Origin of the sequence: Bacillus sp. EKM202B, from assembly GCF_011066025.1 — a bacterium.
Taxonomy (GTDB): Bacteria; Bacillota; Bacilli; order Bacillales; family Bacillaceae_G; genus Bacillus_A; species Bacillus_A toyonensis.
The window spans coordinates 1-50,332 of sequence record NZ_JAAMNK010000029.1; the positions used below are offsets into that span (position 1 = coordinate 1).

General features: G+C 32.9%; 43 protein-coding genes and 7 pseudogenes. 27 read left to right on the plus strand and 23 right to left on the minus strand.

The window, feature by feature from the left end; translation table 11 throughout:
* Positions 1 to 297: 297 nt before the first annotated feature.
* Positions 298 to 537: pseudogene (locus tag G9F74_RS24215) on the plus strand (DDE-type integrase/transposase/recombinase); the annotation flags it as partial.
* Positions 538 to 821: 284 nt separating this feature from the next.
* Here G9F74_RS24215 and G9F74_RS24220 read toward each other — a convergent pair.
* Both G9F74_RS24220 and G9F74_RS30205 read right to left on the minus strand, forming a co-directional pair.
* Positions 822 to 2,660, minus strand: coding sequence for a M60 family metallopeptidase (locus G9F74_RS24220; RefSeq protein WP_185157061.1), 1,839 nt, complete (start codon positions 2,658 to 2,660; stop codon positions 822 to 824).
* A gap of 412 nt (positions 2,661 to 3,072) precedes the next feature.
* A pseudogene (locus G9F74_RS30205) lies at positions 3,073 to 3,281 on the minus strand (IS6 family transposase); the annotation flags it as partial.
* Between the two features lie 469 nt (positions 3,282 to 3,750).
* Here G9F74_RS30205 and G9F74_RS24225 point away from each other — a divergent pair.
* Together G9F74_RS24225 and G9F74_RS24230 are read left to right on the plus strand one after the other, a co-directional pair.
* On the plus strand, positions 3,751 to 3,948 hold the full coding sequence (locus tag G9F74_RS24225) for a DUF3955 domain-containing protein (RefSeq protein ID WP_016107058.1): 198 nt from the start codon (positions 3,751 to 3,753) through the stop codon (positions 3,946 to 3,948).
* A gap of 296 nt (positions 3,949 to 4,244) precedes the next feature.
* Positions 4,245 to 4,817: a tyrosine-type recombinase/integrase gene (locus G9F74_RS24230; protein WP_016107057.1), complete on the plus strand. Its 573-nt coding sequence runs from the start codon at positions 4,245 to 4,247 to the stop codon at positions 4,815 to 4,817.
* A 596-nt stretch (positions 4,818 to 5,413) separates the two neighbouring features.
* Here G9F74_RS24230 and tsaA read toward each other — a convergent pair.
* The 9 genes and pseudogenes from tsaA to G9F74_RS24275 form a co-directional block, all read right to left on the minus strand.
* Positions 5,414 to 5,872 (minus strand): annotated as a pseudogene (gene tsaA, locus G9F74_RS24235) (tRNA (N6-threonylcarbamoyladenosine(37)-N6)-methyltransferase TrmO).
* Between the two features lie 73 nt (positions 5,873 to 5,945).
* Positions 5,946 to 6,248, minus strand: a complete 303-nt coding sequence (locus tag G9F74_RS24240) for an antibiotic biosynthesis monooxygenase family protein (protein ID WP_016107055.1) — start codon at positions 6,246 to 6,248, stop codon at positions 5,946 to 5,948.
* Positions 6,249 to 6,684: 436 nt separating this feature from the next.
* Positions 6,685 to 7,578, minus strand: a complete 894-nt coding sequence (locus G9F74_RS24245) for a helix-turn-helix domain-containing protein (protein WP_165406301.1) — start codon at positions 7,576 to 7,578, stop codon at positions 6,685 to 6,687.
* Positions 7,579 to 7,795: 217 nt separating this feature from the next.
* Positions 7,796 to 8,455, minus strand: coding sequence for a class D sortase (locus tag G9F74_RS24250; protein ID WP_165406302.1), 660 nt, complete (start codon positions 8,453 to 8,455; stop codon positions 7,796 to 7,798).
* Between the two features lie 56 nt (positions 8,456 to 8,511).
* A complete protein-coding gene (locus tag G9F74_RS24255; RefSeq protein WP_165406303.1) occupies positions 8,512 to 9,075 on the minus strand; it encodes an excalibur calcium-binding domain-containing protein in 564 nt (187 codons plus the stop codon).
* 755 nt (positions 9,076 to 9,830) lie between these two features.
* Positions 9,831 to 10,148, minus strand: a pseudogene (locus G9F74_RS24260) (TasA family protein); the annotation flags it as partial.
* Between the two features lie 14 nt (positions 10,149 to 10,162).
* Positions 10,163 to 10,987, minus strand: a complete 825-nt coding sequence (locus G9F74_RS24265; RefSeq protein WP_165406304.1) for a DUF2262 domain-containing protein — start codon at positions 10,985 to 10,987, stop codon at positions 10,163 to 10,165.
* Positions 10,988 to 11,377: 390 nt separating this feature from the next.
* Entirely contained in the window at positions 11,378 to 11,806 is a 429-nt protein-coding gene (locus tag G9F74_RS24270) for a hypothetical protein (protein WP_165406305.1), read from the minus strand.
* 40 nt (positions 11,807 to 11,846) lie between these two features.
* Complete coding sequence (locus G9F74_RS24275; protein ID WP_165406306.1) at positions 11,847 to 12,182, minus strand: hypothetical protein; 336 nt, start codon at positions 12,180 to 12,182, stop codon at positions 11,847 to 11,849.
* A gap of 933 nt (positions 12,183 to 13,115) precedes the next feature.
* Here G9F74_RS24275 and G9F74_RS24280 point away from each other — a divergent pair.
* The gene (locus tag G9F74_RS24280; RefSeq protein WP_000467336.1) at positions 13,116 to 13,346 is read left to right on the plus strand and encodes a helix-turn-helix domain-containing protein; all 231 of its coding nucleotides are present in this window, start codon (positions 13,116 to 13,118) and stop codon (positions 13,344 to 13,346) included.
* A 5-nt stretch (positions 13,347 to 13,351) separates the two neighbouring features.
* Here G9F74_RS24280 and G9F74_RS24285 read toward each other — a convergent pair whose 3' ends face one another.
* The 5 genes from G9F74_RS24285 to G9F74_RS24305 form a co-directional block, all read right to left on the minus strand.
* Positions 13,352 to 13,966 (minus strand): replication-relaxation family protein, encoded by a 615-nt coding sequence (locus G9F74_RS24285; protein ID WP_165406307.1) that lies wholly within the window; start codon positions 13,964 to 13,966, stop codon positions 13,352 to 13,354.
* Positions 13,905 to 15,086 carry an FtsK/SpoIIIE domain-containing protein gene (locus tag G9F74_RS24290; RefSeq protein WP_144467717.1) on the minus strand — a complete coding sequence of 394 codons (1,182 nt, stop codon included), beginning with the start codon at positions 15,084 to 15,086 and terminating at the stop codon, positions 13,905 to 13,907. Before G9F74_RS24290 ends, G9F74_RS24285 begins: the two co-directional genes overlap by 62 nt.
* A gap of 100 nt (positions 15,087 to 15,186) precedes the next feature.
* Entirely contained in the window at positions 15,187 to 15,372 is a 186-nt protein-coding gene (locus tag G9F74_RS24295; RefSeq protein WP_000152456.1) for a hypothetical protein, read from the minus strand.
* A gap of 1 nt (position 15,373) precedes the next feature.
* Entirely contained in the window at positions 15,374 to 15,670 is a 297-nt protein-coding gene (locus G9F74_RS24300; RefSeq protein WP_001077845.1) for a hypothetical protein, read from the minus strand.
* Positions 15,671 to 16,708: 1,038 nt separating this feature from the next.
* On the minus strand, positions 16,709 to 18,409 hold the full coding sequence (locus G9F74_RS24305) for a hypothetical protein (protein ID WP_165406308.1): 1,701 nt from the start codon (positions 18,407 to 18,409) through the stop codon (positions 16,709 to 16,711).
* Positions 18,410 to 19,919: 1,510 nt separating this feature from the next.
* Here G9F74_RS24305 and G9F74_RS24310 point away from each other — a divergent pair.
* A complete protein-coding gene (locus G9F74_RS24310; RefSeq protein ID WP_016107024.1) occupies positions 19,920 to 21,599 on the plus strand; it encodes a helix-turn-helix domain-containing protein in 1,680 nt (559 codons plus the stop codon).
* A 64-nt stretch (positions 21,600 to 21,663) separates the two neighbouring features.
* Here G9F74_RS24310 and G9F74_RS24315 read toward each other — a convergent pair whose 3' ends face one another.
* The 5 genes from G9F74_RS24315 to G9F74_RS24335 all read right to left on the minus strand — a co-directional run bounded on the left by G9F74_RS24315 (position 21,664) and on the right by G9F74_RS24335 (position 28,620).
* A complete protein-coding gene (locus G9F74_RS24315) occupies positions 21,664 to 22,101 on the minus strand; it encodes a hypothetical protein (protein ID WP_000763936.1) in 438 nt (145 codons plus the stop codon).
* Between the two features lies 1 nt (position 22,102).
* A complete protein-coding gene (locus G9F74_RS24320; RefSeq protein WP_000798156.1) occupies positions 22,103 to 23,290 on the minus strand; it encodes a ParM/StbA family protein in 1,188 nt (395 codons plus the stop codon).
* 663 nt (positions 23,291 to 23,953) lie between these two features.
* Positions 23,954 to 24,322 (minus strand): ASCH domain-containing protein, encoded by a 369-nt coding sequence (locus G9F74_RS24325; protein ID WP_070189826.1) that lies wholly within the window; start codon positions 24,320 to 24,322, stop codon positions 23,954 to 23,956.
* Positions 24,323 to 25,932: 1,610 nt separating this feature from the next.
* Positions 25,933 to 26,487: a MerR family transcriptional regulator gene (locus G9F74_RS24330; RefSeq protein ID WP_000455694.1), complete on the minus strand. Its 555-nt coding sequence runs from the start codon at positions 26,485 to 26,487 to the stop codon at positions 25,933 to 25,935.
* A gap of 1,164 nt (positions 26,488 to 27,651) precedes the next feature.
* A complete protein-coding gene (locus G9F74_RS24335) occupies positions 27,652 to 28,620 on the minus strand; it encodes a hypothetical protein (protein WP_016107025.1) in 969 nt (322 codons plus the stop codon).
* A gap of 488 nt (positions 28,621 to 29,108) precedes the next feature.
* On the opposite strand from G9F74_RS24335, the gene G9F74_RS24340 reads away from it, so the two are divergent.
* Positions 29,109 to 30,239 (plus strand): AimR family lysis-lysogeny pheromone receptor, encoded by a 1,131-nt coding sequence (locus G9F74_RS24340; RefSeq protein ID WP_000599599.1) that lies wholly within the window; start codon positions 29,109 to 29,111, stop codon positions 30,237 to 30,239.
* An 11-nt stretch (positions 30,240 to 30,250) separates the two neighbouring features.
* A complete protein-coding gene (locus tag G9F74_RS30210; RefSeq protein ID WP_000800654.1) occupies positions 30,251 to 30,379 on the plus strand; it encodes a hypothetical protein in 129 nt (42 codons plus the stop codon).
* A 325-nt stretch (positions 30,380 to 30,704) separates the two neighbouring features.
* Here G9F74_RS30210 and G9F74_RS24345 read toward each other — a convergent pair whose 3' ends face one another.
* Positions 30,705 to 31,049 carry a helix-turn-helix domain-containing protein gene (locus G9F74_RS24345; RefSeq protein WP_000467906.1) on the minus strand — a complete coding sequence of 115 codons (345 nt, stop codon included), beginning with the start codon at positions 31,047 to 31,049 and terminating at the stop codon, positions 30,705 to 30,707.
* Positions 31,050 to 31,160: 111 nt separating this feature from the next.
* Between G9F74_RS24345 and G9F74_RS24350 the strand changes: the two genes are divergently transcribed.
* The 6 genes and pseudogenes from G9F74_RS24350 to G9F74_RS24370 all read left to right on the plus strand — a co-directional run bounded on the left by G9F74_RS24350 (position 31,161) and on the right by G9F74_RS24370 (position 34,393).
* Positions 31,161 to 31,370: a helix-turn-helix domain-containing protein gene (locus tag G9F74_RS24350; protein ID WP_016107026.1), complete on the plus strand. Its 210-nt coding sequence runs from the start codon at positions 31,161 to 31,163 to the stop codon at positions 31,368 to 31,370.
* Positions 31,371 to 31,575: 205 nt separating this feature from the next.
* A pseudogene (locus tag G9F74_RS30215) lies at positions 31,576 to 31,797 on the plus strand (SpaA isopeptide-forming pilin-related protein); the annotation flags it as partial.
* 158 nt (positions 31,798 to 31,955) lie between these two features.
* Positions 31,956 to 32,423: pseudogene (locus G9F74_RS24355) on the plus strand (type IV secretory system conjugative DNA transfer family protein).
* Positions 32,424 to 32,460: 37 nt separating this feature from the next.
* On the plus strand, positions 32,461 to 33,036 hold the full coding sequence (locus G9F74_RS24360) for a TraM recognition domain-containing protein (protein ID WP_016107028.1): 576 nt from the start codon (positions 32,461 to 32,463) through the stop codon (positions 33,034 to 33,036).
* Between the two features lie 103 nt (positions 33,037 to 33,139).
* On the plus strand, positions 33,140 to 33,385 hold the full coding sequence (locus tag G9F74_RS24365; RefSeq protein WP_000514181.1) for a hypothetical protein: 246 nt from the start codon (positions 33,140 to 33,142) through the stop codon (positions 33,383 to 33,385).
* 564 nt (positions 33,386 to 33,949) lie between these two features.
* The gene (locus G9F74_RS24370) at positions 33,950 to 34,393 is read left to right on the plus strand and encodes a hypothetical protein (protein ID WP_000087507.1); all 444 of its coding nucleotides are present in this window, start codon (positions 33,950 to 33,952) and stop codon (positions 34,391 to 34,393) included.
* A 123-nt stretch (positions 34,394 to 34,516) separates the two neighbouring features.
* On the opposite strand, the gene G9F74_RS24375 is transcribed toward G9F74_RS24370, so the two are convergent.
* Positions 34,517 to 35,710, minus strand: coding sequence for an IS110 family RNA-guided transposase (locus tag G9F74_RS24375; RefSeq protein ID WP_070189825.1), 1,194 nt, complete (start codon positions 35,708 to 35,710; stop codon positions 34,517 to 34,519).
* A 295-nt stretch (positions 35,711 to 36,005) separates the two neighbouring features.
* Between G9F74_RS24375 and G9F74_RS24380 the strand changes: the two genes are divergently transcribed.
* The 14 genes and pseudogenes from G9F74_RS24380 to G9F74_RS24445 form a co-directional block, all read left to right on the plus strand.
* Complete coding sequence (locus G9F74_RS24380) at positions 36,006 to 36,230, plus strand: hypothetical protein (RefSeq protein WP_016107030.1); 225 nt, start codon at positions 36,006 to 36,008, stop codon at positions 36,228 to 36,230.
* Between the two features lie 25 nt (positions 36,231 to 36,255).
* A complete protein-coding gene (locus G9F74_RS24385; RefSeq protein ID WP_033666312.1) occupies positions 36,256 to 36,564 on the plus strand; it encodes a hypothetical protein in 309 nt (102 codons plus the stop codon).
* Between the two features lie 103 nt (positions 36,565 to 36,667).
* A complete protein-coding gene (locus G9F74_RS24390; RefSeq protein ID WP_165406309.1) occupies positions 36,668 to 37,753 on the plus strand; it encodes a hypothetical protein in 1,086 nt (361 codons plus the stop codon).
* A gap of 15 nt (positions 37,754 to 37,768) precedes the next feature.
* On the plus strand, positions 37,769 to 39,244 hold the full coding sequence (locus G9F74_RS24395; RefSeq protein ID WP_165406310.1) for a hypothetical protein: 1,476 nt from the start codon (positions 37,769 to 37,771) through the stop codon (positions 39,242 to 39,244).
* 76 nt (positions 39,245 to 39,320) lie between these two features.
* Positions 39,321 to 39,830 (plus strand): hypothetical protein, encoded by a 510-nt coding sequence (locus tag G9F74_RS24400; protein ID WP_070189822.1) that lies wholly within the window; start codon positions 39,321 to 39,323, stop codon positions 39,828 to 39,830.
* A 37-nt stretch (positions 39,831 to 39,867) separates the two neighbouring features.
* Positions 39,868 to 42,438: a VirD4-like conjugal transfer protein, CD1115 family gene (locus G9F74_RS24405; protein ID WP_070189821.1), complete on the plus strand. Its 2,571-nt coding sequence runs from the start codon at positions 39,868 to 39,870 to the stop codon at positions 42,436 to 42,438.
* A gap of 57 nt (positions 42,439 to 42,495) precedes the next feature.
* On the plus strand, positions 42,496 to 42,705 hold the full coding sequence (locus G9F74_RS24410; protein ID WP_000538818.1) for a hypothetical protein: 210 nt from the start codon (positions 42,496 to 42,498) through the stop codon (positions 42,703 to 42,705).
* A 23-nt stretch (positions 42,706 to 42,728) separates the two neighbouring features.
* Entirely contained in the window at positions 42,729 to 44,915 is a 2,187-nt protein-coding gene (locus G9F74_RS24415; protein ID WP_165406311.1) for a pLS20_p028 family conjugation system transmembrane protein, read from the plus strand.
* A gap of 47 nt (positions 44,916 to 44,962) precedes the next feature.
* The gene (locus G9F74_RS24420) at positions 44,963 to 45,250 is read left to right on the plus strand and encodes a DUF5592 family protein (RefSeq protein ID WP_001258275.1); all 288 of its coding nucleotides are present in this window, start codon (positions 44,963 to 44,965) and stop codon (positions 45,248 to 45,250) included.
* Between the two features lie 14 nt (positions 45,251 to 45,264).
* Complete coding sequence (locus G9F74_RS24425) at positions 45,265 to 46,074, plus strand: hypothetical protein (RefSeq protein ID WP_098107214.1); 810 nt, start codon at positions 45,265 to 45,267, stop codon at positions 46,072 to 46,074.
* Between the two features lie 15 nt (positions 46,075 to 46,089).
* Positions 46,090 to 48,027 carry a VirB4 family type IV secretion system protein gene (locus G9F74_RS24430; RefSeq protein WP_070189818.1) on the plus strand — a complete coding sequence of 646 codons (1,938 nt, stop codon included), beginning with the start codon at positions 46,090 to 46,092 and terminating at the stop codon, positions 48,025 to 48,027.
* Between the two features lie 4 nt (positions 48,028 to 48,031).
* Positions 48,032 to 49,159 (plus strand): bifunctional lytic transglycosylase/C40 family peptidase, encoded by a 1,128-nt coding sequence (locus G9F74_RS24435; RefSeq protein WP_016107042.1) that lies wholly within the window; start codon positions 48,032 to 48,034, stop codon positions 49,157 to 49,159.
* A gap of 27 nt (positions 49,160 to 49,186) precedes the next feature.
* A complete protein-coding gene (locus G9F74_RS24440; RefSeq protein ID WP_070189817.1) occupies positions 49,187 to 49,765 on the plus strand; it encodes a MerR family transcriptional regulator in 579 nt (192 codons plus the stop codon).
* 21 nt (positions 49,766 to 49,786) lie between these two features.
* A pseudogene (locus G9F74_RS24445) lies at positions 49,787 to 50,332 on the plus strand (hypothetical protein); the annotation flags it as partial.

The following is a 50,332-nucleotide window of genomic DNA, read 5'->3' on the forward strand; positions in this document are numbered from 1 at the left end:
ACATGTTTGCTATCATTTACTTGTACAGATTGCTCTTCGAAAACTGAAGATATGAGGTTGGTTGCAGAAAAACGTTGCAACCGTAAAATCTTCAACGTTCTATCGACCCACGCTTGCCGAAGTTGCGAAAACCATGCCAAAGTAGGTAGTGTGGTGAGTCAACGTACAAGATACTTATGTTCTCACCGTAGGGACTACGGGTAGAGCCTGTTAAGATAACCGGTGGATACATCGGTGTTCACAGGAATCTCCCACTTCAAACAGTCCGTAAGGACGTTAAGTGGTGAGTAGTTCAATAAAGTGAAAAGGCAATGGATGTATTTATATCGTGCCGTTGATTCAGAAGGGAATACCCTTGATTTTCATCTAAGTAAATCAAGGGCTAAACAAGCAGCCAAGCGCTTTTTCAAGAAAGCCTTGGCTTTTTTGTACATTTCTAAACCTCGTGTGATAACAGTAGATAAAAACCCTGCCTATTCTGTAGCAATTCAAGCGTTGAAAGAAGAGAAATATATGCCTGAAGGCATACAACTAAGGTAAGTTAGATATCTCAATAATCTTGTTCCACTATATTATTGAGATATCTAACTTGGGTGTTATTGCCAACGCTATAACTTTCTTTTAAATGGTACATCTTTTTTATAAACGATACGACTTTATTTCAAACCCACAGTTAGGGGAGAATTAGGAGTGGCTTACCTATGATGTAAACTTTTTTCAAAACGGTTCGTAAGAAACAAAAAAAGCTTGTGATTATTAATCAAGCAAGCTTTTTTATCAAACTTTATTTAAAAATTACACATTGTATGTTTTGGTACTACTTATGGTTTAACAGGTGAAGAATCAGTTAGAACATCTACTTCTGCTATAGAAGCATATCCATTCTTTCCGTTCGTTACCTCCACTTTTACATATTTAGCGGAAACAGATTCAAATGTTGCAAATTCTTTCCCTTCATTACTTTCCCATGTTCCAGAAGTTACTTTTTGATAGTTACTACCATCCATGCTTGTATAAATATTATAGTTTAAAATACGGCCATTATTCGAACCATCTTGACGCGGGAGACACGCTACTTGATTAATCGTTTTCGTTTCACCAAGATCTAACGTTAAGTTGTATGGATATTGATTTTTCGTACTCCATTTACTATGCCAAATTGTGTTTGGATTGTCATCAATTGCATTACTAGCTGGATCATGCCATGATTCCTCGCTGTTTGCACTTGCTTTCATTATTTTTTTAGACAATACAGCTAGTGGTTTAACAGGTTTAGTATCCGTCGCTTCCCATATAGGTGCAATTAATGTTGGGCTATTTAAATCTTCTACTTTTTGTCTCGTTTCTTGTGATGCTTTCAGCCCCCATTGATCAAAAAATGGAAGTAAATTTTGTTTCGCTACTTTTGATGTATTATAAATAAATGCTTGCCTTTTCTCTTCATCCGTTTTTTGAAGTTGATTTTCTGGTAACTCTCGATATAGTTTGTGAAGGTTCGGATAAAAATCTTCACCGTATGCTAGATTAAGTTGCCAAAGCATAACAAGTTTCACAAACAAGTCATTAATATTTTTATAGTCTTTATCTGTTTGTTTTAAGTATGCAAAGGCTTTATCGTAAACCCCATCTTTTTCTAAACGTGTTGGTTGATTCGGGAATAATTGCTTTTGTGCAGCTAAAGAATATATATTAGTAGTTACGTCAACCATACCGTGAAGGTCAGTCCACGTCAAAGGATTTATTTCTCTTGTGTGTCCTGCTTCATGCATTTGTCCCCAACTAAATTTATTTACATTTAAAGCACTTTCGATTGCGTTACCGGCAGTAGTAAATACAGCTCCATCCCAACCGGCATACATGCCCCAATCTGATTTGTTAGGATTTTCTACAAAAGCCCAAATGCGACGAGTCGAACGATGTAAAGGATTCGGGTCTTTTTCAGATAACCCTGATATCTTATCTTGCGCTCGAATCATTTCATCATATTTTTTTAATAGAGGAACAGGATCTTGATCCACAATATATTTCTTGGCACTTTCCTGCGTAACAGTAAGTACTGATTTTTCTGATTTCAATTGTACCGCATGTGCATCTGGATACTTGTTCATCATCGTAATCCAGTCTTCTTTCGTATGCTTCCCTAGTTCAAAGAATGGAACAGGGCTCCCGCCTTGTGTTACTTTCACCTTAACTGTTCCTGTATCTTGAGGGTTATCAAATCCTAATAAACCACCGTTTGGAGAGGAGATGGTATTAGAACCAGGAGATAGATTAACTTCTTTTCCCCATTCTTTATCATATTGATGCGTCCCAATAATCGCTCTAATCTTTTGCGTTCCCGACACTTCAATTGTAACTTGTTCATTCGGTTTTACATAGATTCCTGTTGGCATATAGCTTTTTTGTTCACTTCTTCTTTCTCTTTTTGCTTCACTACTAAAACTTCCTGTACCCGGAAGTTCAAACTCCCTCTGTTCATATTGGTTTGTAGTCTGTGCAGCAACCGTTTCAGCTTGAACTGTTAAGCTATTTGTTATAGTAGGTGTAAGTAGTGTAGTTGCCAAGATAGCAGATGTCGCAAGTACTTTCATCGGTTTTTGGAACATATAATTATTCCTTCTCTTCATGTAAATCATCCTTTCCTTTTCAATACGTTCCATTAAAATCCTTTTGCTGAATGAATGTAATTGATTTCGATTTCCTGTCGGTTTAATTTTTTTGAAAATTAAGAAATAAGTACTCATAAACTTTCCTATAGTTTGATAAATATAAAACATATCCGAAGAAAGAAATCTCCATCCGTGTTCATAATAAATCATTACGAAAGGTAGGATATGGGAATGGAACGAACCCATTTCCTTATTTTCTTATTACTATGAATTTAACATCGAACAAGTCATATAGCAATAAAATTTGACAATTCCAGCTATTTTCCGACATTTTTTGTCGCCTTACTAAAATAGGAGTCTCACGCCTATCACTTAAACAAGTTTGAATTCAGTAAAGCGAAAAATGAGGTTCTGTTGCAAATTTTTTTAACACATAAAGATATGAGAAAATTGAGTTCCGATTTTATAAAAACGTTAATAAATTCTGTAATCCGTTATACGTCGAAAAGAAGGAGTCTAATTGAAGGCTTCGTCTTTTCGGCGTATATAGCATGAAGCGTTTCTATTCCTTTGATCGTACGTGAGGCATGACGAAAGCTTTGAAAATCCTAAGGAACGAGCGAAACGACGTTTCACATGTCGATGAACCTGAACAATGAGGTTATTGAGATAGCTATTTATTTACAAGAGTTCATTTCCTTTTTTCGTTTTGAAGAATAACGGATTTCTTAACTTGATGGCAATGTGGTGATACTCCAATTTTTAATTATATAGTCTTACAAAACTGTCACCTTTATGTATGGATATTAGATAGTTTAACTATTATTTCAATGTGATAATAAAAATATAAGAAATACATAAAAAATATATTATACAGAGGTAACCATACGATGATTGTAAAACTAGCATTTATACTTTTTGGAGTAGTCTTAGTATTATGGGGTATATATAGTACGAAAACATATGAATCATTTTTAGACAAAATCACTGGAATAGGACAGTTATTAGGCGGAATTACATGCATAATTGCTGGAATTTTATCCTTTATAATTAAATAATTTATAAAGGAGTAGCTCCAACCTTACTAACCTATGAATCACTTATTTTACATCAAACAATCCTTACATACGGAGGTTTTAAAATGAAAAAATATATTTTAACTTTAATACCATTCATCCTAGGGATAGGATGTGTAGTTAGTTATAATACTATCGGATCTAAAGTTGCATCGGATGGTACTCTTGTGGAACCATTCTATTTACTACCAATGGGTTATTCATTTTTAGCTATCGGTATAATTAGTCTTTTTGTAAGTAAAATTAAAAAAGTTAATAAATAGACTAAAAAAGAGCCTTAATTAGGCTCTTTTTTTAAATCTCGTGAGAAGTTATTTTTTATGGTTTTCCCATTGTATTTGGTTGTGAGGCAGCTATTTGGTTAAAGCAAAGCAAGAGACTAGCCCCTTATAGTGTCATAATTGGTTATAATTTCTTTAAAATCGAATGTAAACTTTTGAATGTTAGTTTACATTCAAATCACCGTAAACATTGACTTCACACCAAATCTCCTGATATCCTCAAAATACACAACAAAAGTATACATTCAAAACACTATAAATTAAGAGGTCATAAATCCATGAATAAAAAACCACATCTCATAGATGTCCAACCCATCAGAAGTAAAGAACAGATCGAAGATATGAAATGGGCTCTTAAACGTCATTGTTCAGAAAGAGACTATATTCTCTTTCTGATCGGTATTCATACCGGATTACGTGTTAGTGATCTACTTCAACTTGAAACACAAACCGTAGTAAAGCTAAAACGAAAAAAGAGAAAAGAATTCAAAATCAAGGACGGAAAAACAAAGAAAGAACGCATGATTAACCTTACTTCTATTCTTGATGAAATCTATTCGTATGCCCAAACACTAGAAGGTAACTGGTTATTCCCTTCACGAAAAGGAGATCAACCCATTAGTAAGATCCAGGCTTATCGACAATTGCAAAAAGCCGGAGATTTTGCCGGTATAGAATCCATCGGGACTCACACCATGCGCAAAACCTTCGGTTATTGGTTCTATAAACAAACAAAAGATGTAGCCATGTTGCAAGAAATCTTGAATCACAGCACACCACAAATTACACTTAAATATATTGGTATCAATAAAGAAGAAAAAGATAATATCTTAAATACATTTCAAATTTAAAAAATAAAAAGGGAATGCTTGTATACTGATCTATACTGCATTCCCTTATTTTAATTGTATATCCACTATATTTTTATACTTCCTTTTCCAAAATTAAAAAACTAACATCCGAATTTCTTAGTTTTCACCTCTTTCTAGATTCACTCTATTGTAATGCAAATTCCTCATTAAATATCCAATCTATTAGCTATCGCCCCCCTATAAACCATAATAACTTTTAAAATAGTAATCCCAACTCTTATAAAAACAACAAATTACATTTTTACAAAAGAAAACAACTTGGATAAAAACAGGTTGTTTTCTTTTATAGGGTAGAACAAAGAAAGAGTGGAAAAGCAATACACAAACGTGTAAATCACATGGAGTAAACCGATAATAAAGACTAAAAATTCCGAAAATTTAATCTATAAGGGTTTTCGTTGACTCTTTCTTTGTTGTTATGAGTTTAACATTAAAAATAACATAAATCAACAAAAAAATACAAAATTCTGATAAATTAGACATTATCTTCATAGGTTAATATAACACCACTTATCGGTAGTAAAAAAGCTAGCTCTATGCTAGCTTTTTATCATTATTGATATTAAATAAAGAAATTAGAAATAATTCCTCATTAATTCTTTCATCCATACAGGAACACAAGTGTCTTTTCTTGAATCAAACTCTGGTATATAAGTTTTAATGTCTAATACTGGTGTCTTATTATTAGCATCTAATCCTTTTACGGTAATTACATTATCATCAATTGATAATATCTCAACTGTAGAAATCCCAATAGGATTAGGACGATACTTTGTTCTTTGTGCAAAGCAACCCTTCTTGGCTAAAGTTTCAATTCCTCTTGGTTTTCTAATCCAAGATTGATTTTTCTCTTCTTTAAATTGATCCATAAAAAAGATAACCATGACATGCGAATATTCTTCTAATCCAATTAGTCCTTCTTTATATTCTGGATTAATTATGATAGTAGAAACAATTTTTCCTCATTTTTCATATACCTTTTCATCAATAATTGATGTTACTTCGCCTATAGAAGACATATTTATTAAACTCAAATTTTGTTCCTTCTTTCTTTACATAACTCTCGTTATTGGAAGTTACTTTTCAAGTATTAATAGACGGTCAAGTTCAGTTTCGTGATAACTCTACACGCTCAAAGTGTTCAACTGTTGGAAATGGATCATAAAAGTGATGCAATAATGCTTTCCACTCTTGATATTGTTCAGATTGACGAAATCCTATCGTGTGGTCTTCTAAAGTTTCCCATTGCACAAGGAGCAAATATTTTCCTTTCTGCTCCATACAGCGTTGTAATTCATGATTTATGTATCCTTGCATGGAAGAGATGATTGAGGATGCTTGCTTAAATACCGATTCATACTCCGTCTCCATACCGTCTTTTACTTGCAACATGACTGCTTCTAAAATCATTTTGAAGTCCTCCTCCTTTTCCTAATTGTACCATGTGGGAGGAACGCTAGATGAGGAGTTTTGATGTATAACATATACACGGCAAGTTAACGTAACGTCTCATTATCGGTAGCAATGAAAAAGGCGGACCCTTACTCTCACAGGGAATCCCCTTTTTCATTTTCTATAAAGCTATTCATTTTTTTATACATTCCTATCCTGGCGCGGATTTAGGGTTCTCGTTTGTTACTGGGTTCGTCGAAAAACTGTATAAAACCTTGCATACTCTTAGCTTGTTTTTTCTACGGAATGCTGTCGAAACCTTTTTAATGCATAAAGAAAAGATACCCTAAGGTGCCTTCCTCTGAATTGAACCACTTTAATTTTAATAATATAGTTTTAAGTTTAAAAACTATAGGGATTTTTCCTGTGGGATTTGTAAGTAGTTTTTACGAAATTATGAGTGTTTTTTATTCTGTATTTCAATAAGTTCATCTTTAATCATTTGTATATAATGTTCTTTTTCTCTTAGTTCAAATATAAATAATGCTTTTTTCATGTTATTAACAACATCTTCTTCATTATGTTGTTTAATCTTTAATAAATACTGACTTTTTAAATAGTATAGTTCACCTAGTAGGTATAAAGTGTCTAGATTAATAGCTAATTTGATGCCCTTATCAAGGTATTTTATTGCCTCTTCATGTTGATATGTGAGGTCCAAAAATTTTGCTAAATTTAAAATGATTTTTAATTTAATTTCTTTATCTCTAGGAAAATCTAACTTATTAAAATTGGTTAAACATCTTCTTAATATATTAATACTTTTTTCATATTCTTTGTGTTCTGCATAAAATATAGCCATTGTCTGCATAATATCTATTTCTCTTTCTGATAAAAAATCAGAATTGGTTAAAGTTAGTTCTAATGCATGATTTAAAAGAGTTAAAGCAGTTTTTGTTGATCTATTTACCTCAAATATAGCAATTGCTTCATGCCATATTAGAAATTGTTTATCTTCTTTTGATTGAAAATTATTTTGTTTTTTTTCTTGTTTTACTATTTCATAAAGTTCTTTATATTGTTTTTGCTTTGCGCAATCTCTCATTACGTATTTTACATTTTTTACGTATTTTAATTTCTTGTTTTGAGTTAGTGCAAATATATTATTTGGATCAATACCAAGCCGTTCAGATAATTGATACAACAATATGCTAGATGGATAAATCATACCTTTTTCTATTTTGCTAATTTGACTTTGTGAACATATTCCATGACATAATTCGGATTGTGATATGTTTTTTTTAATTCTAATTTCTTTAATGGTAATACCCAAATCGTAAAATTCCATTTTTTCACCTACTATTTAGCACTTAATTAGTATACGAATATTCGCTAATCTTTAATCTAATGTAAAATTAATATATTTGCAATCGTTGTTTATTTTCAAGGACTTACTGTTTCTATAAGATGGTGAGGCTTTTTTATGTACAAAAAAAGACACCCTAAGGTGCCTTCCTTCGACTTGAACCACTTTAATTTTAATAATATGTATTGGACTCCCATCCTCACCGAATGGAAAGTAGAGATGATTCAATTATGTACCGATCTGGAGCGTCTCCTATATAGTCAAAAGGATAGCAAGTTGTTAATGTTAATGTTGGCTCACTTTTGTCTACAATAACTGTTCGATCTTCTGAATCCGTTATCCAATGCTTGTTAATTCTATATGTATATGTTTTATTTTCATATTCCACGATAAGTTGGTCATTTTCCTTTAGTTGATCAAGCTCGGTAAAAACAGTATCTCTATGCCCACTTAAAACTGTATGCCCATTTCCAGATGGTGTAGTAGTTAAATCACTAACAAACATACCTACACCTTTTTTCAGTACTTTATCGTCAGCTCCCCAATATACAGAGTATTTTTTTTGTATTTTAGGGATAATTAAATATGCCACTTTATCTCCTAATTGATGGTTTACCGTTGAAGCTGGAATTTGTACAGGTTCTTCAGGTTGTAATGAAGTCTCAGTGTTTGTCTCTGTTTGATTGATGTTTGTTGTTTCATTTTCTTTAGAAGGTGTGGAGGTCTCATAGTGTTTCGCTTCGTTGGTCGTTAGCGACTCTGCTGATTGTCTAGCACCGTACCATTCTAGAAAATAATAGGAAAAGATAGTAAGTCCAATAATAGTTAAACTTAAGCCTATCCATTGCTTTTTATTCATTTTTATCACTCCATTTGAAAACGACAGGATTTCTCCTGCCGTTTTAAGGAACTATTTTATGCGTTTGTCTTTTTACGACGGAACATTAATACAGATCCAGCTAATGCTAAGCCTAAGCTTGCTAACATCATTGTAACACCGTTTGATGCTGTATTAGGTAATTTTTCACCTTGTTTTTTAGTTTCTTTTTTCACAACTGTATTAGTATTTTTCTTTGTTTCTTTTGCAGTTGTTTGAGGTTTAGTTTGTTCTTGTTTATTATTCGTTGTTTGATTGTTTTGTTTTGAATTCTCTTGCTTAGTGTTTTCTTGTTTAGCCGGTTCTTGCTTAGTTTGTTCTTGAGGTTTATTTTCATCTTTTTTAGTAGTTTGCTTGCTAGCTAAAAATTGATCATAGTCCCCTTTTTTAACTTCACAAGGTAAGCCGTCATTGTCACGATCTAAGTCATGAGGATCATTAGTTGCGCTGTATCCATTGCTGTGCCAGAATTCCATAACTTCTTGTTTGTTTTTAAAGTGACCGCAATTCTTGTCGTTTGGATTTTTTTCTGCAAATGCAGCAGCACTGTACCCCACTGTTAATAATGTAACTGCTGTTGCTGAAGCTAATAGTTTTTTCATAATTTTCTCCATCTCCCTAAATGGTATGTATTCACATTGAAATGTTTTACATTTAAAAAATTAAAAATATAATAATATTTTGTAGATAAATGTAAGATTTCTAGATAATAATAACAAACTATTAATTCGTATATTGTCATATTATGTCGAAGGAAATAAAAAAAGACACCCTAAGGTGCCTTCCTCCGACTTGAACCACTTTAATTTTAATAATATGTATTGAACTCCCATCCAAATATTATTTTACCATGTTAAATTGTTTTGTTCATTGTTGGGGATTATCATATTGCCATTAACCTAAGAGTACCTATTACCTATTACCTATTATTGTTATAAATATTATTCTACCTAGGATTAATAAGAAGAGATGAAAAAACACCTTCACAGGTGTCTTGTTTCATTATAGAAATATCTTAAATAGGACTTTTTTTAATAGTCTAATTGCAAAATCTTTGGATATTTTTAAGAATTATAATCAGGGTTTTATTTTCTCACTCTGAATTCACATAATTTTCAAATATTATAACTTCACATTTTAAGATTTGGTATATAATGAAGGCAACCCGTAGTTAGAGTGTTTGCTCCGATTCAAATTATGAGATAGTTTGTTTCACCTTTTTTACATTATCTAAAAAAGAACTTGTAGGGATTCCTACAAGTTCTTTTTGTGTTTTATTTTAAATAACCTAAAATTTTTTAAATAATTAAAAGGCATTAGCTCAGTTTTACTTTTTACCAGTAATATGCTCTTAAATTTATCTTTCTTGTCCATCTGTTTGATTGGCTTGGAACTCCATTTTTAGCGCAATACTATCCCCTTGGAACACGTTCTGATCTGTGCCGTTGTCTTCAAATACAAATTTTATCCAAAACCAATCCATTTTCCCAGGTTTTAATCCCCCTGTTTCAGTCCACTTAGAATGAAATACTTTTTTGGAGGCAATCTCTGGGCTTTGTGATTTTAGTTCTGCAAGAGTTGTCTCGTATACAGGGCTTTTCGCAGGATCCCAATCCAAAAGAAATTGTACTTTAATATGTTTACCGAAATCTTCTGTAGTGTTATTTTGTTTTAAATGGAAGTTTCAATTTATCCTGCAATCTCAGCCGAAGAGAGCCCCTCATGAATATTACCGCTTACAATGATGGAATGTCCCCAAAATATATCTCCATCCAAAAAGAATATTTCAAAATCACCTTCTGAATAAACGCTTAAGCTGCTTAATGTGATGGAATCGATGAACATTTCTTTTGTAATTTCGTCGATTTCCGCTTCATCATCATCTTGTAGCCATTCATTTGCTAACTCTACCAGTTCTTTTGCGGCGTACATTTTCATTTTCATGTTCCATTCATCTTGCTCTTTGAAAAGTACATGTGCTGTTTCCAATGCAGACTTCATCATATGTTTGTCTTCATTCCAATCAAAATATAAATGACATTCTTCACCAGCCCAAGACATTCTCTTTTCAAAAGTTTTCACTCTTTTATCAAGTTCAAACTCACCCAAGATCCCATCATCATAAAAAACCGGTTTCATCGCATCTTGTAAGATGATTTCCAACTCATCATCTTTATATGGTGTTTCCAAAACCTTAACAAGCATCATTGAATTTTCTGACTTGCGCACCTGTAATGTTACAACTGTATTTGCTGTCAAAATGTCTTTTGATTTTCTCCATTCTTCATCATCAACCAACCATGCGAGTCGTATGTCTTCTTTTGTAATCGTTTCATTGTTATGTAAGTTTTTCCACGCAATCAAATCAATTGACGCTGTCCATAAAATGTTGTCACCGCCTTTTGATGCACCAATTCCTAATGCCCCTGTGACAGCTGCTATTTCAATCACGTTTTCTGAGAATCTATTTTCAAATCTACTTATTTCACTTGATTTACTCAATTTCGTATACATTCCCTTCGTCACCCACAGGCATAAGTACTTTGTGAGTTTTCCTGTTTTATTATAATTGGTCTATGTTTGTAACAAAAAAGAACGTTGAAATCACGTTTGTATTTAAAAATAATGAGCTTCATAACTCTTGAATTCATTGTAACAAAATACTGTATCCAAAGTAATTTATTACTTTATAATAGGGTTTAGTGTACTGCTACTTATTTAACTGTAGACCGGAATTCTTATGAGATAGATGAAGAGGATAGTAAGTATGTCTTCTTAGATATATTTAAAGAGGCTTATATTCAACAACATAGTGATGTTTTAAAACAATCAAATAAAATTATTAAAAAATATAACTTGTTAAGTGAATCTAGAATTAATGCTTATTATAAGGGTGTGTGAATTTCACGCCCCTGTGAACCAATAAAGGGCAAAATAACTTTCTTCTGTTTCCATAACAAAGAACACATCATTCCAGTTTGGTTCATAAGCATATGCAGATCTGATTCCACTTCGAGGAAACTCGATAGGTTTGATATAAGGAGAATATCTATTTCTTACTTCTGTAAATTCTTCTTTGGATATCATTTTCAATTCTTTTAGTTCTGCTCTAATCCTCTCTTCGAGTTCCTGCATTGTCATTTCTATCTCATTTTTTCCTTTATACCAATACCAATGTGTATTTCTCCGTTCAATGAATAGGCATTGTACTGCAAACTCCTCCAAATCATTAATGCTGTCGTAGTTATTTTTTCTTTTGGTTTGTTCAAAAACGTATATTGTCTCTTCACATCCCCCTATTAATTCATCATCTTCAAATACAAAATATTTCACACTTACCACTCCTTAATTAATATTTTTTGCTATTTCTGTATTACTTCTTGCCAAAAATATTATTTAGTCCACTAAGTAAAAGTGCCAAGCCAGGGAATAGATAAAATGTAATTTTATTTACACAAACAAATAAACCTATTGCGGATACAATCATCAAAAATCCAGCCTCTTTACATGCACCCTTAGCTTTTATAAAACCAAAGAATCCTAAAATAGAAAAAAATGCTCCCATACATCCAACAGTAAGACCTTTTTCAGCTCCATCTAACTCTCCCATTTCGTATGCTAGTCTCCCTAGAAATAGAATGACTAGCGAACATAGTAATCCTAACAACGTACCAATCAGTCCAATTACATCTTTACCTGTTCGTTTCAATATAACAACCTATCCTATTTTTCAAATTATGTATGTTTTATGTCTGTAATATGATTGATTGATGTATATACATATCACCTTTTCATGTTTATCAATAACTCTTAACTCATTTCGAGTAATCAAACATTGTTTCACCCTCCAAAACAGAACCTTTGTTCTTACTATAAACCTTTTGTTTTGGTTTATACAAACATTTTTTAATTAAATTTCGGTACGTGAAATTTAATTAAGTCGTAGATTAATAAAGAAGATAGACATCCTCTCCTTAAGTCATGTCTATCTCTTTACATGGAAACCTAAATCAACCATTGCATGATACATATCCAGATCATTTTAAAGAGTGGATTCTATTGGATACTGAACAGCGGAAAATTCTTTAGAAACACTCAAATGGACTATAGAAATGAAATTAAAATTATCCGATGAAGGGTTAATAGAAGTTTACAGTTTCGGGCGGATAAACAAATGGGCTTAAAAACTCTCTTTGGAATAAGAATACATATAAAATGCTAAACACGTTATACACGGGTTGTTATAAAAAAGAAATGCTTATTTCTTTAAAACCTATGAAATAATTACAATGTTCTTCAAAATTCGAATGTTGAACAGTTTAATATCTCTTAATTTATTAAACTCACCCTCAATTCTTCATAAATTTAAAAAAGCTTAAATCCTTATGCACCAATGGATTTAAGCTTTTTATTTTGTAAGAATACACTTTGCAACAAGTTGCCATTAGGATAGTGTATCAGCAACTTGTAGCTATTACTATGAATGCTACATTCTTCAAAATTATTACACATTTTTTAGATTTTCTTTATATTATTCTATGCTTTATTTAAAATTATAATTCCATATTTATGAACAAAAGTTTAGATTTATGGAAATTTGGACAAGTTATTATTACCACAAGCTTACTTAGGGGGGATTCCGATGTTTGGGTTAGGAAAAAAGAGAACTCCATTTGGTGAATATTTAGACCGTAGAGGGATTAAACAACAATGGTTAGTACAACGAACTGGATTAAGTAAATCTTTAATAAGTGATTTAGCAAATAAGAAAGATCGAATTCCCACCTTAACATCCGCAACTAAAATCATTAAAACACTAAGGAAATTTGATAAACGTATTGATTATCATGATTTTTGGGACATAAATGCTTAAAACAACTAAAATATATCTTCCATTACAAATGTTCTTATAAACACATTTCGGTTTATAGCATATTGCTCTAACTTTGATTGTCGATAGTCTGATAATGTAAAAAAATTAATTACTGGAACAATAGCATTCTGTCTTTTGTAGATATCTGTTATATGGCCATATAACTGTATTTTATGTTCGTTTGCCTTCATATGTTGCATACGATCTATTTCAACAAAATGGGGAACATTATCCTCAAAATACGTTGCGTCAGGAATAATCTGATACCGTTGACCATTAATTGAAAACTCGATAGGTCTTTCTGTTTTCCATTCTGGAAAGCCAAGCCACATCCAGCTTTCGTTTCGCATTAATATGTGCTGTAATTGACTACTTTTCTTTACTTCTTTTGTAATTCCTAATAAATCCCGTCCCTTTTTATTTAAATAATATACGTGTTCACGAGCCATTTTTGTAATGTGACAATACGAGTGCATATCCTTTAATACACGATTTGCATTTCGAATACTCCCTAGACAGTGGATGGCTTGTAATTGCCTCCTAGTTAAAAAATCCAACTTACTCAAAGTGGATAAAATCTCGATTTGTCTCGCTTTCTGTTTGAGTGTTTGATGCCTCATTTTGCTTCACCACCTTGTATTGCTTTAATAACTCCCACATATCTTTATCCTTTAAAAAAGGTACCTGGATTTCTTCTGTACGATCTGTCTTAAATAACGCTCTTCCTGGCAGCGATGGCAAATCCTCCAGCCCTGGTTCATCCAAAGCGACTTGGGAAGCGACCGCCGTTGGTAATCGAAAGCCTATTTTCGCATCAGCATTTTGTTTAATTTGTCTTGGTAATGTATCAGAGGTTGGATATTGCGTACAAAATATGAGCCGGAATCCTAAACCACCTCCAATTCTTGCGATTTCAGATAGCATCTCCTGACACATGAATAAAACATCACGTTGTTTTTTAGGTAATCCTTGTGTCGGACAAAGATTTGCTCCTTCATCTACTATGATGAAGCAACGTTCTTTAATTGATGTGTCTATGATATTGGTAAAATAGGACTTCTTCATCATTTCAATCTGTTTTACCATCTTTTCACGTACCCTTATCAACATTTCTAACGCCTGTTGTGGATTTTCAGCTACTTCTACAATTTGGGATAGCTCTTTGTATGGACTAAATTCTAGACCTTCTTTCAGGTCGATAATAAAAAATTTCACGTGTTGGGATTGTTGCAAAATTAAACTAGTCATCACATTTTTTAAAAATACTGTTTTTCCAAACCGTGTCATACCCGACACGCACATATGCGGTGTTTTCTCGAAATCATGATACACATGTTTATCTAACGCTTTCCCCATCATAACTCTCCATGTATGCTCTTTTAATAGATCCTTAGACCAATTCCACATTTCAGGTATTCTTTGGCTAAATACTCGAATATGAAGCTCTCTTTGATGAAACGATATTTTAACAGGTTTATATAGACCTTCTTCTAATACTTCAGCTAACTTTTGGATTAGTTGACTAGGTACACCAAGTGGTAACTTGTAAACATAATTCATACTTATATCATCTTTAATTTCTTTTATAAAAATGGGATATTGTAATTCACCTTTATGTTGAACACAAACCTTTGTAATTTCAAAAAACGTTGCAATTTTTTTCTTATCATTCGGTCCATTACTTTGGTAAAAATAAGCTACAGTTATAAAAGTTGCTGGGATTAATAAAAGTGACAACATTCCCTCCATACCTCCTTAAGGTAGTTGAGCCTGTATGGAAGCTTAGAAAAAGCTGTTTAAAATGCGCTATTATAATCATTTTCAACTACCAGATGTAATGCTAGCGTAGAAACACATCTAGAATATCCATTAGAACGTACCAAACGCTCCCAATTAGTAAGCATTTAAGACCCGCACGTAGCAACCAACCTGGAAGATAAAAACCTTTCTTCTTCAGCAATTGTATTCCTAAAACTGAAGCTCCCGTCACGCCATACACAATCCCTAGCTCTCCAATGATAGTCATATTAACCCCATCCTTTTGGTTTAATGGACAAATTCCCTTTACCGTCCTTAAAAAGTTGATATTCATCTAATAGCTGATTCCAGGAGACAGCCAGTTCATCACCATATAGATCCTCTTCGATTTTTTGACTTAAATAATAATACCCTCGGTATTGTCGGTCCAGGTATACTTCATGTCGTCGCATGTGTTCTTGTATAGCACATACGTTTTCTTCATTTTTAGTAGCTTTGTACATTTGTTTCAATGTTCGAGAAGAATACAGATAAGGTGTACTATACAGCATTTGATATTGATTCATATGTCTTCACCATCCATATAGAATTCTAGATACACTAAATACATATGATAATGATATGAGTTTTCGAATTTGTCCCTAAAAAAATACGTCATTCCAAAATAGGAATGACGTTTGACAGGAATCTTAAATTCTCTGACATGTTGCTATAGCCTTAAAAAATAACTGTGAGGATAGTTATAGATTTATTTTTGAACACACAATGGTATTTAATGAACACTATAGTTTTGTTAGTTTTTCTATAATTATTGTTTATCGTTATACTATATCAGTTTGTTTATAAATATTAGTTAATAAAATCTAATATAAATATATATCTTATATATATTTAAAATATAAAGATAAAACTTATATAGGACTGAGAAATGTGCGTATATCCTTACTGTAACAAAGCCTTTTAACATTACATAGCGTAAAAAATCATAAATAGTAGAATTTTACAGCAGAAAAACAAACCATATTAAGCTCTAAAAACTACAAATAATCATAAATGAAATTTAGTATTTCTACATAAAAAATGAAACAAATTAATACATTATTAAACATATTTATTCAATCGTGAAATTTCATATGAATTAACGGAATCTCCACAATTTGATTATAGTTACCCACAAAAGATTCACATTATGTGTTAATTAATCAACATAATCCATATTTAGCACATAACTCACATGAATATTGATGATTTTTGATAGATGAAGGCGTATAAGCTATTTATATCAATGATAATTGCACTAAATTACTCACATTATGTGTTATTTATCTACTTATCCACGAAATTTAATTTATTTTTTATGATTTCTTGTAGGTATTTGAATGTATTTAGACAACTCATAACGTCTTTTTATGAAAGTATATGTGGAAATTGAGATAAGTACCATACTATTTTTGTATATGATTGCATAAAAAAAGACTCTATTATGAATAGAATCGAGTAAAGTTACTTATTGTGAAGAAGGAGTAACTTTCTTTTAAATAAACGGATCAACACGAATAGCCCTCTATCTTGAATTTTTTTCAAAAATAGAGAGCTGATGATGATTAGTTCGCTTTCATTGCTGTCAGTACTTGCTCAGCTGTTGTTACTTGGATACCAGCGCGTATTAACTGTTCAAAAGCACGCATAAATGTAATTAAATTGAAGCTATCTGGTACTTCAATAACACGAAGCTTTTCTTTCGGTAATCTATCTATCTTTTCAATGAACAATTCACGAACATCACTAGGAATAATACGCTCTTTATGCCCTCTTGCTTTTAAGAGTTCACGTATTTCAATTTCTAAAGCCATATAAGCGTTTAGGTTTGTACCTTGTTCGTAGGCGTACTTTCTAAACAACGTTTCTTCTTGATACTTTAGATAGTTGCGGTGATACGATTCCTCTGTAACAGGTATAGCAAATTTAGAGTTTAGTAATTCATACGTTTTGCGGAACAACTTTTTGATGTTTCGCAGAGAGTACATAGAGAAATGCAATCCGAAATCAAATACAGCTTGTTCTTTTTGTTCTTTTGGAACATGCTGTGTAATAAGAGGATAGATACCCTCTTTAGCAGCTGTATCAAGAATTTTATATTGTGATGTTTGATTTAATAATTTCTTCAGTGTATATACTAACTTGCTTGGATATTCTTCATTACGATCTATCATGTCACGTAAGCTATGGATTACACTTCGAATTTGTCGATTACATGTATGTTTTAGCACATGAATAAATTTGTTCATGTCTTGTGTAAATTCTCCAATACTCATCTCTTGTAGTACGGATTCAATAAAACGAGCTTTACGAGCATAAGTAAGCTTTGGTGTGAATGGATCACGATACTGTACTTCTCCGATTTCTTTTGTACATAAGAAATCGGTATGTAAGGATAGATATAGAGTTGTATATCTTTTTTTATTCTTAACTCCTTTTTGTAATTTACAAATTTTAAATAGTGGAGTCCCTGAACATGGTAATGCAGTTGTTAACTCTGTTATAACCGCACGTATCTGATGTGGGTATTTTTTATGTAAGAAGCGGTACATCCCACCAAAATGAGTTCTATTCCCTCTTTCATCTTGTTTGTCTAAGGAACGTTTTAGTGTAGTTTCACTGTGCTGTTGCATTGCAATATCTAAGAAGAGTTTCTTGGATGCAATTGATAACTCAAAGAAAGCTTTTGTAAATACCACTGGGCTAATATAAACATATGCATTGGCCTTTTCAGTTTCTTCATTCATAAAATGAGTTAATTTAATTGTATATCGGCCATCTAATTCATTTTCAATCGAAATAATGTTATGTATACTTAATTTCTTTAATGCAATATAGAATTGAGAATGCTGTATGTAAGCAAATTCTTCTTTATACAGTTTGTAATCTTCCCACATCATATGTATTGTTACATTTGGAATGACTCCATTTGTGTAACATTTTTTATGTAGATATAAGAAGACCTCCAGATCTGCGTTTGTAATGCCATATAATTTATGCTTTCTTCCCATTGTTTCCGAAATAGCAGATAGTGTACGACGTGAAAAAGATGGTTTAGCCTGTGCAACGAAGCCATCCACATCGGCAATACGCTCTTCGTATGTCATATGATCAACAATATCCTCAAGGTATGTATCTTTATAGCTGTAGTATTTCTCTTCGAAAGTTTCAACAAGTTTTTGCCAAGACTTCAGTGTTACTAAAACTGCATTTGTGGATTGTCCATTTAGACTACGTTGATTACGAATAATAAATGATTTTCCCATCTTTTTCACCTCCTACCTATAAATCTTGAAAGAAATACCAAAAACTATAAAATATATCAATTTTGATTATAACAAATCGAAATTTGATGAAATGCGTCCCTTTAAGAGAAAAAATGAAAAGATGAAAAGGCCTTTAATCCCTTGCGTACCAAGGGTTTTCAGGAATCTTTCATTTTTTTTTATGGACATGATATGGCTATAAATTTTCATATTGGTAGAAAAGATGAAAAATGGAAAAAAAACTGTATAAGCATGATTAAATCAACAGTTATATCGGTTTTTCAAAAGGAAAAAGGGACATGATATGGCTATAAAATTTCATGTTTATAATTATGAGTTAAATAAGAAAAACTCTTAAAATAGTGATGGTAATGGGGTTTATCTGTAATTTTTCAATTGAAAAAGGGACATGAATTAGCTAGGTGAGTTTTCATGTTTGGTAAAAAAAGGGGACATCATATCGCTATGGGTTTTCATGTTGCATAAATACATGAAAATAGAGTTAGAAACGTGTAAAGCCTTAATATGAAAGGGTTAATGGGCTTTTTATCTAAAAAGAAAGGGACATCATATAGCTATAAATTTTCATAACTAATAATATTGCTGTAATAGAAAAGCTTATATATCAAGGTTTAAGCAATATTAGAAAAAAATTTCGAGTTAGTAAGAAAGAGACACATAATGTTATTTTTGTTTCATGTTTTGTGAAAAAGGGACATGATATGACTATAAATTTTCATATTGATGAATTTGTGGTGTTCGAAGTAATCGAAAAATAAAAGCATTAAACAAGACTTGTTAAGCCGAGTGCCACTGTTGAGTACCAGTTATAAAACGATTAAACTGTTTTTTCAAACCATAGTAACAATGTGTTTAACGTGAATGTAAGGAAAGATGAATAAAATGTCGTAATTATAAGAATTTTGTATTTTTTTGTTGATTTATATTATTTTTCATGTTAAACTCATTTCAACAAAGAAAGAGTAAACAAAAACCCTTAGCGATTAAAATATCAGAATTTTCAATCTCTTTATCAGTTTACTTCATGTGATTTACCTGTTTGTGTATTGCTTTCCACTCTTTCTTTGTTCTTCCTTATAAAAGAAAGCGACTTGTTCGTATCTAATTTTTTCTTTTTTCATTTATTCCATAGCAGCTTTAGCTGCTTTTTCTTTTTCTATATTTTGTCACAAATAATTTTTAAAGAAAACGGAAGCAATCTTTTTTTGAAGTTGAAATAAAGTTTAACCGTTTATAAAAATGTTATCTTTTTATACAAAAGGTGCTCTGTTCTATCACTTTGGATTTTACAAATCGTTTGAGTCTTGTATAATCAGTTACAGAGCGGGCTATAAGTATGCAAACTAGAGCCTTTAACATATTAACAACGAAACGGGAATGGGAATATTCTGACTTCATTTCTAGTTTTTATAAAAAGGAACATCATATAGCTAATTATTTTCAAGTTCAGATTAAGAATAATTAAATGTATATAAGGAGCAGAATTTATATGGAAGACGTTCTACAATTGTTTAGAGATGCACTATCAATAACGGAACAATTGTATAAAAAAGATGAGCAATTGTGGCAAAAATGGGTGTCTTATTATGTTGAGGTTGAAGCAGATAAAAGTAAAATTGTGACTTCAGAATACCTTTCTCCATCATTTTCAATGCTCGTACAGTGGCTAGAGCAACAACAAAGAAAAGGTGTTTCTCCTCTAGATATATATAGAAATATCGATGAGTATAGATTAAGCATTGATGAGACAATAGGTGTCTTTATTGAACAAGAGTTTCGTAAAAATCAGACAGTTAGTAATAAAGTGCATACAGCAACAAGTGAATCAAATGCAAGCACATTGAATGAAAACTATTTAGAAGTAAATAACTCCGCAGTATATTATAAGTTAAGGGATGGAATAGCTAAAAATCAATTTGAAGAAGATGAAAACACACGGTTAAAATCATATCCCATTGAAACAAAGGATAGTAATGGAGTGGCACAGCTTTCCTCTCATAAAGATGAAGATCTAAAATTAACGAATATTGAAGAGGCAGCAAGATGGAATACATTAGTAGATGGTGTAATGAGTAATATGGATGATTTAACTGCAGATTGTTTAGATAGCATCACGATTCAATGGTTGAATGAAGCAAAATCGCCCGATGAATTTATTGATTTTTCATATGAACAAGTTTTAGAGATGTGCAGTATTTCAAAGGCTAAGGCAAATGGTGTTGAATACTACAGGGTAGAAGATAAAATTAAAGTAGCGAAGCGGATTGCGGCCCTAGCAAGTATTTTTATATATCTAAATGATGACAATGAAGTAGTCGTATTAAATGATCGTGCTGAAACAGGTAAGCATTATGAAGTAAAACGTGAGGTAATTAAAAGACTATTCGTATTAGATTCTGTAGTTCTATGGAGAGATAAAAACACAAACGAATATATGGGAATAGAATCGTGCCGAATCAAACCGGGAAGTTTCTTATCCGGATATTTATATGGATCTAATAGTACTACCGCATTATTATCAAAAAAGGCACTTGAATATAATAGTTATAGACATAAATATCATAAAAGGTTAATTCGATATTTGACATGGCAATGGAGAATACGTCAAATGTTTTCTAGTTTACAAAGACCTTATTCTATAGGTGGAGATAAAGGTTTGTTAGCAGTTATGGGGATAAACCAGAAACAAAAACCGAATCGTATTCGCGAACAATTAGAAAATGTTCTTATGGATCTAGAAAAAGAAGAGGTAATTTCTCATTGGGAATATGATAATGGTTTAGAAGAAGAAAAACTAACAAAAAAGAATTGGTTTAAAAACTATTATTCACAGTTAGGAATAGTAATATTGCCGCCAAAAGAACTAATTAGTTCAATGGAAAACTTAGCAAAAAAGAAAACAATTGATACGATACATGAGGAAAATCAGCCAATAAAAATTGTAGAAAAACCATTAGATACAACTGAAAATGAACAAGTAATTAGGGAGAAAATAGAGTTTGTGCATATGAAAAAGAATATAACTATGCGAGAGCTTTCACTAGAGATAGGTATATCGCAGCCTACTCTTTCTAGATTTTATAATAAAAAAACAAAACGTCTCTCTAGTACGGCGAGAAGCAAATTAAATCAATGGTATAAACGACAGTTAATCATTGATAAGATGTAAGTTGAAAATTAAACCTAAAAGAAGAGTCCTATTTCTAGGACTCTTTTTTTAGAGTATTTACATACTAATTACCAAATAAACTTGCCGTATCAAGATCATCATATTCATCATTCAAAACATTTGTTTCAGATTTAGAAACGTCTTCTTTTTTTTCATCTTCATTATCGGGTTTCTCTTCAGAAGTTCCAATTACTTCATTAGGAGATTTAATCTCATTATGGATGTTTTGATCATCATTTTTGATAATGAGTTTTGAATCATTCAATAGGACCCGTTTTACCTCATTTAAAAAATCTTTATCTTGAAGTAAGATCTCTCTTTGCATTTGTTGTTGAATCTTATAATCACCAACATCTTGTAAACCATGTTTATCAATAAAGTAACAGACAAGTTTATATAATGAATCTGCTATATTCCCTTGAGATTCAAACCATTTAAAGAACTCTTCATTCTCAATTTTTTTGAGATTCCAAAAGAAAGATTCTCTTTTCTTGTCAGCCATATTATCTCACCTTTTTTCGAGTAAGAATCTTCTTGATTACTTGCATCCCTCTAGCATTCATATCTACAGCATATTTTTCTGGTATCCATAATAAGTACATGCCAACTTGCTCACAATACTCTAATAGTTGATTATATAACTCATCTTTAAAAGTAACACTTCCCCCACCGTATACACATAAAATTTCAGCTTCACTGGCGGTATTGCTTACATACTTTTCACTTGTATCTTCTAAGATAAGTTCAGCTTGTTCTACTTTTGTTATATTAAAGTACCCAGTTGCTTCTTCATAGTATTTATGATCTGGATCTTGAAGGATTTGTGAGAATTGTTGGCGTTTAATGTTTGTTCCACGTTCTTGGTTTAATAGCTTAACAGCTTCTTCTGTAGCATGCCCAACTCCACGTCTTTCTCCGCTACAAGCATCAATGACTGGATTTACACCAACTGTGTATATATACTCAGTTGTTCCATCTCCAATGTCGCTATGTAAGATTTTTTTGTTCTTAAAGAAGGATTTTTCAACTGTCTCTACCTCAAGTTTGTCTTTATATAGTTTAATAAAGTCACTAAACATATCTTCTTCGCCTTCAAGGATTGCATATAAAGGAGGAACGCCTTCTTGGGTAATGTTTGCACTGTTAAATGTTAAGCTGACTGTTACTTGTTCTTCCCCTACATAAACAACTACAACATGATTTGAATTAGTAAAACGTTGCTCTAGGTGTTTTGCATTTACTGGTGTCCATTGGCTTGCTGGAATAGCTGAAATAAGATCAACAGTCACATTAATTGATTGTGGTAGTTGTTCAGTTCTTTCCCACTCAAGCTGAACGGATTTATTTGCAATTAGTCCTAGCATATTAATTAACGGCAAATCATCGTTATATTTTTGACCTACTTTAATGTTCATGTTTTTTGGGTTCTTCCCTGTTAGCATAGCTCGATTACCAATAAAGTACATACCAGATCTTCTAATTGATTTACTAGCAATATTTACAAACATATTGTCTACTAGATTAATCACATTTTTTTGAGTGTTTGTTTCTGTTACATTTGGCATTGAGTAAACGCTTTGATATACGTTTTTCATTTTTATGTATTCACCATTAATGTAACCTTTAAAAGAATCGTTCCCAATATCGCCTTCAATGTCTATATGAAGAGTTTTCCCTTTTGAATTCTTCATTATACATCACCTCTATAAAATTTATTTTTTATTTATATTTAATAAATATATTATACCTTAAAATTAGAGTGATTACAAGGTTTCGAAAGGAATTAACCTTAATTAAATATCTATTAGATATAATTTAAATATAAAATTAATATTTAATAGAATTGGTTTGAATTTAATAGTTAATTAATCAGGTTTTTATATAAAATAAATATAAATTAGATATTTATTTTATATTTATCAGAACTAGGTTCAATTCGTTTGCTAGATTAATTGTTTTCTGAGTTAATTGTATCTTTTGTAAGGCATTTATATAAACCTTGGAGAAGTTTTCTATATGAGTTGAATGAATTCCTTTAAGATATTCTTAGGAATTAAGTTAGAATTAATAGTTTAAATTATAATCTTTTTAAGAGAATTTGAAGTTTTCGAGGATGTATAAAATCCGCTAACAGACAAACGTTATCGAAGTGTTAATTTGGTGTTTAATAATACATAAACGCTATACGTTATTATGGCGTTTATCCCTTTAATAACAACGTTTGCAAGGTTTTTGTTAACGAATAATAAAGTTGTTTTAAAAATAAAATAGTTGTTTAGAAACAGGCTGTAAAATCGGATTTTTACAGCCTGTTTCTTGTATATAGCTAGAATAAAGCATGTTTGGATTTCAATTTATACTCTATCCTTATAAACATCCATCACCCTAAACGTTTGAGAAATTAGCAATAAGTCTGGAGCAAAAGTAAGTCCATACGGGCTTAATTCCCAAGTGAGAAATTCAACACGCTCACTATACCAATAATCATAGCTTAAATCACCTGTACCCTCAGATCTGGAAAAATCACTTGTTACTTCATTCATTTTTAAAAAATCAATCTCTGTATATTTTATAATTGCTAATCGAGTATTGTCTCCAGCCAATACAATATCGTACTGACCAAACTTTTGAATTTCCTCTCCTTCAAGCCCGTAAGCACAATGTGCAGCGTATGTTCCTGTTTTGATTCCTTTAACAATTAAACTTCTTAATTCATCTCTCATTTCCTTGGAATCATCTCCGAACACCTATGCATCTGGAACACTTATGTTTAACTCATTTTCTCTCGCGTACATATGCCAATATTCTTCTATCTTATTAACTGATATTAGTCACTCATCCCTATAATCTGTCAATATTTCAGAAGAACATGTAAGCCATTAAATAGATTAATTTAGGATGTTTTGCTTTCTCTGATCCATGTATATAAACGTGAGTTCCCAGTTTACATAATAACATTCGGCATGACCCTCTAGATTTAGTGTAATAACTGATAGACCGCTTAAGTTATAGTGTTCAAAAGTAATAATGAAAGCATTAATTAGAGCGAGTAATTTGTATATGAACCAACCCAATTATTTAAGTTAGAATTCATTTTTTAGTTAATAAAGTAGTTAGTTGGATCTGAAAGTTTAATACTTTCAAGAGGATGTGATGTTTTAGAGAATGTAACTAAACCCCCTAAGATATAAACGTTATCAAAGTGTTATTTTAGTGTTTAAGAATACGTAAACGCTATCCGTTTTTGTAGCGACTATCCCTTTCATATCAACGTTTATGAGGGTTCATTTATTCAGAAGAATGCAACTTGTACTAAGATTGCTTAGAGATAATGATAAAAGATTTGCTGGTAAAGCTGAAAGTTGAGGATCAAGAAAGCTTTGTTTGTGAAATTTAGGGATGCGTTATTTTAAATTTGTAGTTTCATTTAAAATAAGCTAGCATTCTATATTTGTAATAAAGAAACGTAATTTAAGTATTCAATATATAATTTCATTACAACAAGATAAAACGGATACAGAATGGACGCTTGTGAAGTGGTAAATTAACGTTCTAATGAACGTGAACGCTATGCGTTCATAGTCCGTTAAACTCATTGTTTTATGGGGTTAAGGCATTCTTACTTAAGTTCTATAATATAAAGATATTAAAAAGTTAGGGCGTTACAGCGTCTAACCAAGCTTTCCGAAAAATCGATGGAATTTTGATGCTTTTGAAAATAACGATCAATACATTGATATTAATTAATACCGAGGATCTTTGGAATTCATATGTAAGGCCAAAGAAATATATAAATACTTCTAATTGTTGAAATGGTGGAATTACCTTAAACGCAAAAAAATTGAAAGTAACACTCTAAATTTTATACAAAATTAAATTTAAATTTGAGTTGAGGAATAACTATATAGAATTGAAGTATATAAAAACCAAAATTTATCGTGAACGCTATGCGTTTATGGTGCGTTAATCCCTTGATATTAAAAGGATTAAGATGACTTTGATATGTTTGAATTAAGAAAAGTAATTAAGGAAAGGTTGAGAAAAAGACAGGTTTTTTTGGCTTTTTCAACTAATAATATTATAATTGAAATTAAGTGATTTTCTCTTTATTATACTTAGGCGATATGTATGAGCTTTTAATGAGTATTAGTTAGATGTATATTAGTAAATATACGTTTTACTTTTGAAGTTAAATAAGTATTAAAGACAGACATAAGAGGAATTCTTTTTAATGATGTATATTTAGCCTTGTGAAGGTGATTTCCCAAATAAAAAAAGCGGTAATTACCGCTTTTTTTTATTTGGGAAATGTGTTTAAAAGAAAATCGCCCAATTATTTTCGATTGAACAAACGTTGAATGAACGTTTGTTTACTGTTATCTTGTTGTTCTTGGCGATCCTCATTTAACAATTGAATGGCTTTATCCAGTTTTTCCTGTAGTAACTGGATTTGTAAATCTTTTTCTTCCTTTTCTGAGCGTTCTTGTAATAATAAATTAATAATATCTTGGTTTTGTTGTACAATTTTTTCTTGCTGGTTAAACATATAGGAAAACTTATCTTGAATTATTGAAATATCTGTTTGTGAACGTTTCTGAAGTGTTACTTCAGTTTCATTTTCTTCCTGAACACTATCCGTTTTCGGGGCGTTTTCTTCGGCTGTCTCCATGCTTCGTGTAGCGGCCTCTTCTAATTTCCAGTTTTGATTTAGGTATTCCTTCATTTGTTTTAAAATATCTATATCATTTTCATAATAAATTCTTTGGTTACGTTCATTTCTTTCAAATATGTACTCCATTTTTTCTAGTTCAATTGACCATCTACGAAGTGTATTGGTGTTTATATCCAGTTGCTTTGCTACTTCTTGTGCAAAATATCCATATTCCAAACTTCACACCTCCATTATTTGTGTGTTAGATATTCTTTCTTTATTAGAAGGATCATTCCTCTAATAATAAAAATCTTTATTGGGCCACTCGGTAAGAAGCTTTACTACCTTTAAAATGTTTTCAGTGCAGCTACTTGTGTGCTAGATTAGTCTATGTATCTAGTATTAATGTTAATTAAATTATAAAGGTTATCCGTTTTGATAACGTTCACCTTTGGAAGTAAAAAGATATTTAGTAGACAATAGAATAACTAAAGAATTACTTGAAATTTTATTATTAAAAGTTTGTTTCCAATATAAGAATTTTACTAGATATATGTGCAAGAATCAAAGTTTTCATTAATAGAATTAGTATCTAGTTAATATTCTTTTAATTCAAAATACAAAAAATAATGAGGGGGTGTATTGAACGCTATGCGTTTAAATAGCGTTTTACTAGTAAATAATAATACTCAATGTGAAATAGAGATACTGCTAATGAAATTTTTTCCTCAAAATGGCTTATAAGGTGTTTTAAACTTTTACATAATCTACAAAGTATTAGAGGTATTTAATCTTAAACAAAAATAATGCTACTAGGTTATATTTAATAGTTTACGTTTTTTAGTATGGTCGATCTTTTTAAAGTGTATTCAATAGCTAGTGATATTCTTTAGAAGTGGGGGAGGAAGGGGGAGGCATATAGATTCCATTTGAAATGAATAGAATTTTATCAGATTTTAGGGAAGCTGATTACAGGCATCTACATAATCATTTATATATTTTGCAAGTTGAATCGGATTCCCTAAAATTAGACAAAAGAGAAAGAATTCCAGAATGCTATATTAAATAAATCTTGTTTTAAAAAGTAAAACCATTAATAACATTAGAATAAATAATGATGCTTTTAAACTTACTCTAGCAAGCTATTCAGCATTTTCTCTTAGTAAATTTCAAGTTTAATTTGATAGTTAAAGAAGAGCTAACTATAAATATATTATGGTTAACTGTATACGTAGATTGCCTGAAACTTCAAAATACAAATCCTATAAGATGATTTGTATTTTGAAGTTTCTTGTGTCGAAAAATAGCAAGTTTATGACTGTTTATAAGAGGATATGACAAATAGCCTTGCTATGGTTGATTTTTTTAAGCAAGGCTACAGACTAGTATGATTTTTTAAATTTAATTACTCTCTTCTAAAAAATTATAGAAAACAAATTCTCTTTTTTTATTTAAACCATGCAGTGATTTCTTTTCTAATGCGTTTTGATTTCTTCGTTCCCAGTTTTGTTTAGATTTTTGCCCAAACATTTTTATAAAATGTGCAGGATTGCTATTTTGAGCTTCATTGTATTGGAACCATTGCACACATTCTTCAAAATCCCATCTAGCATAGCGGTCGATATAATGTGGCATCCTTAAAGCAATTGTGTATGCATTCTTTTCACTAAGATAATTTAGTTTTTGGCTTAAAATGTAGTAATAAGCTTTTCTCTGATCCTCACTTAGATAGTCGTCTAAATCTTGTAATCTGTTATGCTTTTCTTTTAATTCACAATCCTTATCTGATTTTTCTTGTTTATTTATTTCGAAAACATCTAAAGAATTAGACGAGACTTGTATATCATTCTTTAAATTTTCAGGATTGGCTACAAAATTTTTCTTAAAGAGTTTTTCACTTAGAAATTTTGTGAAAGTAGAGCACACATCAATTGTCAAAGCCCATTTTATCTTAAAATATTCAATGATTTTTAAATAGTTGTTATGTATGGTTAATATGTAAATTGAAGGGGCGATTTTACCATGTCTTCGCACTTTAATTTGTTGGCATACGCCCAGATCTTGCAGCCATGTTAACACGTAGTTAATGACTGGTTTTGAAATGCCTGATTTTTTGCTAATGTGTTCTTGCCTAACTTGACTATAGCCTTCTTGTACTAAATAAGATAAAACAGTCTCTAAAGCTTCATATTTTCTTTTGGTAAGATAATCTTTAGTGGTAACACCCTCATATTCTAGGACAATATTGTCAATGTAAGTAGTAACTTTTTTTATTGAATGATTAATAGCTCCGGTTTTCTTTGATAGGTGACTGATGTGAGGACTTAGTTCGGCTTTCGCTCGACTAAGTAAAAAGTTGTGCAATAACACAGAAAAACCCTCCTAAATTTCCCACCACAAATAAATAGGAAAACAGGGGTTTTATATTCACAATGTATGCACCTTATGGTATAATTTTAATATCAAGTATGATACTAAAGAAAAACACATACATTTGTAGTGTGAATCTAAAACCCTATCCAGAGGAGTTTTTAATTAGTTCGAAGTTTGCCGACCTAGACTAATTAAAAACCGTGCGGTGGGGTTTTATTTTTTTATATAAATTTAATATAAGTAGTTTATAATGCATTTATAACTATTTTACACAGATTTTTTGGGAATATCAACTAAGAATAGGTTAAAAGTTAGAACAATAGTGCGATTAATTGACTGAAAATTAAGTTAATTATATAGAAATATAGAAAAATTTATAATGGAACGAAAGTTTCATCGATTTCTGTTAAGATATATTTACAGAATATTCTATATGTGTAAATCTTCCTATACATTAGCATTTCAAGGGGATGTGAGAGTATACCATGATATTAGATAGAATTCATAAAGACTTAAATGATAAAGGTATTACCAATAGGCAGCTTGCAGCAATATTTGATACTAGCCATTCTAAAATAAATGATTCATTTACTAAGAAAAGAGAGTTTGACTTTTATATTTTTACTGAAATATTGAATATGTTATATCCACATGATTATAATTTTAGAAAAACGGAAGTACTGAAATATTGTGAAGAAGCAAAACGTAAAGTGAATTTAAGAATTGCTTTTGAATATTTGGACATGTGTGGAGAACTAGATTTATTACAATATTTAATTGATAAGGAAAAAGAATCTAACAATAAACTGAATCGTAAATTTGCAAATGCTTATGAATTACTTCATTTACGAAATGCTGGGAACATGAATACACAAACTTTTTTAAAAACAGTGAAAAAGAAAATGGAACAGAGAAAGAGTACAGATGATATTAGCAAAATCCCAATGGATTTTTCACTAATTTACGCTTTTTTTGATCATCGAAATTATAATTTAGTAAGTGAATATACAAATGATTTATTATCACAAATTAAAAAAATGAAAAATCCATTTTTACGTTCTTCTTATGAATTACGTACCATGGAATTGCTTGCGACAAGTTTTCATAGGAATAACGAGCTAGAAAAGGCAAGGGAATTATGTAATAAAATGATAGCTAGACAAGGTAGAGTCGCCTTAATACCCAAAGCAACAGCATATTGTATCATGGGTGAGACATATATATTAAGCGATTATGAATTATCCAAGTACTACTTGGATAAAGGATTGCAACTTATGGCAGCCCCAAATAACAAAAAGATGTTCAAGAAAAAACAAATGATACAAACTACTCTAGATTTTCTTAACATACATTTTGAAAAGAATCTAGATGATATGAAACCAAAAAACCCGGCAGAACTTGCATATTTGTATGTCAAAAAAGGGATGAATCAACAAGCAGATAATCTTATTGAAGAAATCAAAAGGGAAAATGGTTTCGTGACACCGTTACAAGTATTCATTCAGGCTCTTGCAAGAGAAGATATGATTTTAATGAGGGATGCATTATTAGCATTTGAGAGAAATAACGACTTGTTCTATGCAGAACTTCCTAAAAATGTACTAAAATTGAAGTAGGGGTGGTACAAGTGAAAAATTGGACAAAGAAAACTTATTTGCTAATTACAATAACAGCATTAACAATGCTCCCAATGCAAGGGAGTATTGCTAAAGTTATTCAATATATGATGGTAGATCCTGGTGGCGGCGCTGGGTGATAGGCTTGTTAAAAGATGACACTACAAAACATTGTAGTGTCATTTGTTATTTAAGGAGTGGAACATTTTTTAATAATTTGTAATGTTTCGTTCCACTAATGCAAAAAAATAGGAATTTATAAAATAAAATCTATCTTATAGGAGAGTGCCAATTTAATGAAAAAGAAAAATATATGTAAACAAGTTGATTATAATTTCTTGGTATCAGTGTTGTCACAAACAAGTGATTATGTTGGGCTACATAATAAATTAAAAACGTATATACAAAAAAATAAAAGTTCAAAGCCTATCCTAAGAAAGAAAGCAAATTAAAAAAAGAGGGAATTTATTTTTTATTTTTTTTAACTTTGTACCCAAGGAATTCTATGTATTCTAATAATCCTTTTTCTATCTCTAGACGTTCATCTTGGGAGATTGAATTAAGGTCTTCATATAATTCTTTTGCCAATCTACTTATTTCATTTTTATTAGAATCATTGTCATTTCCAACTAAATAGTCAACTGAAACACCAAAAAAGCGTGAGATTTTTACTAGCATTTCATAATTTGGCTCTGCCCCTGAATTTTCCCAATTGGAAATTGTTGTTTGTGCAATCCCTAATGCTTTTCCAAGAGCAGTAGCGCTTATGTTTTTTTTATTTCTTAATTCTCTTAATCTTTGTCCAAACATGATTTTTAGCTCCTTCTAACATTTTTTGTGTTATTTTTTATAAAATCTAACTTAAACAGTGTTGACTTTAGGCTTAAAGACGAATAAACTATAAATAAGGTGGTGAGATATTTGACAGTTCTAAGAGAAATTCGTGAGTCAAAGGGTTATACAATTATAGAAGTTTCAAAAGGTTCAAAAATTCCTGCAAGCACTTTATACGATGTAGAATCAGGCAGAAAAGGTTTGATTTTTAGTAGAGCAAAAAGTATTGCGGATTTTTTTGAAGAACCAATTGAGAAACTTTTTTTTGTAACTTACTTTCGGGCAAAGTTGAAATAAACTATTTTCCCCAAAAATACTTATACAGTTATATTGTAAATGAACCTTGTAGAAAAGGTACAATTTTATTGTTATTTTTTAAGTTTTTAAATCTGAAATTTCTGATTTATAGTATTTCAACGTACATGTAAAAAATCGTATTAAATGAATATTAATTTAGCAGAAACCCATTCTTGTGAAATTAAAGAAGCTGGTCAAATTTTAACCACAAAAACTAGGAATACCACAACCAAAAGTAACCGAAAAACTCTTTACTCCACACATGAAGCAACCACAACAAACACCAAAGAAAATTGAAATTTATCTTCCAACAACAGGCGGAAAAGCCGAAAATCCTTACATAAGATGGATCAGTCTTGCATGTGTTGTACTTGGCTTAATTGGAGCCGTATTTGCAGTTAGAATCCGTACGAAAGCTCAATCGTGATATAAAAGAATATGAACCTCATTTTAGTGATGTAGCTGAAAATCCGTTAGGCTTCGTTATTGGATGTCGGAATGCATGTTTACTCGTCATTCCCATTTGGACAGTTATTTTTTGGATAGAGAGCAAGATATAAGAAACCGAGAGGGAGATGATATGAGATATCAGAAATCTACGTCGGTAAAATAAAAAATTTAGGGAAACTTGGGAAAGCCGTGATGCGGCGCAAGAGTGCTTAGCTTTCTAAAGAACTTATACAAGGTATTTCAATCGCTCAAACTGTAATCAAGCCGAAAGAACGGTAGGATTTCTGGATAGAATCCGCTATGAACTTACTAGCAGGAATTATTTTGTACTTAAATCAACGACATGGAGATTTGTACTATTTAGATTTAGAAAAGGTTAGTGAATTTGTGCAACAAGCAAAAGAAAAAGATCCCTATCTTTTGGAGTTAAGTGAGTTATTGAAGAAAGATCATCCGGCCTATCAAATGTTTAGCGTATTAGCCTTATCAGCAAAAGAAACAAGGCAAGGCACAATCAGTACAATTTTACGAATTTTAGATGAGCAGCAAGAACAATATGAAAAATTAGAGAAACAGAGAGAGTATCTTGGGTTTCAGTACTAGTTATTAGTGGAAAATGAAATAGGAAGGAGTGCAACGTATGTTAGGTGTAGCTAAGAAGTATACAAAGTTGATTAGAGTGTTGAAAGAGCTGAATGAAAGGGAAAAGGTCGCAGGCGTGATAAAAGCTCGTTTTGGGGCGTATAAATCAGTCATAGAAGGTGTGAAAGAAACAACAGATGATTTTATTTTCATTTTTGATCCGAAAGGAAACTTTTATGAAGATACTCATCAAGAAAAACGAAAACAAGGATATCAAATCATCAAACATGATTTACTAACTGGTTATGAAACACTACAAATGGATCTAAAACAAAAATCCGTTGTGTACATCAGTGTAGAAACGGAAACGAGTACGTATCAAGAGAGAGGGGAAGCATTATCAAATTTTCTTCAATATCTAACAGAATGCAAGAATATAAGACCGATTCACTTGGTATTTCATCAATATGATTTGTACCCAATCCCTCATATGGAGCAGTTTTTAAAAGAAAGCGCAACATACCACATTCAGCATTCAATCGTAGTTGAATCTCAATCCGCATTACAACACATATACGGAAAAGAAGCAGCGCAACGCATCATGACCTCGTATAACACAACAATCTTAGCATGATCTAAAGCACTCGTTCACTATTTCATCCTATCTAGATGGCTAGAAAACTAGATAAGGGAGAAGCGCTTTTCTCCCTTCTTTATCAAAAATAGGAGGCGTTCATATGGGAAAAGAACAAAGGCTCACATTTTATGATATTGCCGCATCACAAGCTCATAGTGTTAAAACTTTTGATGGAAAAACATACGAACTGAAAGGAACTATCGCAATTGAAAGTACTACAGGAAGCATCGAAAAGGTAGCTCAAATTTATTATCAAGTGCGATCTGTCAGAGACGAACATCGAAATTTGATTGCAAAACGGAAACATAAACAATCGGAATTAGTAGCTGTAAAACAAAAATGTTAATAAAAAAAGCGATTTTGAAGTGTGCTGAGAACATAGCACAAAACAAGTTGCTCTTTGAAAATTTGAATATATATATTGTGTATCTTTTCCTTTCCGTAAGGATGTAGAAGGATGATATACGGCTTTCAATATATATGCGTGCTTCCCTTCGAAAGGTCACTAGAGGGGGTAGGTATACGATTATCGTTGGGTGAGTAAGATCGTAAAACTCATCTGTGACCACTAGGAAATGCATTGTATCAAAGACCTGTTTGTGTCAGTACTCGTGAGGAATATCCCATTTTGACATTCTGAAGAAGCGAGGAACATCACAATAGTAGATACATAAGGTTCTACGTTCACGCCAAAATACGTAGTGCGGTATTGGGCATATAGAAGCTAGGTCGGGATTAGTCTCTATACGCATGCCAATACAGGGTTCGTCATTCCAGCCATAAATGATATTTCCTTTTTATACACTTATTTCTTATAAATGTTATGAAATAAAGACAGATGTTTAAGTTTAAATGTGTCTCATCACACTTCAAAATCGCTTGTAAAAATTTGATATAGGGAGGAACATACATGAGTCGTAAAGGGTGGATCATTTCCGCTGTTGTTGGACTGTTAATTGCAATTGGTATTGGTTCAACATTTGTCTTTAGCTCGGGAAAAGGGGAAGTAATGGAACTTAGTCCGTTAGAAATGAAGAAGTTCATGAGTGAGGATGGCACAGGTTTTGTTATGTTGAATAATGATAAAAAAACAAGAGAAGATATACTCTTTAATGTTGGAAAATTAGCAAAACAAAACAACGTCCAGGTGAAAGAATTATTTGGAGGTAGAGAAGATGTACCAAGAACAAGTAATCAGCACGACTTTGGTTTGTCACAAAAACGTGATACCCTTGCCTACTATGAAAAAGGAGAGTTGAAGAAAGCGATTAAGTTTGAAAAAATTAAACCATCTGAATTTGAAAAAGAAGTGGGGTTCTTTATTCAAAATTGCAAAGAACAATATCAGAAGTAATCACATAATCATTGAAAGACCAACTATGAAATGTCAAGCGTGGAATACAATATAAATGAAGAGTGTTTACCCTAAAAAAGGGTAACTTAAATAAACCTTGCGAAGTCTCAAAAAATAAATAAGTTATCTCTGGCATGGGAATGGAGGGATTTTATAGGGTTTATTACTCTTTAGAATGGCATAGACAATATAACACAACTTCCTAGCTACAGCTCCTATACAAACATAATAGTGTTTTCCTTGATTTCGTTTCTTTTCATAAAAAGCTTTTAATACAGGGTCATGTTTATAAGCAGTAATAGCCGCTTGAAATAATGCTCTACGTAGATGGGAGGAGCCACGTTTGGACATAGACATACCAGTTGATTCGTATTGACCTGATTGAGAAATAGTGGCATCAATACCGGCATAAGCCACAAGTTTAGAAGGCTTGTCAAAGCGGCCTATATCCCCAATCTCACTTAATATGGTGGCACCTAATATAGGACCAATACCCGGAATAGTAGTGATTGGTGTATCTAAGTCACTTAATAGTTGAGACATTTGATTCTCACATTCTCTCAACTGAGTTTCAATAAAGCGGATTTGCTCCATCAACATTTTTAATTGAAATGAGAAAGCATCTTTACAAAAGGTGACACCAAATGAGTTTGAGGCTAATTCCATCAGTTGATTGGCTGTTTTTTTTCCAAGTCGGCAACGACTTGCTTGCTCAATTATTAGTGTCAAATCATCAATAGACAGTCTTTCATAATCGCTAGGAGATGTATAGTCAATTAGGAGCTGTGAAGACGTTTTGCCAAAGACATTAGAGAAAATACTTTGATATTCTGGAAAGGTTTGATCTAACACGACAAGCGCCTTGCGTTTTAAATCACTTATATTACGTACAAGAGAATTACGAAACCGGCTTAGTTGTTTTAAAGCGAACATTTTCTCGTCTACGAGTGGAGTTTCAAGGAAGCGGCCAAATCGTATGACATCGGCAATCATAGTGGCGTCAATGGCATCTGTTTTTCTCTTTCTAATTTCTGTTCCCTTTCGCCATGCATTGGTTTGGAGTGGGTTCAGTACAATCACAGAAAAACCATGATCTAGTAGAAAAGAATAGACAGCTATCCAATAGTGACCGGTGGCCTCCATCCCGATTGACAGTTCTGTCGGAGAACTAATATATCGGTAAAGCCAAGTTAATAAAGCTTGTCCACCTTCTTTATGATTGTGGAAAGGAAATGGCTTGGTAATAGGTTTCCCAGTGGAATCAATGATGGAAGCATAGTGCTTGTGTTTGGCAATATCAATACCTAAGTAGAACATAGTATACACCCCTATTTTGATGATTTTTAGATAGTGTTATCCTCCCCTGAACTAATAAGCGCTACTACCTCGTAAGAGATACGAAGAATGACCAATGGTCATCAACATCCAACTCATTCGTAAACTACTTATTAGACAGAGGTACCAATCTTTCAATCGAATACAAGGATTCAAGGTGGTGATCGGCAACACTCTATCTACAAATATAAGTATCTCATAAAGCTGGATACTCTTGGGTTTATAGGTGAATCCTATTCCTAAAAAACCTAACTTAATCATACGAGGTGGTGATATAGTGGCGATTACACAGAGAGAATTAAAAAAAGAAAAAGATATGGTAGCAAATCTATTAAGAGCCAATGGTCAGGATTATAACCATTGGCTTCATTTACATCATCAGAAATACATTGAAGAAAATCAAGATTTAGTAATGAAAGCTTTACAAGCTTATAAAGCAATAGCAACAGAAGTAAAGGAAGACAGCAAGCCGAATGAGTTAAGTCAGCTTAGTAACGTATAAGCATCTAAAAATGAAAAGGGAGTGAATGTATATGTTGGAAACAATAGCTCAAATGTTAGTGTTAGGTGATGCGATGGATGGTCTAATTAATACAGGGAATTCATTTATTACATGGATGCAAAGAGGAGCAATGGTGAGTACAGCAATTGTATTTTGCTGGGGCGCTTATCTATTAATTTGGGGTGGTGAACGAGGAAGACACAAATGTATTTGGTGGTTTATTGGTGGGGCAGCCGGACTTGTTATCGTAATGGGATGCCAATACTTAGCAGAGAGCGTAAATAGCAATGTGAAATTTGGTCAAATCTTATTCCCGTTTTTCTGGATGAAATAGTGAAAAAATATAAATAAGGCAATGAGGAGGCTATGCAAAGGGTATGGCTTTTTTTGTTGCCTTTTTTTATGGAATTTAAAGTAAATGGAAGAAAGGAGAAGCCATGTTTGTCATTTTTAAGAGTAGTAATGGAACAGAAATTGAGTCGGGTAAGCAATATCCGTTTCATGAAGCTTATATCTTAACGAAGCGATTAGAACAAGTTTATAGAGAGCTAGGGCGGCAAGAACATATTGATTTCGATTTGTTAGATGGTCATTCCAATGAAATTTATAACGGTACGTTATCACTTGGTTCGAGATATGCAGATCATATTTTTGATCACATTTCTAAAAAAATGAATGTGATGCAATTAGATCCGGAACAAGAGGAACAAAAGAAGGAACTGTTAGAAACGTTAGAAAGGGAAATCAATGATTCTCCTTTTCAAGAAGAATATGAATATCAAGAAGAATTACCAGTAAGAAAGGAAGAACCTTCTTATCGTCCATCGAATGAAATAGAGCTACAAGTAAAGCCTGGAAAGGAAAATAGAAAAGGGTTTAAGATTATTGCGAGTGTCATAGGAAGCATGGTGTTAATTGGAGCTGGTGCCATATTTGCCTTTAAGTTATTCTCTTCCGAGCCAGTTTCGAGTGCAAATGCTGGCACTGAACAATATGTAGTAAAAGGATTACAACAGGCAGCCATTCAACAGTATGGAGAAGCCGTTAAATACTTCGATAAGGTCAATTACACAGAATTAGATAAAGATAGCCAGAAGGCAGTTCTATTTACTTATTTATTAAATGGAAAGGCGAATAAGGCATTACAATATGAGCCGAAATTTGCAGAAAGTGTGGTTGCTTATTTTATCGGAATAGACAATATGAATAAAATCAATGAAATTGATGTCAAAAATGATGTAATCGACTTTGAAAAAGCAGCACTTAATAAGAAATATGAGGAGGTAATTAAGCTTAAAGGGAAAGTCAATATGGACGGTAGACGTGAAAAACTCATTGCTGAAGCTTTTGTAAATCTAAAAAAATATGAAGAGTGTTATTCTTTTGCCAAAACGCAAGGGAATAAAAACGTAATGAAAGAGGTCAAAGAATTAGAGAAACGAGATATTCAACAATCTACGATAAGTGAAGAAGAAAAGAAAGCTAAGATTGAAAAAATTGATAAAGATCTACAGAACATCTAAGGGGGAGAGAATCACATGCCTTTAAATTATGAGAATCTGTATAAAAAAATGGGGATTGTTTTTCTTGGTGGTTCATTGATATTAAGTACGACAGGTTGCAGTTGGTTTGGAAGTAAGGAATCATCAAAAAGTAAATCAGCTATTACAAAAAAGGTAGATAAGAATAAGCCGGATGAAAAGAAAGAAGATCTGAACAAACATGATTTCGAAGCAATTACAGAGAATGCAATTCAAAGTAAGGATAATGAAGTTGCTTATGTTCTCGAAGAACTGGATAAATCGAAAATTAATTTTAAAGAGAAATCTATTGTAAGTAATCTTCAAAATGGAGATGAAACGACTTCCCGTGTTCTAGCACTCTTTGATAAAGAAACGAAAGATAAATCAATTCAGGATACAGCAAAGGATAATGTGATTGCAGCTATTACGGATAATAAGCCACAAGTCAGCGTGAATGGAGATCATTTTGCATTTGGCGATCAAAATATTGATTCTTCAGTAGCGAGTATAGGAGATATTCTCCCACCAGAGAAGAAACCAGATACAATTGTGAACCCACCAATTATAACGGAGGGTGAGAATGGTAATACGGAAAATACAGGGACAGAAAAACCAAAGCCACCTATAGAGCCGGAAAAACCAACAAATTCAGAGAAACCGACAGAACCGGAAAAACCAACAGATCCAGGTAAACCAACAGAACCAGAGAAACCAACAGATCCGGGTAAACCAACAGAACCGGAAAAACCAACAGAACCAGAGAAACCAACAGAACCAGAAAAACCAACAGATCCAGAGAAACCGACAGAACCGGAAAAACCAACAGATCCAGAGAAGCCAACAGATCCAGAAAAACCAACAGATCCAGAGAAGCCAACAGATCCAGAGAAACCAACAGAACCAGAAAAACCAACAGAACCAGAGAAGCCAACAGAACCAGAGAAACCAACAGATCCAGAAAAGCCAACAGATCCAGAGAAACCAACAGAACCAGAAAAACCAACAGAACCAGAGAAACCAACAGATCCAGAGAAGCCAACAGATCCAGAGAAGCCAACAGAACCAGAGAAACCAACAGAACCAGAGAAGCCAACAGATCCAGAGAAGCCAACAGAACCAGAGAAACCAACAGATCCAGAGAAGCCAACAGATCCAGAAAAACCAACAGAACCAGAAAAACCAACAGAACCAGAGAAACCAACAGATCCAGAAAAACCAACAGAACCAGAAAAACCAACAGAACCAGAGAAACCAACAGATCCAGAGAAGCCAACAGATCCAGAAAAACCAACAGATCCAGAAAAACCAACAGATCCAGAGAAGCCAACAGATCCAGAGAAACCAACAGAACCGGAAAAGCCTACAAACCCAGAGAAGCCGACAGAACCGGAAAAACCAACAAATCCAGAGAAGCCAACAGAACCGGAAAAACCAACAAATCCAGAAAAGCCAGTTCTGAAACAAAATGAAAAGATGGTAGCGAGTAAATAAAGAAAAAAATCAACTGATATTTTCAAAAAGGTACTCAAAAAAAGAGTACCTTTTTAATTTGAGAGGGGTCATATAGATGTTTGTTAATAGTGCAAATTTAGTACAAATTTCAAGTCTAGATAAAAGTTTAATGGTGGTAGGTCGAGTGGGAACAGGGAAAACGAGGGAATTGAAGAAAATGGCTTTAAGTTTATCAAAAGTATTAGTGTTAGATCCATTTAAGGAATACGAAGAATTAGAGAAGCAAACAGAAGGGCATGTAACTTTACAATATTTAGATTGTGAATCAAATGAAGAATATAGAGAATTTAAAATTACAGATGATGTGATAAATGTAGCTAAACAATTTGAATATGTAATTGTAGATGAAACCAATTATTTATGTCAGGAAAATTTTATATACTTTCTTCAACAAATGAAGGATTCCGATATAAAAGTAATAGCTAGTTTTCAACAAATGCCTTCAGATGCCCAAATTACTAAGAAATTTGGATATATTATATCTTTAGATGTAACGAATGATTTCGATAAGATAACAGAGTATGAAAAATATAATTATGATTCGGGATTTGGCTTGAAAAAGTAATACGTGTGGCTAAATTGAACAGAGGTGATGCTTTGATATGTATAGTGAAAAGATATCAATCAAATATAAATTAGCTGAAAAAGAAGTACTCATTCCATTGAGTGCTTTTTTGTTTGTTGGAATGTTTTTGATCGCTAATTTTTTACTCAACTTATCTTTAGAGCTGATAGAAACAACATTTAGTGATTTATTACATCCTAAACCATTTCATATGGAGGTAGGGTTTCTTTTTCAGATGCCAATTGCAGAACATCCAGTTTACTACTTGCTTGTTTTCCTTGTAGTGATTGGAACTATAGCGAGAACAGTGTACAAATTGAAATCTTCCTTTAAAAACTTAAATAATCATCAGAAAGGATCTAGTCGTTTTACAACAGTTGATGAGTTGAAAAAGCAATATCGAGCTGTACCAGATCGAGAGGAATCATTTAAAGGTGGCGGTGGTGTTGTTATCTCCCGACTAGGAGATAAAGTATTCATTGATGATAGCCCGGTAAACAACTTAATTATTGGTACAACACGCTCTGGTAAAGGGGAAACCTTTGTATTTCCTACAATTGATGTCTATTCTAGAGCGGAACATAAGCCTTCATTAATAATTAATGATCCAAAAGGTGAAATTTTTAGTGCTTCCAAAGAAACGTTGGAAAAACGGAGATATCACATTGAAGTTTTGAATTTATTAAACCCACTTGATTCTATGAGCTACAACTTGTTGCAGCTTGTCAAAGATGCCTATAAAGATGGAGACTATTCAACGGCCCAGGCATTATGTAAAACACTCTCACACACTTTGTATTACAACCCAACTGTAAAAGATCCTTTTTGGCAACAGTGTGCTATGAGCTTGTGCAACGCCATGATATTAGCAGTTACAGATAAATGTATTGCGGAAGGTACAGAAGAAAAAATCACAATGTATGCAGTTGCAAATATGTTATCGGAACTTGGTTCAAAAGAGGTAATCGTAGATCCGGAAGCTGATCCACAAAATGCATTAGATTTATACTTTGAAGGCTTACCAGCGGATAGCGTTGCGAAAATGCAATATGCAACCTCAAACTTCTCAAAAGGAACAACACGAGGCGGAATTTTCACCCAAACAATGAATGGACTTTCTATTTTTACATTTGATGAAATCGCTAAAATGACAGCGAAAAATAGTGTAGATTTAAAACGTGTCGGTTTTGGAAAAACAATAAAAGGAAAAGTAACACCGAGAAAACGAGTAGAAATTGTATTTCCAGATGGTTCAAAGGAATCTATTAAAGCAGATATTACAGGACGTTTTGCATTAGACTTTAAACAAGTAATACAAGTTGGAGATACCATTCAATGTAATGAAAAGGAAGAGCCTAAAACGAAAACATCTATTTCTATTACAAAAATAGATGAAAAAACGGGTCATACAGAATTTAAAGTAGTAGAAGAAAATGAAGGTATGGAAATAACAAAAGTGGATTATTTCGATAAACCAGTGGCTATTTTTATGATTACACCAGACTTTGATTCTTCGAATCATGTGATTGCTTCTATTTTTGTAAGGCAGCTTTATTTTATATTGGCTAAAGGTGCATCCCTCGCTCGTGGAGGGAAATGTCACCGTGAGGTAGTTTTTTGCCTCGACGAGTATGGAAATATGCCGAGTATAGAAGGAATGGCGAATATTATTACAGTTTGTCTCGGTAGAAATGTTCGCTTTAACCTTGTGATCCAGGCATATGCACAATTGAAAAATAAGTATGGTGAGGATGCAGATACAATTGATGGAAACTGTGGGAATACAATTTATATTCTAACTAACGATCAAGAAACCGCCGAAAAGGTTTCCAAAAAACTAGGGAATCAGACGATTAACCTACCTTCCCGAAGTGGAAAAGGTCTTTCTACTGATAAAAATAAAACGGAAGGTCTAGATCAACGCCCACTGTTAACATCAAATGAACTGATGAATTTTAAAGAAGGAGAAAGTGCCGTTATTCGTGTCATAAAACGTCAAGATAATAATAGAAAGCGTATCAGACCACGTCCAATTTATAATACAGGAGAAACAGCTTTGAAGTATAGATGGGAGTACTTAGGGAAAGAGTTCGATACAGATAAATCTATTTTAGATATAGATATCCACTCCTTACATGATGATGTAGAACCGAAAAAACTTATTGTAGATTTTCTAGGAGAAAGAAAGGAAGAACAAATTCAGAAAGAACCATCAGAGTCAGAACAGGAAGAGTTGCCACCAGTAGAGACACCGCAGCCAGTAGAAGAGCCAACAATGATGGGAATTGATGAAGAAATTCCGGAAGAGGCGTTTCAACAGGAAGATAGCCCGTTTGATTCCCTCTCCATTGAAAATTGGAAAGGAAAAACGGTTAACGAATTTTTCGAATCTGATTTAGCGTTTTTGAAACTGGTTGATAAGTTCTTTTTAGCACAGTTAGGCAAATCAATAGATGAAGTGGAAAATCAAGAAATGGGCGAGTTTTACAGTGAATTTCAGATGTTAGCTCACAATGACCACATCGACAAAAGTGTTTATCAAGCAGTCGAAAACAAGATTAATCGAACCTTGCGTGATTTAGAAGAAAAAGAACAAGTACCAAGTTAGAAAGCACTCAAATGATTGAGTGCTTTTTTGAATCCAAATATAAAGGGGGAATAGCTAATGGGTGTACCGACAATAACGGATAAAATGCAATTGATTTTAGATAGTTACTCGTCATTTGTAACAGAAGAAAATGAGGTCATTCTTGGTCTGGAAGATGCGGTTCTTTTCCTTTCAGTAGATCGGGAACAAAAAGGGAAATTGATTATTCGTATTGACAGACTGAATGAAAGAGTGAAATGGACAGCAAAAGAAGTATTAGGACAGTAATAAGCATGAGGGGAGGATAAATAGTGAAAGATGAAGAGATTTTAAAGGTCTTAGAAACGTTCTCCGATTATCTTCAAGTAGGAGACATCGTGAACTATGTATTGCGTTGGCTAGGATGGTTTCTAATTGTAGGATTATCTTTAGTTGTAGATGCTTTAGAAGGTGTGACAGATGCCATACTGGGGATTAAAGGATTCTTTAATTCACCAGAAATACAAAATTTTGTTGATATGTTATATCCATTGTTTGTCGTTTTGCTAGCCATATCATTTTTATATATTGGCTACATGTTCATTATGAACAAACAAATGAACCGTTCTCAAATTATCATCAATATTTTTGTAACACTGAGTGTACTTTGTTTATTAAGTACTGGTATGACAAAGGTTGATAAGTTCACCGATGACGCCATAGCGGTTGTAAAATCAGAACAAAAGGGTTCCTTAAGTGATGAAATTATTAAGAAGAACATAACGGATATTGCAGTAATAGATCAAAATGGATGGAAAAAGAAAGAGGACATGAATCCGAAAAATCATATTCCAGAAAAAAACATTAGACAGATAGATATTACAGAAAAAATTGATTCGGATTTTGAGTTTGCAAAGGATAAGGAGTTATCTGAAGGTGGGCAAGATATCCTCAAAAATAAAAGGGTAATGGATGGGATGGGAGTCGCATCTTTAGCAGAATTAAAAGATGGATGGTTTGATTTCTTCCCAGAAAAGTATTATCGCTGGCATTGGAATTTCTGGAATATATTCTTTACTTTACTGATAACAGGATTAACGTTGTTATTGGTAAGTATTAAATTAGCTAGATTATGTTATGAATTAGCATTTAACTATTTGTTAGCCAATATATTAGCACCAGCGGATGTAGCGAATGGTCAAAAGTTAAAAGCTGTATTATCTAATATCCTCAATATATTTATAGCAACGATTATGATATTCCTATCTTTGAAGCTATATATAATGGGAACAGCGTTTCTCCATGACAAATTAAATGGTGTACCGTATCTGATTGCATTAGCCGCATTTAGTATGGCAGTTTTAGATGGCCCGGCAGTCGTAGAAAGACTATTTGGAATAGATATTGGTTTAAAGAGTAGTTGGGGCATGTTAGTAGGTGGTTACGCACTTGGTAAAGGAATTGCTGGTCTTGCAAGTTCAAAACCAATGAAGGGTCTCGGAAATATGATTGGAAAAGGAGCGAAAGGTGCAGCGCAAGGAACTGGTGTTGCAGCGGCTAAAACCGCAAGTGCGGCAGCGATGGCAACAGGTGGAATGGCTGGTCTCATAAGTGGCTTGAAAAATGGAAATGAATCTGAAAATAAAGATTCATTGCAAGATCAAATGAAAAAAGCTGGTGAGAAGAAAGCAAATGGAAATAATGTAGCAAATAAGGAAAAAGGTAAAGGTAACTTAAATAAGGAAAAAGATAAAAAGAATGGTGGTACGCCATCTATTCAAGAAGACATGAAAAAAGGGGGAAACGAAAACCCAGGGATAGCGAATGGGCAAGAATCGGGAACAACAAGTCTTCAAGATGAAATGAAAGAAGCTGGAAAATCAAATGGAGCAAGTGAAGGAGGTCAAACACCAGGAGGCGTAAGACAAGGAGCAAGTGAAGGAGGTCAAACACCAGGAGGCGTAAGACAAGGAGCAAGTGAAGGAGGTCAAACACCAGGAACAGTAAGGCAAGGAGCAAGTGGAGGAAGTCCGGCACGAATGGAAACATCAAGACCAGCACCAAGCGGAGGAAGTCCGGCACCAGTAGAAACACCAAGATCAGTACCAAGTGGAGGAAGCCCGGCACCAATGGAAATACCAAGATCAGTACCAAGTGGAAGTAGCGCGGCACCAGTAGAAACGCCAAGATCAGTGCCAAGCGGAGGAAGCCCGACATCAGCCGACACTGTAACGGTGACACATAGTAGCCCAATTATTCCTTATGAAAGTGATAAAGAAGTGGCAGCAAGTAAAAGTCAGGAAACACGTACATTAGGACAATATGCAACGGATACAGTTAAAAAAGGTTATAACTCCACTACATCATCTGTTAAGCAAACAGTAAGAGGGGTTCAAGAACGAATCAATAATTCAGACACGGTACAAAATACAAAGCGTTTTTATCAGATGGGGCAAAACACGGGTAAAAGTTGGAGAGATATTGTAAACAAAAATAAAAAGAATACAGATAAAAAATAAGCGTAATCGTACGCTTATTTTTTATTGTCGAAAAGGAGGGAATCCCGATGAGAAGCTATCGGATTCCGAAGGAAATCAGTACAGAATTACGGATTAATAAAGTGCTTTATTTAATAGATTTCTTTTTATTAATTGGCTTATTAGTTGTAACGATGATTCTTAGGAATTTTGTACATGATTCCTTTCAATTACCATTTGTTATTTTTATGGCAGTTATTGCAATTATCATGATTTGGCGACCAAGTACGAATCCTCAAAAACGAATGTATGAAGTATTGATTATTACATTGCTAAGAAGAAAAGGTGCATATTGCGCCATTGATAACGATCAATAAGGGAGGGATCACATATGGCGTTATTCAGCGAAAAAGATGTAGAGAAAGAAGAGCCAAAACAACTAGAAAGACCGAAGAAAAATGCATTTCGATTTAACGAAAAAAATGTAAAAGAATCAATTTCTGAACCAAAAGAAATTGTGAAGGTGGTACCAAGCAAAAAGAAAGAAGAAAAAACAAAGGTAGAACCAAAAGTAAAAAAACAGAAGAAAGAAAAGCCAAAGAAAGACATTTCGAAAAAGAAAAATCAAAAATTGTTGGGTTTTTTATCTAGAAAAAAGAAAGAAGCGCCACCAAAGGTAAAGAAAAGTATTGCGGAAATTATGCAAATTGTAGACATGACGGAGGATGGCATATTTGAACTGAAAAATGAGGAGTTTTTAGAAATTCTTCAAGTAGAAGGTGACGATATGTTCTCTAAGAATAGCGATGAACAAGCATTTGTTATCTTCTCACATGCGTATTTTTATCAAGCCTACAAACAGTCCATTAAACTCGTTTTTTTAAACTTCCCATGTCAAACAACCGAACAACAACGATATATTGAGAAGAAAATTAAAGAATGTACTAGTCCTTTGTATGAACGAATTTTAAATCAAAAGTTAAAAGAACTTCAGTTTTTAGAATGGGGTAGAACCAATCGGGAAGCCTTCTTATTTATTTACGGAGAAACGGAATTAATCGTAAAAGAACGTGTAGATGCAGCAAAACGATATATCAAACGCTCTACTGAACTATTAGAGGTGGATGAAGAGAAAAAGTTAGAGCTTATGTTTAAATTGTTTAATCAAAATGCAAAATTAGGAACGAAAAATATATGGTAGTAAGGGGGAAATAATATGTTTGCGTTCAAAAGTAAAAAATCCAAAAAGGAAAAACAAGAGGAACTAAAAAAGAAGAAAGGTTATAACCCTTATTTAATGGCTAGAGTTCAGCCACAAGGGGGAATTAGTTTTAAAGAAAGCTATTTTCAAACAGGTGATGGATTAGGTACTTGTGTGCATGTTTTTGACTTTCCAACAGAGGTAAATGATTTTTGGTTAGAGCAAATTATGAATATGCCAAATGTGATCACAACATTAGATGTCATGAGTGATGACCGAAGAGAGGTCGTTGAATCGATTAATAAATCCATGAGTGAACAAAGTGTTCGACATGATACAGCAAAGGATAATATAGATCGGATCGATGCGAAAAATGAATTTTTAGAGCTGGAAGCTCTCTATACGGATTTGAAACAAGGTGAGGTTATGAAACGTATTCACATTCGTATTTATGTTTCCGCTAGAACAATAGATGAGCTAGAAAAACAAGTAAAAGAGATCCTGGAAACATTAGAATCTTATAACTTTCGAGGAGCTGTCTTTTTAAATGAACAAGAGTATGAGTGGGATGCACTCGTAACGAGCTTTGATACACAAAAAAATTATGTGAACCGAAGAAAAGGTAAAGAAATTCCGGCAGTCAGTTTGGCTGGTGGGTGTCCGTTTCATTATTCCTATTTGCACGATCCATACGGTACGTATTATGGAACGACGAAAACAAAAGGAAATGTTATTTTTGATATCTTCCATAAAGACAATCAAAGAAAGAGTTATAACGGCGTAATGATTGGAAAGTCTGGTGCGGGGAAATCAACATTGCTAAAAAAGAAAACGGTGGATTATGCAAGTAAGGGTCACTTTGTTCGGGTATTTGATGTTGTAGAAGAGTTTACAGATACGGTAGAAGAGCTAGGTGGAAAGACAATTGCGTTAGATGGTTCACAAGGTCAAATTAACCCACTTCAAGTATATAAGACAGCAGAAAGTGAGGAAGTTAGTTTTACCCAGCATTTATCTAAACTGACAATTATTTATCGGTTCATTGCGCCGGAAGCAAAAGATGATGAAATTAAAGAATATGAAAATTTACTTCGTAAACTATATATTCGTATGGGATTATGGAATGACGAAAAAGGAGCGAAAAATGAAATTACAACAAGAACACCAAATGAGTATCCCATTTTCTCAAACTTTTTATCTTTTGTTCGTGATGAATTATATGAGAATGTAGACAATAGAAAACATCATGGGAATTTAGGAGAAAACAGAAAACATCGTTTAGAATTGATCGAATTAAATCTTGTAAATTTAGTAGAAACATATGCAGAATTATTTGATGGACCTACTACAATTGAAGATTTCAAGAAAGAACAAGTTGTATCTTTTTCCTTACGAAATATATCCAGTTTTAAAGCAGAGGTATTCCAGGCACAGATCTTTAATGTGTTAAATCTCCTTTGGAATGAAATGATTTCAAATGGTGCACCTCAATTAAAAGCATTTAACAAAAAGCAGCTTGCTTTTGAAGATGTAACTCGTTATTTCATTATTATTGACGAGGCGCATCATATAATCAACACGAAAAAAGAAAGCGCTCATGCACTACAATTTTTAACGAAACTTAGTCGAGAAGATCGAAAATATTTTGCAGGGCTTCTATATGCAAGTCACACAATTCGAGATTTTGTACCGGAAGGATCTTCACAAGAAATGATTGATGAAATTAAAAAACTATTTGAACTTACACAGTACAAATTTATTATGCAGCAAGATAATAACAGTTTAGATATGTTACGAAAAGTATTTGCAGGACAGTTAAGTGAAAGTGAGATTGCAGCGATTCCACATTTACCAACAGGGGATGTGATTTTAAGTATTGGGGCTGTAAAAAACATTCACTTCCATGTAGAAGTAACAGATGAAGAATTGATGTTATTCGGGGGAGGTGCTTAATACTATGCATCTAGTTTTAAAGATTATACCAAAGAAATGGCTCATCACTTTAGCGCTACTTGTGATGGGTCTTTTTTCTTTTCTCTTACTTGGAATTATGAGTATTTTTATTGCGGCAATGGGGAGCGATAGTGGAACAGACGCAGGTGATATTACGTATACAGGTGAGGGGCAAGTCATAAATGTATCGCCTGAAGTTTTAAAATGGGAACCTACGATTCGGAAGCATGCGAAAGCCTTTGGGGTGGAACCGTTTGTCGCTTTAATGCTTGCTCAAATGATGCAAGAAAGCGGAGGGCGTGGCAGCGATCCAATGCAGAGTTCCGAAGGCGCATTTAATACGAAGTATTGTAAATCACCAAACTGTATTACAGATCCAGATTACAGTATTTGGGCAGGTGTACAGGAGTTTAAACATGCGATAGAAAGAGCCGGAGTAACGAGTCCAGGGGACATGGATCATATCAAAACAGCCCTTCAAGCATACAATTTTGGAACAGGTTTTTTTGATTTTGTTGGCGCAAATGGTGGCAAGTATACGAAAGAATTAGCAATTAAATTTTCACAACAACAATATCAAAAAGTGAAACATACGGGGATGTATCGTTGTGTAAGGCCAGAGATGATACCCTACTCCGCGTGCTACGGCGACGCACTTTATGTTGATGCCGTTTTGAAATATTATCAGCCGGGTTCTGTCGTTTCTGGTGGTGGAGGAAATCCAGGAAGTGGAGGAAGTAGTGGTTCAAAAGTTGCCGATGTAGGTCGCCAATGGATAGGACGTTCTACCTATGTATTTGGTGGAGGACGGAACACAAATGACATCGCAAGAGGGATATTTGATTGCAGTAGTTTTGTACGTTGGGCATTCGAACAAGTAGGGATGTATACCAGTCCGATTGGCGCTGTAAGTACGGAAACATTAAACAAAATTGGTACAAAAGTATCAGCAAATGATATGAAACCGGGTGACGTTATTTTCTTTGATACCTACAAACATGACGGACACGTTGGAATTGTAATTGATAAAAATACTTTCATAGGATGCCAGACGAATAAAGGTGTTTCTATTGAAGATTTAAATAATCCGTATTGGAAAAAAGTCTTTTCTGGTCATGTAAGAAGGTTCTAATAACCGAAAGAATAGGAGACTGAAAGAATGAAAGATAAACGAAAATCTTTGTTTATTGTGTTTGTCATTTTAGTTGTAGGTGTGACAGCTTTTAATATTTATTTAAGCAAAAAATCAATGAGTGATGGCAAAGAAAAACAGTTAAAACTTTCAAATGAATTACTCACAAAACAAAATGAAGACTTAAAAAAACGACTGGATAAGGTACTTCCTTCCGCGCAGGAACAACAGAGAAGGGCGTACTTATCGCTAGCCGAAACATTTATACAATTATCATTTCATAGAGAAAAAGAAGGATACAGCGAGCGAAAAGAAAAGGCAAAATCCATTATGAGCGAAGAACTTTTACAACAATTCTATCCGACTGACAAATATGAATTAGGAGATACGTATAAAACAAAACCAATAGAAATGAAGTTTTATTTACAAGAAAATGAACCCGATAAAGAGGAGGTAGATGTGCTAGCTGAATTTATAAATGTCACGACAGATCCAACGCAAAATCGAGAAGAAAAAGTAAACAATGTGTTGCGAATCATCATAAAAAAAGAAAAAGAAACATGGCGAGTTACAAGTGTGGAAGAGTTAAACATAAAAGTTTTATAACGAAAAAGGTGGGGTGAGAGTGTGATAGGTGCAATTGGTAAGAAGGGTGAAAGAATCAATCTAAGAAAAAATAAGTCGTGGGTCTACCTAACAATTATCAGCTTTCTATTTTTGGGTTTTTTCGCTTTCTTGACATCTAAAATTTACATGCCAAGTGATGAAAAACTATTCCATACAGAGACAAATAAAGTAATTAAGTTGTCGGGTATGGGGAAATTGATTGTAGAAAAAAGGGAATACAATCCACACAAAAACTTTATACAAATTTACTTTCGCTTAGAAGGATATGAAGAAACAGGATATACATTTAAGGCACAGCAAAAAGCAAATCCAGGTGTTCAGTTACCTGTCAAAGTATTGTATGAAGAGAACGGAAAATACGTTGTAGAAGTAAAAGAGTTATCTCCAAATTGGGGAGCATTAGCTTTCGATATTTACAATAAAAACGGTGAAAAAGAACAAATGGATATTCGTAAACTTACACAAGATGTTAACGAATATGAAGAAGAAAATGCAGCAACAAAAAGTCCGAATAAATTAGTTCAGACGATTTTTACCGATCAAAGT

What these genes read in the sequence shown, in the direction of transcription:
- G9F74_RS24220 (WP_185157061.1), bottom strand. Translation starts at nt 2,660, where the DNA reads ATGGAACGTATTGAAAAGGAAAGGATGATTTACATGAAGAGAAGGAAT.
- G9F74_RS24225 (WP_016107058.1), top strand. Translation starts at nt 3,751, where the DNA reads ATGAAAAAATATATTTTAACTTTAATACCATTCATCCTAGGGATAGGA.
- G9F74_RS24230 (WP_016107057.1), top strand. Translation starts at nt 4,245, where the DNA reads ATGAATAAAAAACCACATCTCATAGATGTCCAACCCATCAGAAGTAAA.
- G9F74_RS24240 (WP_016107055.1), bottom strand. Translation starts at nt 6,248, where the DNA reads ATGATTTTAGAAGCAGTCATGTTGCAAGTAAAAGACGGTATGGAGACG.
- G9F74_RS24245 (WP_165406301.1), bottom strand. Translation starts at nt 7,578, where the DNA reads ATGGAATTTTACGATTTGGGTATTACCATTAAAGAAATTAGAATTAAA.
- G9F74_RS24250 (WP_165406302.1), bottom strand. Translation starts at nt 8,455, where the DNA reads ATGAATAAAAAGCAATGGATAGGCTTAAGTTTAACTATTATTGGACTT.
- G9F74_RS24255 (WP_165406303.1), bottom strand. Translation starts at nt 9,075, where the DNA reads ATGAAAAAACTATTAGCTTCAGCAACAGCAGTTACATTATTAACAGTG.
- G9F74_RS24265 (WP_165406304.1), bottom strand. Translation starts at nt 10,987, where the DNA reads ATGTATACGAAATTGAGTAAATCAAGTGAAATAAGTAGATTTGAAAAT.
- G9F74_RS24280 (WP_000467336.1), top strand. Translation starts at nt 13,116, where the DNA reads ATGTTTGGGTTAGGAAAAAAGAGAACTCCATTTGGTGAATATTTAGAC.
- G9F74_RS24285 (WP_165406307.1), bottom strand. Translation starts at nt 13,966, where the DNA reads ATGAGGCATCAAACACTCAAACAGAAAGCGAGACAAATCGAGATTTTA.
- G9F74_RS24290 (WP_144467717.1), bottom strand. Translation starts at nt 15,086, where the DNA reads ATGTTGTCACTTTTATTAATCCCAGCAACTTTTATAACTGTAGCTTAT.
- G9F74_RS24295 (WP_000152456.1), bottom strand. Translation starts at nt 15,372, where the DNA reads ATGACTATCATTGGAGAGCTAGGGATTGTGTATGGCGTGACGGGAGCT.
- G9F74_RS24300 (WP_001077845.1), bottom strand. Translation starts at nt 15,670, where the DNA reads ATGAATCAATATCAAATGCTGTATAGTACACCTTATCTGTATTCTTCT.
- G9F74_RS24305 (WP_165406308.1), bottom strand. Translation starts at nt 18,409, where the DNA reads ATGGGAAAATCATTTATTATTCGTAATCAACGTAGTCTAAATGGACAA.
- G9F74_RS24310 (WP_016107024.1), top strand. Translation starts at nt 19,920, where the DNA reads ATGGAAGACGTTCTACAATTGTTTAGAGATGCACTATCAATAACGGAA.
- G9F74_RS24315 (WP_000763936.1), bottom strand. Translation starts at nt 22,101, where the DNA reads ATGGCTGACAAGAAAAGAGAATCTTTCTTTTGGAATCTCAAAAAAATT.
- G9F74_RS24320 (WP_000798156.1), bottom strand. Translation starts at nt 23,290, where the DNA reads ATGAAGAATTCAAAAGGGAAAACTCTTCATATAGACATTGAAGGCGAT.
- G9F74_RS24325 (WP_070189826.1), bottom strand. Translation starts at nt 24,322, where the DNA reads ATGAGAGATGAATTAAGAAGTTTAATTGTTAAAGGAATCAAAACAGGA.
- G9F74_RS24340 (WP_000599599.1), top strand. Translation starts at nt 29,109, where the DNA reads ATGATATTAGATAGAATTCATAAAGACTTAAATGATAAAGGTATTACC.
- G9F74_RS24345 (WP_000467906.1), bottom strand. Translation starts at nt 31,049, where the DNA reads ATGTTTGGACAAAGATTAAGAGAATTAAGAAATAAAAAAAACATAAGC.
- G9F74_RS24360 (WP_016107028.1), top strand. Translation starts at nt 32,461, where the DNA reads ATGTTAGGTGTAGCTAAGAAGTATACAAAGTTGATTAGAGTGTTGAAA.
- G9F74_RS24365 (WP_000514181.1), top strand. Translation starts at nt 33,140, where the DNA reads ATGGGAAAAGAACAAAGGCTCACATTTTATGATATTGCCGCATCACAA.
- G9F74_RS24370 (WP_000087507.1), top strand. Translation starts at nt 33,950, where the DNA reads ATGAGTCGTAAAGGGTGGATCATTTCCGCTGTTGTTGGACTGTTAATT.
- G9F74_RS24375 (WP_070189825.1), bottom strand. Translation starts at nt 35,710, where the DNA reads ATGTTCTACTTAGGTATTGATATTGCCAAACACAAGCACTATGCTTCC.
- G9F74_RS24385 (WP_033666312.1), top strand. Translation starts at nt 36,256, where the DNA reads ATGTATATGTTGGAAACAATAGCTCAAATGTTAGTGTTAGGTGATGCG.
- G9F74_RS24390 (WP_165406309.1), top strand. Translation starts at nt 36,668, where the DNA reads ATGTTTGTCATTTTTAAGAGTAGTAATGGAACAGAAATTGAGTCGGGT.
- G9F74_RS24395 (WP_165406310.1), top strand. Translation starts at nt 37,769, where the DNA reads ATGCCTTTAAATTATGAGAATCTGTATAAAAAAATGGGGATTGTTTTT.
- G9F74_RS24400 (WP_070189822.1), top strand. Translation starts at nt 39,321, where the DNA reads ATGTTTGTTAATAGTGCAAATTTAGTACAAATTTCAAGTCTAGATAAA.
- G9F74_RS24405 (WP_070189821.1), top strand. Translation starts at nt 39,868, where the DNA reads ATGTATAGTGAAAAGATATCAATCAAATATAAATTAGCTGAAAAAGAA.
- G9F74_RS24410 (WP_000538818.1), top strand. Translation starts at nt 42,496, where the DNA reads ATGGGTGTACCGACAATAACGGATAAAATGCAATTGATTTTAGATAGT.
- G9F74_RS24420 (WP_001258275.1), top strand. Translation starts at nt 44,963, where the DNA reads ATGAGAAGCTATCGGATTCCGAAGGAAATCAGTACAGAATTACGGATT.
- G9F74_RS24425 (WP_098107214.1), top strand. Translation starts at nt 45,265, where the DNA reads ATGGCGTTATTCAGCGAAAAAGATGTAGAGAAAGAAGAGCCAAAACAA.
- G9F74_RS24430 (WP_070189818.1), top strand. Translation starts at nt 46,090, where the DNA reads ATGTTTGCGTTCAAAAGTAAAAAATCCAAAAAGGAAAAACAAGAGGAA.
- G9F74_RS24435 (WP_016107042.1), top strand. Translation starts at nt 48,032, where the DNA reads ATGCATCTAGTTTTAAAGATTATACCAAAGAAATGGCTCATCACTTTA.
- G9F74_RS24440 (WP_070189817.1), top strand. Translation starts at nt 49,187, where the DNA reads ATGAAAGATAAACGAAAATCTTTGTTTATTGTGTTTGTCATTTTAGTT.